This window comes from Candidatus Aquiluna sp. UB-MaderosW2red (genome assembly GCF_900100865.1).
Lineage (GTDB): Bacteria > Actinomycetota > Actinomycetes > Actinomycetales > Microbacteriaceae > Aquiluna.
In genome coordinates this window covers 681,626-738,387 of sequence record NZ_LT627734.1, presented here as the reverse complement: position 1 = coordinate 738,387, position 56,762 = coordinate 681,626, and the positions used below count along the sequence as shown (strand labels likewise).

58 protein-coding genes and 2 tRNA genes (1 of these 60 cut by a window edge) are annotated in these 56,762 nt (G+C 51.3%); 33 read left to right on the top strand and 27 right to left on the bottom strand.

Translation table 11 applies throughout. The features are described from left to right. Positions 1-107: 107 nt before the first annotated feature. Positions 108-524, top strand: coding sequence for a peptide-methionine (R)-S-oxide reductase MsrB (gene msrB / locus BLP47_RS03825; protein ID WP_091852894.1), 417 nt, complete (start codon positions 108-110; stop codon positions 522-524). A gap of 58 nt (positions 525-582) precedes the next feature. Next, a complete protein-coding gene (locus BLP47_RS03820) occupies positions 583-1,314 on the top strand; it encodes a DUF554 domain-containing protein (RefSeq protein WP_091850533.1) in 732 nt (243 codons plus the stop codon). On the opposite strand, the gene BLP47_RS03815 is transcribed toward BLP47_RS03820, so the two are convergent. Further along, complete coding sequence (locus BLP47_RS03815) at positions 1,311-2,708, bottom strand: aspartate ammonia-lyase (RefSeq protein WP_091850531.1); 1,398 nt, start codon at positions 2,706-2,708, stop codon at positions 1,311-1,313. The two genes, BLP47_RS03820 and BLP47_RS03815, sit on opposite strands and share 4 nt — an antisense overlap. Positions 2,709-2,752: 44 nt before the next feature. Here BLP47_RS03815 and BLP47_RS03810 point away from each other — a divergent pair, with 44 nt between their 5' ends. Continuing rightward, complete coding sequence (locus tag BLP47_RS03810; RefSeq protein WP_091850529.1) at positions 2,753-3,073, top strand: DUF805 domain-containing protein; 321 nt, start codon at positions 2,753-2,755, stop codon at positions 3,071-3,073. Position 3,074: 1 nt separating this feature from the next. Here the strand turns inward: BLP47_RS03810 and BLP47_RS03805 are convergent. Both BLP47_RS03805 and BLP47_RS03800 read right to left on the bottom strand, forming a co-directional pair. Next, positions 3,075-3,146 (bottom strand) — tRNA-Thr (locus BLP47_RS03805). A 383-nt stretch (positions 3,147-3,529) separates the two neighbouring features. After that, complete coding sequence (locus BLP47_RS03800; RefSeq protein ID WP_091850527.1) at positions 3,530-3,886, bottom strand: hypothetical protein; 357 nt, start codon at positions 3,884-3,886, stop codon at positions 3,530-3,532. Positions 3,887-3,983: 97 nt separating this feature from the next. Between BLP47_RS03800 and BLP47_RS03795 the strand changes: the two genes are divergently transcribed. After that, complete coding sequence (locus BLP47_RS03795; protein WP_157671465.1) at positions 3,984-4,952, top strand: DUF4352 domain-containing protein; 969 nt, start codon at positions 3,984-3,986, stop codon at positions 4,950-4,952. A gap of 175 nt (positions 4,953-5,127) precedes the next feature. On the opposite strand, the gene BLP47_RS03790 is transcribed toward BLP47_RS03795, so the two are convergent. From BLP47_RS03790 to BLP47_RS03750, 8 genes are all read right to left on the bottom strand, one after another. Next, entirely contained in the window at positions 5,128-5,580 is a 453-nt protein-coding gene (locus tag BLP47_RS03790; protein WP_091850523.1) for a hypothetical protein, read from the bottom strand. A 49-nt stretch (positions 5,581-5,629) separates the two neighbouring features. After that, complete coding sequence (locus BLP47_RS03785) at positions 5,630-6,592, bottom strand: PASTA domain-containing protein (protein ID WP_091850521.1); 963 nt, start codon at positions 6,590-6,592, stop codon at positions 5,630-5,632. A 169-nt stretch (positions 6,593-6,761) separates the two neighbouring features. Beyond that, on the bottom strand, positions 6,762-7,670 hold the full coding sequence (locus BLP47_RS03780) for a hypothetical protein (protein WP_157671463.1): 909 nt from the start codon (positions 7,668-7,670) through the stop codon (positions 6,762-6,764). Between the two features lie 945 nt (positions 7,671-8,615). Next, positions 8,616-10,055: a hypothetical protein gene (locus BLP47_RS03770; RefSeq protein ID WP_091850516.1), complete on the bottom strand. Its 1,440-nt coding sequence runs from the start codon at positions 10,053-10,055 to the stop codon at positions 8,616-8,618. A gap of 231 nt (positions 10,056-10,286) precedes the next feature. Further along, the gene (locus BLP47_RS03765; RefSeq protein ID WP_091850514.1) at positions 10,287-11,429 is read right to left on the bottom strand and encodes a site-specific integrase; all 1,143 of its coding nucleotides are present in this window, start codon (positions 11,427-11,429) and stop codon (positions 10,287-10,289) included. A 358-nt stretch (positions 11,430-11,787) separates the two neighbouring features. Next, the gene (locus BLP47_RS03760) at positions 11,788-12,393 is read right to left on the bottom strand and encodes a hypothetical protein (RefSeq protein ID WP_157671459.1); all 606 of its coding nucleotides are present in this window, start codon (positions 12,391-12,393) and stop codon (positions 11,788-11,790) included. Positions 12,394-12,495: 102 nt separating this feature from the next. Next, the gene (gdhA, locus tag BLP47_RS03755) at positions 12,496-13,848 is read right to left on the bottom strand and encodes an NADP-specific glutamate dehydrogenase (RefSeq protein WP_249883396.1); all 1,353 of its coding nucleotides are present in this window, start codon (positions 13,846-13,848) and stop codon (positions 12,496-12,498) included. Positions 13,849-13,982: 134 nt separating this feature from the next. Then, positions 13,983-14,309, bottom strand: coding sequence for a DUF898 family protein (locus BLP47_RS03750; protein WP_249883394.1), 327 nt, complete (start codon positions 14,307-14,309; stop codon positions 13,983-13,985). A gap of 120 nt (positions 14,310-14,429) precedes the next feature. On the opposite strand from BLP47_RS03750, the gene BLP47_RS03745 reads away from it, so the two are divergent. Beyond that, positions 14,430-14,903, top strand: a complete 474-nt coding sequence (locus BLP47_RS03745; RefSeq protein ID WP_091850508.1) for a hypothetical protein — start codon at positions 14,430-14,432, stop codon at positions 14,901-14,903. Here BLP47_RS03745 and BLP47_RS03740 read toward each other — a convergent pair whose 3' ends face one another. Further along, positions 14,904-15,752 carry a DsbA family protein gene (locus BLP47_RS03740; RefSeq protein ID WP_091850506.1) on the bottom strand — a complete coding sequence of 283 codons (849 nt, stop codon included), beginning with the start codon at positions 15,750-15,752 and terminating at the stop codon, positions 14,904-14,906. It lies immediately after the preceding gene. A gap of 142 nt (positions 15,753-15,894) precedes the next feature. On the opposite strand from BLP47_RS03740, the gene BLP47_RS03735 reads away from it, so the two are divergent. Both BLP47_RS03735 and BLP47_RS03730 read left to right on the top strand, forming a co-directional pair. After that, positions 15,895-16,971, top strand: a complete 1,077-nt coding sequence (locus BLP47_RS03735; protein WP_091852891.1) for an ABC transporter ATP-binding protein — start codon at positions 15,895-15,897, stop codon at positions 16,969-16,971. Between the two features lie 2 nt (positions 16,972-16,973). Continuing rightward, complete coding sequence (locus tag BLP47_RS03730) at positions 16,974-18,287, top strand: DUF4032 domain-containing protein (RefSeq protein ID WP_091850504.1); 1,314 nt, start codon at positions 16,974-16,976, stop codon at positions 18,285-18,287. 2 nt (positions 18,288-18,289) lie between these two features. Here BLP47_RS03730 and rlmB read toward each other — a convergent pair whose 3' ends face one another. The 4 genes from rlmB to BLP47_RS03710 are packed head-to-tail and all read right to left on the bottom strand — an operon-like array spanning position 18,290 to position 22,278. After that, complete coding sequence (gene rlmB / locus BLP47_RS03725) at positions 18,290-19,267, bottom strand: 23S rRNA (guanosine(2251)-2'-O)-methyltransferase RlmB (protein ID WP_091850501.1); 978 nt, start codon at positions 19,265-19,267, stop codon at positions 18,290-18,292. Next, positions 19,267-20,664 (bottom strand): cysteine--tRNA ligase, encoded by a 1,398-nt coding sequence (gene cysS / locus BLP47_RS03720; RefSeq protein ID WP_091850499.1) that lies wholly within the window; start codon positions 20,662-20,664, stop codon positions 19,267-19,269. The genes rlmB and cysS overlap by 1 nt, the downstream gene beginning before the upstream one ends. Before the next feature lie 9 nt (positions 20,665-20,673). Then, on the bottom strand, positions 20,674-21,792 hold the full coding sequence (ispD, locus tag BLP47_RS03715; protein ID WP_091850497.1) for a 2-C-methyl-D-erythritol 4-phosphate cytidylyltransferase: 1,119 nt from the start codon (positions 21,790-21,792) through the stop codon (positions 20,674-20,676). Between the two features lie 3 nt (positions 21,793-21,795). Then, positions 21,796-22,278, bottom strand: a complete 483-nt coding sequence (locus BLP47_RS03710) for a CarD family transcriptional regulator (protein WP_091850495.1) — start codon at positions 22,276-22,278, stop codon at positions 21,796-21,798. Positions 22,279-22,370: 92 nt separating this feature from the next. On the opposite strand from BLP47_RS03710, the gene BLP47_RS03705 reads away from it, so the two are divergent. Continuing rightward, the gene (locus BLP47_RS03705; RefSeq protein ID WP_091850494.1) at positions 22,371-22,844 is read left to right on the top strand and encodes a hypothetical protein; all 474 of its coding nucleotides are present in this window, start codon (positions 22,371-22,373) and stop codon (positions 22,842-22,844) included. Here the strand turns inward: BLP47_RS03705 and BLP47_RS03700 are convergent. Next, positions 22,841-23,521: a response regulator transcription factor gene (locus BLP47_RS03700; RefSeq protein ID WP_091850492.1), complete on the bottom strand. Its 681-nt coding sequence runs from the start codon at positions 23,519-23,521 to the stop codon at positions 22,841-22,843. The two genes, BLP47_RS03705 and BLP47_RS03700, sit on opposite strands and share 4 nt — an antisense overlap. Further along, entirely contained in the window at positions 23,522-24,580 is a 1,059-nt protein-coding gene (locus BLP47_RS03695; RefSeq protein ID WP_091850490.1) for a cell wall metabolism sensor histidine kinase WalK, read from the bottom strand. It lies immediately after the preceding gene. Between the two features lie 173 nt (positions 24,581-24,753). Here BLP47_RS03695 and phoU point away from each other — a divergent pair, with 173 nt between their 5' ends. Further along, positions 24,754-25,401: a phosphate signaling complex protein PhoU gene (phoU, locus tag BLP47_RS03690; protein ID WP_091850488.1), complete on the top strand. Its 648-nt coding sequence runs from the start codon at positions 24,754-24,756 to the stop codon at positions 25,399-25,401. Here phoU and BLP47_RS03685 read toward each other — a convergent pair whose 3' ends face one another. From BLP47_RS03685 to BLP47_RS03665, 5 genes are all read right to left on the bottom strand, one after another. Beyond that, a complete protein-coding gene (locus tag BLP47_RS03685; RefSeq protein WP_091850485.1) occupies positions 25,402-26,148 on the bottom strand; it encodes a phosphoglyceromutase in 747 nt (248 codons plus the stop codon). It lies immediately after the preceding gene. A gap of 10 nt (positions 26,149-26,158) precedes the next feature. Beyond that, the gene (locus BLP47_RS03680; RefSeq protein ID WP_091850483.1) at positions 26,159-27,226 is read right to left on the bottom strand and encodes an aromatic acid exporter family protein; all 1,068 of its coding nucleotides are present in this window, start codon (positions 27,224-27,226) and stop codon (positions 26,159-26,161) included. Next, positions 27,223-28,203, bottom strand: coding sequence for a folate-binding protein YgfZ (locus tag BLP47_RS03675; RefSeq protein WP_091850481.1), 981 nt, complete (start codon positions 28,201-28,203; stop codon positions 27,223-27,225). Before BLP47_RS03675 ends, BLP47_RS03680 begins: the two co-directional genes overlap by 4 nt. Continuing rightward, on the bottom strand, positions 28,193-28,789 hold the full coding sequence (locus tag BLP47_RS03670) for an FABP family protein (protein ID WP_091850479.1): 597 nt from the start codon (positions 28,787-28,789) through the stop codon (positions 28,193-28,195). The genes BLP47_RS03675 and BLP47_RS03670 overlap by 11 nt, the downstream gene beginning before the upstream one ends. 120 nt (positions 28,790-28,909) lie before the next feature. Next, positions 28,910-29,164 (bottom strand): hypothetical protein, encoded by a 255-nt coding sequence (locus tag BLP47_RS03665; RefSeq protein WP_157671457.1) that lies wholly within the window; start codon positions 29,162-29,164, stop codon positions 28,910-28,912. A gap of 65 nt (positions 29,165-29,229) precedes the next feature. Here BLP47_RS03665 and BLP47_RS03660 point away from each other — a divergent pair, with 65 nt between their 5' ends. The 9 genes from BLP47_RS03660 to BLP47_RS03620 all read left to right on the top strand — a co-directional run bounded on the left by BLP47_RS03660 (position 29,230) and on the right by BLP47_RS03620 (position 39,537). Next, positions 29,230-29,892, top strand: coding sequence for a response regulator transcription factor (locus BLP47_RS03660; protein ID WP_091852888.1), 663 nt, complete (start codon positions 29,230-29,232; stop codon positions 29,890-29,892). 42 nt (positions 29,893-29,934) lie between these two features. Further along, the gene (locus tag BLP47_RS03655) at positions 29,935-32,049 is read left to right on the top strand and encodes an RNA degradosome polyphosphate kinase (protein WP_091850475.1); all 2,115 of its coding nucleotides are present in this window, start codon (positions 29,935-29,937) and stop codon (positions 32,047-32,049) included. Next, positions 32,046-32,984 carry an NUDIX hydrolase gene (locus tag BLP47_RS03650; RefSeq protein WP_091850474.1) on the top strand — a complete coding sequence of 313 codons (939 nt, stop codon included), beginning with the start codon at positions 32,046-32,048 and terminating at the stop codon, positions 32,982-32,984. Before BLP47_RS03655 ends, BLP47_RS03650 begins: the two co-directional genes overlap by 4 nt. A gap of 89 nt (positions 32,985-33,073) precedes the next feature. Continuing rightward, a complete protein-coding gene (pstS, locus tag BLP47_RS03645) occupies positions 33,074-34,174 on the top strand; it encodes a phosphate ABC transporter substrate-binding protein PstS (protein ID WP_091850472.1) in 1,101 nt (366 codons plus the stop codon). Between the two features lie 91 nt (positions 34,175-34,265). After that, on the top strand, positions 34,266-35,204 hold the full coding sequence (gene pstC / locus BLP47_RS03640; RefSeq protein ID WP_091850470.1) for a phosphate ABC transporter permease subunit PstC: 939 nt from the start codon (positions 34,266-34,268) through the stop codon (positions 35,202-35,204). Continuing rightward, a complete protein-coding gene (gene pstA / locus BLP47_RS03635; RefSeq protein WP_091850468.1) occupies positions 35,204-36,268 on the top strand; it encodes a phosphate ABC transporter permease PstA in 1,065 nt (354 codons plus the stop codon). Before pstC ends, pstA begins: the two co-directional genes overlap by 1 nt. 7 nt (positions 36,269-36,275) lie before the next feature. Further along, on the top strand, positions 36,276-37,055 hold the full coding sequence (gene pstB, locus BLP47_RS03630) for a phosphate ABC transporter ATP-binding protein PstB (RefSeq protein ID WP_091850466.1): 780 nt from the start codon (positions 36,276-36,278) through the stop codon (positions 37,053-37,055). A 34-nt stretch (positions 37,056-37,089) separates the two neighbouring features. Then, positions 37,090-38,640 carry an SDR family oxidoreductase gene (locus tag BLP47_RS03625; protein WP_091850464.1) on the top strand — a complete coding sequence of 517 codons (1,551 nt, stop codon included), beginning with the start codon at positions 37,090-37,092 and terminating at the stop codon, positions 38,638-38,640. Between the two features lie 9 nt (positions 38,641-38,649). Continuing rightward, complete coding sequence (locus BLP47_RS03620; protein WP_091850462.1) at positions 38,650-39,537, top strand: DMT family transporter; 888 nt, start codon at positions 38,650-38,652, stop codon at positions 39,535-39,537. Here the strand turns inward: BLP47_RS03620 and BLP47_RS03615 are convergent. Next, on the bottom strand, positions 39,514-41,046 hold the full coding sequence (locus BLP47_RS03615) for a glycerol-3-phosphate dehydrogenase/oxidase (RefSeq protein WP_157671455.1): 1,533 nt from the start codon (positions 41,044-41,046) through the stop codon (positions 39,514-39,516). The two genes, BLP47_RS03620 and BLP47_RS03615, sit on opposite strands and share 24 nt — an antisense overlap. A 64-nt stretch (positions 41,047-41,110) precedes the next feature. Between BLP47_RS03615 and BLP47_RS03610 the strand changes: the two genes are divergently transcribed. The 11 genes from BLP47_RS03610 to BLP47_RS03560 all read left to right on the top strand — a co-directional run bounded on the left by BLP47_RS03610 (position 41,111) and on the right by BLP47_RS03560 (position 51,879). Beyond that, positions 41,111-42,586 carry a glycerol kinase GlpK gene (locus tag BLP47_RS03610; protein WP_091850458.1) on the top strand — a complete coding sequence of 492 codons (1,476 nt, stop codon included), beginning with the start codon at positions 41,111-41,113 and terminating at the stop codon, positions 42,584-42,586. A gap of 9 nt (positions 42,587-42,595) precedes the next feature. Then, a complete protein-coding gene (locus tag BLP47_RS03605) occupies positions 42,596-43,390 on the top strand; it encodes an ABC transporter ATP-binding protein (RefSeq protein WP_091850456.1) in 795 nt (264 codons plus the stop codon). Positions 43,391-43,542: 152 nt separating this feature from the next. Then, positions 43,543-44,823, top strand: a complete 1,281-nt coding sequence (locus BLP47_RS03600) for a saccharopine dehydrogenase family protein (protein ID WP_091850454.1) — start codon at positions 43,543-43,545, stop codon at positions 44,821-44,823. Positions 44,824-44,925: 102 nt separating this feature from the next. After that, positions 44,926-46,167 carry a hypothetical protein gene (locus BLP47_RS03595; protein ID WP_091850453.1) on the top strand — a complete coding sequence of 414 codons (1,242 nt, stop codon included), beginning with the start codon at positions 44,926-44,928 and terminating at the stop codon, positions 46,165-46,167. A 3-nt stretch (positions 46,168-46,170) separates the two neighbouring features. Beyond that, a complete protein-coding gene (locus BLP47_RS03590) occupies positions 46,171-47,115 on the top strand; it encodes an ABC transporter ATP-binding protein (RefSeq protein ID WP_091850451.1) in 945 nt (314 codons plus the stop codon). 19 nt (positions 47,116-47,134) lie between these two features. Next, positions 47,135-47,935: an ABC transporter permease gene (locus tag BLP47_RS03585; RefSeq protein WP_091852885.1), complete on the top strand. Its 801-nt coding sequence runs from the start codon at positions 47,135-47,137 to the stop codon at positions 47,933-47,935. A 26-nt stretch (positions 47,936-47,961) separates the two neighbouring features. Continuing rightward, a tRNA-Lys gene (locus tag BLP47_RS03580) sits at positions 47,962-48,035 on the top strand. A gap of 175 nt (positions 48,036-48,210) precedes the next feature. Beyond that, positions 48,211-48,600, top strand: coding sequence for a hypothetical protein (locus BLP47_RS03575; RefSeq protein ID WP_091850449.1), 390 nt, complete (start codon positions 48,211-48,213; stop codon positions 48,598-48,600). A 366-nt stretch (positions 48,601-48,966) separates the two neighbouring features. After that, complete coding sequence (locus BLP47_RS03570) at positions 48,967-49,644, top strand: response regulator transcription factor (protein ID WP_091850447.1); 678 nt, start codon at positions 48,967-48,969, stop codon at positions 49,642-49,644. Next, the gene (locus BLP47_RS03565) at positions 49,637-50,968 is read left to right on the top strand and encodes a cell wall metabolism sensor histidine kinase WalK (RefSeq protein ID WP_091850445.1); all 1,332 of its coding nucleotides are present in this window, start codon (positions 49,637-49,639) and stop codon (positions 50,966-50,968) included. The genes BLP47_RS03570 and BLP47_RS03565 overlap by 8 nt, the downstream gene beginning before the upstream one ends. Positions 50,969-51,045: 77 nt before the next feature. Then, entirely contained in the window at positions 51,046-51,879 is an 834-nt protein-coding gene (locus BLP47_RS03560) for a hypothetical protein (protein WP_091850443.1), read from the top strand. A 126-nt stretch (positions 51,880-52,005) separates the two neighbouring features. On the opposite strand, the gene BLP47_RS03555 is transcribed toward BLP47_RS03560, so the two are convergent. Continuing rightward, positions 52,006-52,797 carry an isocitrate lyase/phosphoenolpyruvate mutase family protein gene (locus BLP47_RS03555; protein ID WP_091850441.1) on the bottom strand — a complete coding sequence of 264 codons (792 nt, stop codon included), beginning with the start codon at positions 52,795-52,797 and terminating at the stop codon, positions 52,006-52,008. A gap of 140 nt (positions 52,798-52,937) precedes the next feature. Here BLP47_RS03555 and BLP47_RS03550 point away from each other — a divergent pair, with 140 nt between their 5' ends. Next, positions 52,938-53,459, top strand: a complete 522-nt coding sequence (locus BLP47_RS03550; protein WP_091850439.1) for a helix-turn-helix transcriptional regulator — start codon at positions 52,938-52,940, stop codon at positions 53,457-53,459. Between the two features lie 21 nt (positions 53,460-53,480). Here BLP47_RS03550 and BLP47_RS03545 read toward each other — a convergent pair whose 3' ends face one another. Further along, positions 53,481-54,227: a DUF429 domain-containing protein gene (locus BLP47_RS03545; protein WP_091850437.1), complete on the bottom strand. Its 747-nt coding sequence runs from the start codon at positions 54,225-54,227 to the stop codon at positions 53,481-53,483. Positions 54,228-54,364: 137 nt separating this feature from the next. On the opposite strand from BLP47_RS03545, the gene BLP47_RS03540 reads away from it, so the two are divergent. From BLP47_RS03540 to BLP47_RS03530, 3 genes are all read left to right on the top strand, one after another. After that, on the top strand, positions 54,365-55,300 hold the full coding sequence (locus BLP47_RS03540; protein ID WP_091850435.1) for a VOC family protein: 936 nt from the start codon (positions 54,365-54,367) through the stop codon (positions 55,298-55,300). After that, entirely contained in the window at positions 55,293-55,904 is a 612-nt protein-coding gene (locus tag BLP47_RS03535) for an alpha/beta hydrolase (RefSeq protein WP_091850433.1), read from the top strand. The genes BLP47_RS03540 and BLP47_RS03535 overlap by 8 nt, the downstream gene beginning before the upstream one ends. Before the next feature lie 83 nt (positions 55,905-55,987). Next, positions 55,988-56,506 (top strand): hypothetical protein, encoded by a 519-nt coding sequence (locus BLP47_RS03530; protein WP_197672390.1) that lies wholly within the window; start codon positions 55,988-55,990, stop codon positions 56,504-56,506. A gap of 56 nt (positions 56,507-56,562) precedes the next feature. Here BLP47_RS03530 and BLP47_RS03525 read toward each other — a convergent pair whose 3' ends face one another. Further along, positions 56,563-56,762, bottom strand: the final stretch of a protein-coding gene (locus BLP47_RS03525) for an alpha/beta hydrolase (RefSeq protein WP_091852882.1). It continues 745 nt past the right edge of the window; the window shows 200 of its 945 coding nt (coding positions 746-945); its start codon lies beyond the right edge, outside the window; the stop codon is at positions 56,563-56,565.

Genomic DNA, 56,762 nt, shown 5'->3' with positions numbered 1-56,762 from the left:
AAAACCTTTGTTCTTACTCGACGAAGAAAAGTTTACGCTCTAACAGCTCAAAAAGATAGTCTTATCGACGGGCATGAAATGTGTTATCGAAGGGTTATAAAACAGATATGGCTGAAAACGAATTTAAATACCAAGTCTATAAAACCGATGAGCAGTGGAAAACTGAGCTTTCAGAGTTCGAATATCACGTACTTAGGATGGCGGGCACTGAGCGCGCGTACACCGGTGAGCTCCTAAAAGAAGAACGTGAGGGTAGTTACCACTGTCGCGGTTGCGATGCCTTCTTATTTGTTGCAGACACCAAATTTGACTCGCACTGCGGCTGGCCGAGTTTCTACAAGCCGCAAGACAACGCTGCGATCGAATACATCGAGGACAAGGCCCACGGCATGAGCCGCACCGAAGTTCGATGCTCAAACTGTGGATCGCACCTAGGGCACGTGTTTGATGATGCCCCGCAAACTCCAACCGGAGATCGCTACTGCATCAACTCAGTGAGCATCATCTTTAAACCCAAGGCCTGATTAGCAGCTCACTAAGCTTTGCCTGAGCCCAGAAATAAGAATCGCAGGTGGCCAGGCTTTGGGAACAGTAATTAATATTTTTGCAATCCTTGTGGGTTCTGGGCTGGGAGTGCTTTTGGGCCATCGGTTGCCTCAAAAGATGTCTAGAACCCTGACCGATGCCATGGGATTGGTAGTTTTAGTAATCGGCGCCCTAAACCTTTCGGCCTTGCAAGATGAAGCTTTTACCCAAACCGTTGGAACCTCTGGGACGCTCCTGGTTGTTTTGGGTGCACTACTAATGGGGGGAGTTTTCGGATCGCTTCTGAAAATAGAAGAGCGGTTATCCGAATTTGGCAGCTGGCTTCAGCACAAAACCTCGAGGGGTGAATCAAAAGACAAAGAACGCTTCATTGAGGGCTTTGTTAATTCTTCTCTACTATTCACCATTGGACCGATGGCGGTATTGGGCAGCTTGCAAGACGGACTCGGTCAGGGCATTGAAGTCCTGGCTCTGAAATCTACTCTTGACGGTTTCACGGCAATCGCCTTTGCGGCGGCCCTGGGGTGGGGAGTCGCGTTCTCCTTCATTCCGGTTGGGCTGTGGCAGGGTCTTCTAACACTGGCCGCTCTTGGCGCTGGCGCCGTGATGTCGGATGCGGTCATCGCATCGATTACTGCCACAGGTGGGGTTCTGCTCCTTGGAACAGCGTTGCGACTCATGCAGATCAGAATGGTGAGCGTGGCAGATTTGCTTCCAGCACTTTTGTTTGCCCCACTGCTTACGGTTTTGGTCGGAGTGATTCTTTAGCTCTGCCCGGTGAGCTTCTTCACATCTCCTAATAGGGCATCAAACTCGGCTTCAGTCATTAGACCCAATTCCATGGCGGCCTGCTTGACTGACTGGCCGGTTTTTTGGGCGTGCTTGGCGATGGCCGAAGCATTTTCATAACCCAATCTCGGCGCGAGCGCCGTCACCAGCCCAATTGAATTTTCAACGGTGTGCCTGAGATATTCAGTGTTAGCGGTGATTCCTTCGATGCAATACTCCCCCAGAACCTTGCAGCCACGCCTGAGATAAACAATGCTCATCATCAAGGCCCTGGCAATAATCGGTTCAAAGGCATTTAGCTGCAATTGCCCAGATTCAGCCGCCATGGTGACGGTCAGGTCATTGCCAATTACCGTGAAAGCGATCTGATTCATAACCTCGGGCATGACCGGGTTCACCTTGCCGGGCATCATCGAGGAACCTGCCTGCCTGGCAGGCAGGTTGATCTCCCCGAAGCCAGCCCTCGGTCCAGAAGAAAGCAGCCTGAGGTCGTTCGAAATCTTTGAGAGCTTTGAAGCTAAGCGCTTGAGAGTGCTGGAAGTGGACACAAACACCCCGGTGTCGCTGGTCGCTTCGATCAGGTTTTCGGCAACCGTGAATTCGTGATCACAAACCTCGCTCAGAACGGCGCACACCACCTGCGCGTAACCTTCGGGAGTGTTCAGCTGAGTTCCGATAGCTGTTCCACCTAAGTTGATTTCACTAAGCAGTGGAATCATCTCGCGGAGTCTGCCCTGATCTTCGTAAAGCGTCTGTGACCATGCGGCGAATTCTTGACCCAGAGTCATTGGCACGGCATCTTGCAACTGGGTTCTACCCATCTTGATGACTTCGGAAAACTCTTTTGATTTGATATTTATTGCTCCCCTTAGGGCTTCAACTTCATCAATCAGAGCAAGGATCTCAATAATCAGAGAGACCTTGATGGCGGTTGGATAAACGTCGTTTGTGGACTGGGAGGCATTCACATGGTTTAGGGGATCTATGAATTTATAGTCACCTTTTTTATGCCCCGCCATTTCAAGTGCTCGGTTCGCAATCACCTCATTGGCATTCATGTTCGTTGATGTGCCGGCTCCGCCCTGGATGGCATCAACCACGAACTCAGAATCCAATAACCCCTCCTGCACCTCTTTGGATGCAGCGATGATGTGGGCTGCTATCTCGGGAGTCAGCGCGCCAAGCTTTAAGTTGGCCGTCGCCGAAGCTTCTTTCACAAAGCCCAGCGCCCTAACAAAAGAGCGGTAGTGCCCAATTGATACCCCGCTGATCGGGAAATTCTCAACCGCTCTTAGGGTGTGCACTCCCCAGTAAACCTCAAATGGGATTTCTCGTTCGCCGAGCAGGTCTTTTTCGAGCCTCGTTGCCGTCATGCCTATAAGTATCCTCCTAACTTCGACACGGTAGTCTCCTAAGCATGGAACTCTGGACTGCGACCAAGCTGGCATTTGCCCAATTCTCGACATTTACAGGAAAGACCACTCGAGCTGACTATTGGTATTTTTTTCTAGCCCTGACGGTTGCATCGGCTGCGCTGGGAGTTATCTCGGGCGGGCTTTCTAATTTCCTCGCAATAATCACCATTATTCCCCTGGCCGCCGCTTCTGCAAGAAGGCTGCGCGACGCCGGCAAAGGAATGGGTAACTTTTTTTGGCTACTGGTTCCAGTAGTGGGTTGGATTATCTTGGTAGTTCAGCTGGCTCAGCCAGCTCGTGAAACTAAATCGATTTCTAAATAAGAGCCGACTACGGGACTTGAACCCGTAACCCCCACTTTACAAGAGTGGTGCGCTACCATTGCGCCAAGTCGGCCTGGGGTTTTAGCCCCGCCATAGCCTAATGGATAATCGCTTATCGGCACCTAGTTGTAAGCATTTCCCTTGGATTTAGGGGGATTCTCCCCCTATGACCCCCTCTTACGTCGCAGCGAGCGCCGCGTGCAGTGTCCCCATGTTTAGTTGTTACCTTCTACATTAATGCACCCCAAAGACAAACCCTGCTACCAGCTGCTACCACAATTTGAAGACAAAGCAGCCTGGCTGCAGGGGCGTTTTAGGGGTAGCCCGCTCAAAAAGGGGTGAGCAGGACTCCTGGGTCGCCCCCAGTCTGCGATACCAACAGAATTGATAAATGGAAAAAGTTGTGGGCATGAAAAAGCGGGCTCAGCTGTATGCCAAGCCCGCTTTGTCTCAACTCTATGAAGTTTTGCGCTTTTTCTCTTGCACCCAAGAGATGAAGGCAAGAATCACGATTGGGATGAGGAAAATGATGTTGAAGAAGCCCAGGAAAGCTGCAACTGTGTAAATAATGGCTGCAGTCAATGTGAACCCAGGAACTCTGGTGAAGTAGCCCAGTATGTTGAAAACTACCGCAAGCCATGTCAACAGGATGTGTGGCAACAGCAGTGCAACGCCCAGACCTGCTCCGATTGCCTCGGCATCACCTTCAGCTGCAGCGTCGCCAAATGCTGAGCCTGTTGAGGTAGTAACTAGAATCGCATATCCCAAGCCAAGCAGCATTGTGATTACAGAAATAATTGGTCTTGTCTTCATAATTTTGAAGCCCCCTAAATGTTTAATTGCTCTGGTTGACCTCGTGGCCCCCCGTTTGTATATTAACGGTAATTGATAAAACAAGGGGGAGAATCAATTGGGGAAATATCTAGCACTTGGAGCCGCGATGCTCCTGACTCTGTCAGGTTGCGTGGTCTCCAGCGAATCGGGGGCAAATGAGCCTGAGGATGCAGCCAATAGTGCCGCCAGTGAATCAAGTAGTCAACAAGAATCAACCTCCCAGGGCAATGGACCTTGGGCAGTTGGGGAGCTTTACGTGGCCAGCGACCACACGGTAATAATCAACTCTGTTCGCACGACAGTAGAGTCAGGATTTTCAGAGCCAGACAATGACTTCATTCTCCTAATTGACATGACTATTGAGAACACGGGCAATGACTCACACAGCGTCAGTAGCATCTTCGGTTTTGAGCTTCAAGGTTCTGACGACTACATGTATGACCAAGATTATTTCGCAGACACCAAAGGTGGGCTTGAAGGCGAAATTGCACCAGGGTCAAAATTGCGAGGGGAAATAGCATTTGATGTGCCCGAATTAGAGTTCTACTCTCTTCTCTACTCTCATGACTTATTCGCAGATTCAATTACTTTCCGAATTGCCGCATCCGACCTGAATATAGCCTCGTCAGCTGCCCCAGAAGAGAGCAACTCAAGCGTGGGGTTGGGAGTCGGGGATACTGCTGAAGGACCTGGCTTTACCATCACGCTCAACTCGGTTAGGTCCTCCGAGGAGGACTCGTTCAGCGGACCTGATAATGACTTTTACTTAATTCTGGACATGACAATTGAGAACACTTCCGATGAGGAAGCAAGTGTCTCATCGCTAGCTAGTTTTGACCTTAAAGGCTCAGACCTTTATCAGTACAGCGTTGGTTACTTTGCCGATGTGAAAGGTGACCTTGATGGTTCCATCCCCGCAGGCTCAAAGCTAAGAGGAGAAGTCGCCTTTGACGTCCCAGCCCTCTCATTCTACGAGTTCACCTATAAGCACGACTTCTTCGGAAGCTCGGTCACATTCCTGATTGATGAATCTGACCTGGGCTAATGAAGAAGAGCTCAACGCTGTTCTGAATGCATCGCTAAAGCGGCTCAGTTATTCAAAGCTTTTTTTAGAGTGCATCAGTCACTAAAGACGTTTGCAAATTTCCTTACTGAACTGTTCGCTTCGCAAGTCGGAAAAGGCTTGGTCTCGCCCGAATTTACAGAAAAGGCTAAAACCTTTAATTGCGAGAAATTATGTTGATTCGGGCCTGAGAGTACTCTTCATCTGAAATTACGCCATTAGTTCTAAGCTCTTCCAATTCGGCCAACCTTGCAGTAACGTCTGGTTTTACCTGAGAACTAGGCTCCAGTGAAATTTTCCCAAACTCCTCAAGGAATTTATTCTTTATCCGTTCTCCAGGGCTACTGATGAGTGCATAAGCATTGTCTACAGCAGCCACCACAGTGATGGTGATTTTGGTGTTGCCCTCTAACTCTGCGAAGTCAAGGGTGATGTCACCATGTAAGGTCCCAATCATCGGTTTCCAGTCCCCAGTCACTCTCATTAGAGGGGCCCTCTGTGAGACTTTTTTGAATCCAGCCTTGTTAAGGGTGAGAATTGAATTTTCCAAGTTGGAACTTGCAGGCCCACCAACGGTTATCAGGTCTTCGTATTTCTTTTTTATTGCCATTCACTCAGCCTTTCCTTTGCCATGGTCTAACACTGTTCTGCCGAGCCCCCTAGCGCCACTCGCAATCAACATTCAACCTCACGCTTGTTCCAGCTTGGTTCTTAACCTCAGAACCTGCTCTTGGCGTTTGGCCAGTCACGAGCCCCTTACCGCCAATGCAAAGTGAGAGCTTAGGATTAAATCCATAGTTGGCTGAAACGCTAAATTTATAACCGTTGTTCCGCAGCCACGTCGTGGCGTCGTACTCAGTGGAATTAATCAGGTTTGGCATCTTCACCATCTCAGGTGTCGGCTGAGTGTTGTTTTGCTGGGAGGAACCCCCATCAGAAATTGCTTCTGGAAAAATAAAACTAGGACTAAGTTCAGGGTCCCAACCCAGAGCCTCCTTGGCATCTAAATAACACTCAGCCTCGGGGCTGAAAGCACGAAGTTCAACGAGTAGACCTTCTGAAGCTCCCATCCAAACTGCTTGCCCAGGTAAGTCGGTTGTGCCCTCCCAGAGGGCGAGACGTTCCTGATAGTCATAATCAACCGAGTCCCAGGCAAGAACTATGCACCCCTCTTTAGCTTCTGAAAAGACCCCTTCAGGCGTGGCGATTAGGACTGGAGCGCCTTCGTAGTCATCTTCTCCTTGTGCGCCCCAGGTAAAGCTGCTGTTGGCATTCAAGCTATCAAGGACCACATTTGCTGCACCTAAGCTGTCAAATACTTCGGTTTCAGGTTCGGGTTGGTCCAGTTGTTGGCTTGAGCTGGGAGCTGGGGTACTCTCGGGGCTTTCGGCATTCGCATTTTGAGAAGCAGATGGAGAAGAGCCATCGCTTCCTTGGTCTGTACAGCCAGCCAAAAATAATGCAGCAACTAATAAAACTGCCAGTTTTTTCATGATTCCCCAATCAATTGTTAGATCGTAATACAGAAGCCAGAGAATGACAACTTTGGCAATTGACAGAGTGCCCGCAATCAGTAGCGGCTGATTGCAGGCTGGGCCAGCACTTTTCCCGAATCTGGCCACAATAGTTAATCGCCTGGCGGTGCAAAGCCGCCACTAATTTTGCTGACATGACTTGAGTAGTTTGGGCATCCCATGTGGAGAGCAGGTATCGGATATCTCAAGAGGCTATTTTCAACAGTTTTACCTTGAGGCTGTTGTCCACGGAAGAAAGGTGACGGTCAGTGAGTGGCTATTCTTTCCCCCATTGGAATCCTTTTGATGGCTGGATTCTGTGGCGATGCGAGGTCGCCTGTTCGTAATCTAACCAAGTCTTGAGCATCTCATAATCCCCAGTGGCCACTAGAACCCTTAGGTAGTCAAGTGGCTTTAGCCCCCTATTTGAATTACCTGGGTCCTTGGGTTGGAAATTCAGGTCAAAGTACCCGTGCTTGAAAAGGTAGTTGCAGTATCCAGTTATTGAACTCTGTATAGGGCCTGACCACTGTTGCACTGATTGAACTCCACGAACTCCGCATTTATCGGCCGAAAGCTGCCAAAGCTGGGCAACTTCTCTGGAAAAAGCCTCCATTTCCTGGATTTGTAGCCGCTCTTGAAAAAACCAAGTCAAATGGAAGTGGGGAAATGAATATTTGATGCCAAGAACATCCTCCAGAACCCTCAAGCTCTGTTTCATGCCGGATTTTCGTTTGAGGGAGGAGTACCTCTTTGTCTTCCCCATCGCTGTCCATACTCGTGCTAGGTCTTCGTGCTTATAAATGAGTTTCTTGTTTCTGTTGGGAAGAGTTAGTGTCTGCGTGAAGACTGCCCCTCCAAGGTCAAGCCAAGAACCAATTGCTACCCCAAGTCGCTTTCCGAATTTCCAGTACTGGTAATTCATGCATGATGGACAAACATGCTTGTTCTTGCAATGGTCAGTTACTTCAACAACTTCGCGTTTACCGAGAGATACCTTGACGAGAAGGAGTTTCATACCGCAACTAGTCACTCCCCTAATAGAAGTAAAGGAACACATAGCAATTCTGAGACTCTCTATCTCTTTTTTTGCTAGTGCAGCATTGGAGGTAGGAGAAGTGGAAGTAGATAAGTAAATACTCTTTTGCTCTTTGCCCGCTTTTGATTCGCTGGAAGAACGTGTCAATTTGTCGCACCTTAGGAACTGGTGCTTTGAGTGCCGCAAACCACCCAAAGCAACGCTTTGAATTGATTTGCGACGACTTCATAGGGCTGGCTGATGCCCCAGATTCTCTAGGCCGACTTTGCACACCCATCCGTCACTGGCTTAGACGGTCTTCAGTGCCATTCCCACAAGCCTGCAAGGCAACTACTCTTACTACTCCACTGCCCTTGAAGGGATACTCCTATACTGCCAGGCACCCTGAGAAGAAACGCCCGAGACACAGCCTGTTCGCTACTGGCGATTTCAGCCTCTTAAGCACACCTATTAGGCCAATGAGTAACCACTAGTGCATGAGCTACCACTTCTACCTACCGCAGCTCGCAAACAACACAGAAAGTTTTCATAACTGGATGGCCAAAGAGAATCATGGGGCAAGGGTCAAATTATTGGCAGGCTTTATTGCAATTTTTTCGTTTCACTTTTGTGTCAATGTTACTAGTTCGCCACGTAGGCCATGCAGCCCCTGACCCAATCTGTTAGCTCTGAATTTGTTGCACTTGGATTGTTGAATTTCACCGTGTTGGCCATACCATTGCATTGATTGTAGGCACTTTGTCGGTCCGTATTTCTACCAATATTATTGCGACCAAAATTGTAACCTGCGTCGTAGAAGGCAGACGTCGGCGCTTGACTGCCGCCATTCCCGCCGCTGTCGTTACTCATAAGACCACCTGCCAAAATCACTAGGATTGCGCCGAAGCCTAAAATTGAAATCCAGAACGAGGGTGACTTACCTGCAAGGCTCGCAGACGACGTATTGCTCGCTTTTATTGGGGAAGCAGCTTTGATGGCAGATGCTCTCTTTGCATCACGAAGAGAGGCGCCGCAATCTCTGCAGTAACGTGCAGCTTCACTTGCAGGTGAATTGCAAAATTCACACCTCATCATGTGCCCCCAGTCCTCGCCCTAATTGCTCATCGCATGCGTAAAGCATGTCTCCATCGGCATATCTTCAGTCGCCCCGAGTGCAGGGCAGAGGGATAGTCCACCCAAGACCACGAAGGTTCCCATCTTTTCAACTTCGTACAAAATTCTGGGAGATAAAGTCATTCCCCCTGCTATGAAAGACCAGCCGCTTCCCACAAACACAAGTTGCTCAGGCGAGTCAGCCGCATAAGCAATTTGGCCAGTAATACTCTCCCCTGTATTTGCGACTATGAGCGTGTAGGATTCTCCACCCAAGTCACCCGTGCACCAAGTCTCACTCTCATAAACCTCAATGGTTGAATTTTCACAGATTCCACTAGTTATGAGACTGCTCACCAACTTGGCCAACCTTGGCAGCTTGTTGCTACTGTCCAATCTCAAAGACGAATCTTGCAAAAAAGCAAACTCATTAATGCTGAGAGCACTAGCGCTGAGAAAAGCATCAATGTCTCTTTCATCGGAGGGGCCAATATGAATATTTGCGGCAAGATTAGCGCCAGGAAGATAAAAAGACTCCAAGGTAACTTCTTCAAAGATTTTTAGTGTGGACAGCGAAAGAATCGGCGCTTCAAGCAACACCCTTTTATCGCTGGAATCCACAACTGAGAATTGACCCCCGAGAAAAAGCTTGTTTAATTCGTATAGTTCATCCGACCGAAATTCAAGCTTGACAGAAATGCGCGAGCAAACATCGGCACAGCCCTCGCCAGCAACATAGTCACCCGTAATTTTGACAATTGCGGATTTCAGCACCCTATCAATAAGCTCGCTGTTTTCTTCTGCGACCGCTTGCATCTCCTCTGGCGAAAGCTCGTAGGACGCTTCAGAATTGGTCTTGGTAGCGTCGTCATTGGTAGCTGCATTCTCGCTGCCCGCGATAAGTAGCCCGAATGGATTTAGAACAGCGACGCTTATGGCAATGAGAACAATCACCCCTAGTACTGTCAAGCCCGCCTTGCGATGCCGCTTTGGAAACCTTGAAGGTCCAACCTCGCCCAATCTAGGTAAGGAATCATCACCCGAATTGTCTTTTGCAGCGGGAATGGGGACGCTTGAAACGTAAATAAGATTGCCGCAGTTATCACAGTATTTCCAGGACTTAGATTGCCACGTGAGGCAATCTGGGCAGAAAAAATCAAGCGAATCATTTGTGGTTGGTGATTCAGCTTTACGGTCATGGCCCACAGACGCTTCATCAGCATTGACTGACTGAAGATTGTTGGGTTGGTTTTCTTCTTCTAAAGCTGGTTGAGCCGCAACTAGGTAGCTAGGGTCGTCCTGCTTCGTCCCACAGTGCTTGCACAGGAGCGCAGCGCTTTTAATTTCTTCGTCGCATGCAATACAGTTTTTCACGTACTCCCCCCGCCCCCAAAAAACTTTACCAAAAGCATAGCCAGCTGAGACCTTTGATGCACGCAATGCATTGAAAGTGCGTCGCTTTACTCAAGGCGCATCAAGTGAAGGCTGGCGTCTCAAGCGCTAGTTGCTTATGCCCAAAATTGTCCTTGACAGAGCCTTGGCTACTGCCTCCTCTCTTATCTACTAACAGCGTGTGGCACCCCCTTATCGGCCCCTAGGTTTTGCGGTTAACGGCTACTAGGCCACCTATGCCCTTCCTCAATAATCAGCGCTATTAGTAGACTCTGAGCATCAATTTCCACCCTTGGGCGGGCGTATGTCGCTCTTATTGTCAGCTAACAGCATTGGTATTTCCACACCAGGGCTATCAATTCCCAGAGCGTGAGCAATATCTAGGGTATTTGGGTGGACATAGGTAGCCAGAGTGTAGGCAGCTGATGAATGCCCTAGCAGCAATTGCACAATCCGAGGGTTTACTCCCCCATTAACTAAATGAGTGGCAACGGAGTGCCTGGCTGAATGCAGTGGCAGGTGCCGAACTCCAGATTCAACCAATAATGCTCGCCATCGCCGCTGGTCAACTGTTGCTTCCAAAGCTGAGCCATCTTCTGCAGTAAACACAAACCCGCTGCCGTCTTGTATTTGACTAATTAGCTGAATTACCTTCGCGTCAAGCGGGATGGTCCTTTGAGAGTGCTTAGATTTTGGGGGCAGTTCAACCACTCCTTTGCCAGGCAATGAATTGACAGTTCGGTTGATTTTTACAGTCCTAGAAATAAGGTCAAAATCGCCAAACTTAAGACCTAAAACCTCCCCTTGTCGCAATCCATAGCGAAGCGCGAGTAACCACCTCAGATGGGGCTTTGAAGGCTTCTGAGAGGCATGCCTGAGGAGGCATTCCATCTCCTGTTTTGTGAAGACTTCTATTTGCTTTTGTTCAAACTTTGGCTGGGAAACGCCAGCAAGTGGCGAATAGGTAATTAGCCCTTGTTTCAAGGCTAATTTGAAGGCTGAGCTCAAAATAGAGTGCACTTTCCTTACTGTGCCGCTTTTGAACCCTCGCTCCTCTAACAGGTAGCTATAAAGGTCCTGGATTTGTCTGGCTGAAACACTATCTAGCCGCAAATTTCCCATCAGCGGCTTCAAATTATTGGCAACGTGAGACTGGTAGCACCAATGGGTTGTTGGATTTAGTTCTTGTTCGCGCTTTTGCAGCCAGTAGTCCAGATACTGACCAAGGCTAGGTATCTGTTCTGGGGTGAGGTTTAGAAACCCTTTACGAACCTGGCCTTCTATTTCAGCTAGCTGCAGGTAAGCATCTTTACGAGTTTCCGCGGTTTGGGTGCGCTGTCTCCCAAAAGTGTCCACATACTGCACCCGCCACTTGCCCCGATAGGGGAATACGGTTGCTTTACGCCTAGTAATCTGTGACATCTTTTTCCTCCGTTATTTGGAGGGGACACTGCTGTAAATAGCCCGCTAAATACTGTTTCTGCTACCAGCTGCTACCAATTCAAGACTTGCCTGGGCTATCCATAAAAAGCCCCTACAACCAAGTAGTTGCTACACCCCAGAGCCGACGCGGGATTGCGCAGCAATACGCGATACGAAGTGAGTGTGACTTGAACCCGTAACCCCCACTTTACAAGAGTGGTGCGCTACCATTGCGCCAAGTCGGCCTGGGGACAAATCCCCTTTGTTACGCTCGGAAGCCTATCAGCTCAACAAGCCAGGCTGAACTTCAGCATTCAGATAGGTAGCTACTAGCCTCTCACCCTAAAACCATTGAACCCTAACGACAAAGCCGCGTGATACTCGCGATGGCTTCCCCATCATCTGAACCGGCCGCAAACCTTTGCAATTCAAATGCGAGCTGGCCGGTGGCAAAGCTTGCCCCATCCCTTGCCGCTGCTCGCCAGGCGCCCATGCTATCGGCAGAACCATTTTCCGACTTGGCTAGCTGGTAGCCGTCAGAGAAATAAACACAAGCCCTATCGTTGTCCACCGGGCTGCCGCCAAATCCCACTGAGAGAGTAGACCCAAGAATGAGCGAGAAAATTGAGAGCAGTGTTCCCAGAACTATGAGGGTCTTTTTGACGCCCTTTCGAGGTGAGGGTCTGGCATCAGCCTGGTTAGTGAGCTCGGCACCTGAATTTGCGTGGTAAGAATTCGCTTGATTTCTGCCTTGTAAAGACTCGCAAGCTGGACAGAAGGATTCGGATTCTTCAAAAACATGGCTCCCGCACTCTGTGCAAGCGACTGTCGGTTCGGCTGCTTGACACTCGCTGGAATCAAGGTCGGCCATCTCACCCGAGAGATCCTTTAGAGCATTGCAGTTCACGCAAAACCAAACCGCTGGCTTTTTACTCGTCCCGCACTCAAGGCATGACTCAATCATTCACCCCTCCTATCGCCTCAAGCCCCAAGAACTTCGGGCCCTAAAGCACAAAGTGGTTCTCAAAATGAAGCCCCTAACGCTAATTGTGAAGCTGACCTTTGGCTAAATAACACCCATTGCCAACATCGCCCGAGCGACCCTTTCAAAACCGGCCACGTTGGCACCAAGAATATAGTCGCCCGGAGCGCCATATTCCTCGGCGGTGGTGACGCAGGCCTCGTGAATCCCGCGCATGATCTCTTCGAGGCGCTTTTCAGTCTCCTCGTATGACCAAGACTGACGAGAAGCGTTCTGCTGCATTTCCAGCGCGCTTGTCGCAACGCCGCCTGCGTTAGCGGCCTTGCCTGGCGCAAACAAAATCTTGGCTTGCTGGAACACGCGTATTGCATCGGGAGTGCTGGGCATGTTGGCGCCTTCGGCGACTGCAATCAGACCATTAGCAACCAAGAGCTTTGCCTCTTTTTCATGCAATTCATTTTGGGTGGCGCAAGGAAGTGCTACCTGGGCGCTTGCCACCCCGGCTAGTTCCCAAACATTTAGACCCTCGTGATACTCGGAGAGCCCACCGCGCTTGGCGGAATAATCGGATAGTCGAAGCCGCTCTACCTCTTTCATCTGAACCAAAAGCTCAAGATCCAGGCCATCTTTGTCAAAGACCGAGCCGGCTGAATCGGAACATGCCACCACCACACCGCCTAGTTGGTGGACCTTCTTAATGGCGTAAAGCGCAACGTTTCCGGATCCAGAGACTATGACTCGCTTCCCCACAAGCGAGTCTCCTTTAGTCTTGAGCATCTCATTAGTGAAGATTGCAACTCCAAAACCGGTGGCTTCTTTGCGAACCCTCGCCCCACCCCACTCAAGCCCCTTGCCAGTGAAAACACCAGCCTCGTAGCGGTTTGTGATTCGCTTATATTGACCAAACATGTAGCCAATCTCGCGGGCACCAACACCGATGTCACCTGCAGGCACGTCGGTATATTCACCCAGGTGTCGGTAGAGCTCGGTCATAAACGACTGACAGAAACGCATGATCTCGGCATCCGAGCGGCCCTTGGGATCAAAGTCACTCCCGCCCTTGCCACCACCGATTGGCAAACCGGTCAGGGCGTTTTTAAAAATCTGCTCAAACCCTAAGAATTTCACAGTGTCCAAGGTCACGCTCGGGTGAAAACGCAAGCCCCCCTTATATGGACCGAGCACCGAGTTGAACTCAACCCTGAAGCCTCGATTAACATGAACTTTCCCGGAATCATCCATCCATGGAACGCGAAAGATAATCTGTCTTTCCGGTTCGCAAATGCGCTCGACAACAGAAAGCCTGGCAAATTCGGGATGGCGCTCTAAGACATCAGAGAGGGTATCGAACATCTCTTTTACGGCCTGATGGAATTCTGTTTCACCAGGATTGCGCTTCACGACTGAATCGAAATTGGCAACAAGATTGCTGTGCACTAGTGGCTCCTTTGGGTCGAGCGCTGAGACGCGTGAATCGGTAAATTTCCTCATGGGTTTTTGCTAAGTAAAAAAAGCTCGAGCCGCCAATTTTGAAGCAAGTTTGAGAGTTTACCGCTGTAGTTGAGGGATTTTTACCCTAGGTACAAAAAACCTACTTGGTAGCAAAGTTTGTGAACTCCCACTTCCATTTCTGCAGTCTTGGAATTACCCAAAACGAGTAGATTCCAAGAGTCACAACAAATAAGTACTAACCAAAGAATCCACCGACCCAATAAGCCAAAAGCAGAACCAGAGAATTCAAGCTGACGCCCCCCAATGAATGAGTGCTTGGCTCGCCAGCGCTCATTCAGCACAAGTGCAAATGGGTACAAAAAGCCGAGGGATAAAATTGTGATTAGCGCTCCCAAAAGTGCTGTACCCCAATAGGTTGTAGCTCCACCCCTAAACTGAAATTCCATGCCTAGCCTCCTTATTTTGGTTACCTAACTTTTATTGGCTCAACCTAGCGCTAGGGGTCATCACTTTTAGCGAACATGGCCCCCACGGGCAGGTAGCCTTGGGGCACACTTAGGAGCAAATTGAAGATTAGGTCTTGGCAGGTTTATACATCTTTGGCAATCGCCGCCGGTGTCGCTTATTTCATCTACCAAAACGATTCGACTCCCCCTGTTATTAGCGAGTTTCAGGTCTCCCAAACTGAGTTCGATATTTCAGGCGCCGATCAGGTCTTTAGCTTCTCAGGCTCAATCAGTGATGATCGCGACTTGGAGCAGGCAGATCTTATTTGCATGGACAATGGCGAAAAAAGAATGATTATCCATCTTGGAATTAAAGGCGCTTCAGCCAAGTTCGCGAGCTTTGCAATTTTGCCCGGCTCACCGAGTTGGACTGGCAGATGGGTTGGGAAGCTCACGGACTTGAACTTTGAAGGCACTGGCTTTTTACCGAAGGGTATGCGAAACACCAATTGCACCTGGGAGGCACTCCTGATAGATGCAATAGGAAATGAAAATAACAATCAGCTAGCCGTAACCATGAAGGTCGAAGGCTAGCTATTCAGCTGAAGCCGACTGAACGAATTGAGCGAAGTTCTCAGGACTCACAAGCTCTTCACCGGTTGCCCAGGTGTACTGCTTGCCGTTGACCAAGATGGTGGGGGTTCCCGAGACACTGATGCCGTCTTGCGGATTATTTAAGACCTTTTGAGTGTGCTGCTCAATATAGTCTCCAAAACTCTTGGCCTGGATGCAACCCTTAACCTCTTCGGTTCCAGCACCGGCATCCTGCGCAAAAGCAAACAGCTCGTCGTCCGTTGCCCCTTCGGTCTGCTCAGCGGGCTGGTTATTCATCAGGATGCCGTGGTAATCAAAGAAGGAATCTGGCTCAAAATTTGCAATGCACATTGAGGCATTGGTTGCCCTCGAGGAGTAGGCGTTCAAAGAAGCGCGGTCCAAAAAGGAGATTGGGCGAATCTCAAGGGTAGCTACACCAGTGTCAACCCAAGAGCGCAGTTGGGCTTCGTTGGGGACATCAAACGCCTGGCAAACCGGGCACTGGTAGTCCACATACATCACGATTTCAGGAATTGGGTCAGTGGAATCTGGAGTCGGGGTCTTGTCTAAGGTAAAAGCTTGCAGCCCAATACCAACCTTCAGACCGCCTAAAGCGGTTAGGTTGGCGGGAATTTCGCCAACAACCGGCGCATCGGCCTGATTGGCTGAATCAATCGCGATTACCGCGCCAACACCCCCGACGATGCCCAGTGCTACCACAACCACCGAGAGCTGCACCAATAACTTGGTGCGTTTTTCCTTTTTAGCATTCAGCTCGCGTTGCGCTTTGGCCCTTGCCCTGGCTTCTTCGCGCTGCTCTGAACGCGTTGGCTTTTGGTTGGAGGTCATTTGATTTCCTTATTCATTTGGTCTCAGCTTTGTTACAAGGTCCCCTCATTCTAATTCGGGTGCGATACTTATGGAACTGACAATTGTCAGATACCTACACAACGGATCGTTCGGCACGTACCTGCCGGTGAAGGAGCAAAAAATGGCATCAGTATCATTTAGAGACGCAACCAGAATCTACCCCGGTGGCACCAAGCCCGCGGTTGACAAGCTCAACCTAGAGGTCAAGGACGGCGAGTTCTTGGTTTTGGTCGGCCCATCTGGTTGCGGAAAATCCACCTCGCTTCGCATGCTTGCAGGGCTCGAAGAGGTAAACGGCGGCGGCATCTACATCGGTGACCGCGAAGTAACTGATGTTCCACCAAAAGATCGCGACATCGCGATGGTCTTCCAAAACTACGCTCTGTACCCGCACATGACCGTTGCCGAGAACATGGGATTCGCCCTGAAGATTGCTGGAGTTAGCAAAGAAGAACGCGCAGAGCGCGTTCTGGACGCGGCCAAGCTTCTAGATCTAGAGCCATACCTAAACCGCAAGCCAAAGGCTCTTTCCGGTGGTCAGCGTCAACGCGTGGCCATGGGTCGCGCGATTGTTCGTAAGCCACAGGTGTTCCTGATGGATGAGCCGCTATCAAACCTGGACGCCAAGCTCAGGGTTCAGACTCGCACCCAGATTGCCTCCTTGCAGCGTCGTCTCGGTGTGACAACCGTTTACGTAACCCACGACCAGGTAGAAGCCATGACCATGGGCGACCGGGTGGCTGTGCTCAAAGATGGCCTCCTGCAGCAGGTGGACACCCCTCGTAATCTTTATGACCGCCCACTCAATGTTTTCGTTGCTGGCTTTATTGGCTCACCGGCCATGAACCTCGTGCAGCTTGAGATTGTGGAAGGTGGAGTCAAGTTCGGCGATGCAGTTCTCCCAATTTCGAAGGATATTCTCGCGAAGGCATCTGGCTCGAGAGTCACGGTTGGTATTCGACCAGAGAAGCTAACCGTCTCAGAACACGGCCTCGCAGTTGAGGTTGATGTTGTAGAAGAACTCGGTTCTGACGGCTTTTTATACGGTCGAGCACAGCTTGATGGTGCCGAGCAGAATGTGGTTATTCGGGTTCACGCAATCGACCACCCAATGGCCGGTGACAAGATTCACCTAACTGCCTCCGATTCAGAAGCAGTTCACCTATTCGATGTCGAAAGTGGCTTGCGCCTCAACTAGGCATGTCCTCACAACTCAACATCACGGCTGCCACGGCTGAGCCAGCACTGCTGGATCTGCCGTGGCATTTGCCTTTGGAGGATTGGCCCAGGGAAAACATTGCGGCACTTCCTAAGGGACTTTCCCGACACACGGTTCGCTTTGCTCACCTGGGAGACCACGTGGTAGCGATTAAGGAAACCCTGTTCGATCTGGCTAAACGCGAATATGACATGCTGCGCAAGCTGGAGAAATTGGATATCCCTTGCGTTGAAGCTTTCGCCATAATCAATAACCGAACCGATGAAAATGACGAAGAGTTGCCAGCTGTCTTGATCACAAGGCATTTAAAATTCTCACTGCCTTATCGGGCAATGTGGTCACAGGGCCTCAGGGAACAAACGGCCAAAAGACTGGTCGACGCCTTGGCGCTTTTATTGGTTCGACTTCACCTGGTGGGCTTTTTTTGGGGTGATGTCTCGCTCTCCAATACCCTTTTTAGAAGGGACGCGGGGAAGTTCGCCGCCTATTTGGTTGATGCCGAAACAGGGCAGCTCTACGACTCGCGACTCTCAAACGGCCAGCGCGAAAACGATCTCGAAATTGCGAGAATAAATATTGCCGGAGAGTTGATGGATCTGATGGCCTCTGGAAAAGCGGTTGAAATTGACCCTGGCAAAATTAGCCAGCGAATAGTCGATAAGTACCACGAGCTTTGGAAAGAGCTCACCGAAACCCAAACCATCCTCGCCTCTGAGCGCTGGAGAATCTCCAGGCGAGTGCAACAACTTAATGATCTGGGTTTCGATATCGAGGAACTCACAATGGACCAGAGCCCCGATGGAGCGACCGTGAGGATTCAACCAAAGGTTGTTGACGCCGGTCACCACGCGAGAAGGCTCCTACTACTTACTGGTCTAGATGTTGAAGAGAACCAGGCCAGACGACTGCTGAACGATATCGATGAGTATCGGCTTTCTCACGCTCGAAGCGGAGCAGACGAAGAGGTATTGGCTCACGAATGGCTAAGCGATGTTTTTGAGCCTGTTATCAAAGCTGTGCCGCTGCAATACACCGGAAAACTTGAGCCAGCAGAGGTATTTCATGAAGTCCTGGAACACCGCTGGTATGCCTCAGAAAATGCCGGCCGCGATGTCCCCATGGTGGATGCGGTTAGAAGCTACGTCTCAGAGGTGCTCTCAAATAGGCCGGACGAAGAATCCCTGCTGGGGGGAGCGCAGACCACTGAGGCCATCACGCTTGCTGAACCGGTTCCATCGGGTTTGATTGTTGTGTCAGAAGACGATGAAGAAGGCGACTGGAGAGATAAGGTCTAGCTCTACTTTGCGCGCATGGTAGAGATTTGGTAAAGCGCCACACTGGCAGCAATCCCGGCATTCAAAGACTCTGTTGCGCCTCCGATTGGAATCGAAACTACTTGATCGCAGTTTTCCTGAACCAATCGAGAGAGCCCTTTACCTTCAGACCCAACCACCAAAAGAATTGGCTGGTCGGCCAAAGTGAACTCTGGCATAGAAACCTCACCATCACCGTCGAGCCCAATAACAAAGAGGCCGCGCTGCTTATACTCTTTGATGGCCTGATTTAGATTCGAAGCTAGTGCAACTGGTATTCTTGCCGCGGCTCCGGCTGATGTGCGCCAAGCTGCCGCAGTGACCCCAACACTTCGACGCTGCGGCAGTACGACACCATGAGCACCAAAGGCCGCCACCGATCGAATTATTGCTCCTAGGTTTCTAGGGTCTGTAACACCATCTAGCGCCACCAGAAGGGGCACTTGCCCCAGGGAAAGTGCTCTATCGACCAGATCCATCGGGTGCTTATAGTCGTAAGGCGGAACCTGGAGTGCGATGCCTTGATGAACGCTATCCCCACCAGTCATTCGCTCTACTTCTTGGCGAGTCACTTCATTCACTGCAATGTTGCGGTTGGTGGCAATCGCGATTGCGTTACGAACCCGGTCATCCATGTCAATGCCCTGGGCGATAAACAATGCGGTTGCCGGAATCTTGGCCTTGAGGGCTTCTGATACCGAGTTCCGACCCGAGAGAATTTCTCCAGAAATTGCCCTTGCTCCCATTCCCGATCTGCCCGCGACAAACTCTCCGCGTTTCACTTGTTTGGGCGCAACTTTTGCCTTGGGTGTCATGTTTGAGCGATAGGCCTTATGGTAGGGGCGGTCTTCAGCCTTCGGGGTTGGTCCACGACCCTCTAGCGACTGACGGTTCTTACCGCCAGAGCCCTTTGGGGCTCCCTTTTTACCCTTGGCGGCTCCAGGCCTTCCAGGTTTTGACATCAGCTAAGACTCCAGTGTGTTTGGTTTGATGCATCTGATAACTCGATGCCAGCTTGAATTAGTGAATCGCGAATAGCGTCGGCACGAGCATAGTCCTTCGCTTCCCTTGCTGCATTGCGCTCAGCAATCAGCGCTTTGATCAAGAGATCAAGTGCCTGGTGCTCTAGGGAGCTCCCGACCAGCCACTGGTTCGGCGCAAGGCCAATGATCTCGAGCATCTTATAAAGCTGGGAGCGTTGTTGGCTCGCCTCGCTAAGCCGCTGCTCATCGAGGTGGGTGTTGCCCGAGCGAACTGCCTCGTGAATAACCGCGAGCGCCGCTGGGATATTGAGGTCCTCGTTCATCTCCGACACAAAATCTTCGGGAAGATTAATTTCCAGCTCGAGCTCTTGGAACCTGGTCAACTCAAGTTCACGCTCGGCACGCTCTAGGAAGCCGTAGATTCGCTCCAGCGCAGTCTTTGCCTCCTCTAAAACCTCTGGCGCAAAATCCAAAACTGAACGATAGTGAGCGCTCATTAGGTAATAGCGCACTACCTGAGGCTCGGCTAATGAGAATAGCTCTTTCGAATAAACCGAGTTATTCAAGGACTTTGACATCTTCTGCCCGGCAATGTTCACGAGCCCGTTGTGGACCCAGTACTTCGCAAACCCATGCCCCGCGGCGCTTGATTGAGCTAACTCATTTTCGTGGTGTGGGAAACGAAGATCTAAACCACCGCCGTGAATATCAAACTGGGCGCCTAGATAATGGGTGGCCATGGCCGAGCATTCGATATGCCAACCAGGTCTTCCGGGGCCATAATCAGAATCCCACTTGGCGGTGTCGGGCTCGGTTTTTTTTGCCGCTTTCCAGAGCGCAAAATCCTGAGGTTGTTTCTTACCAGAGCCGATGCCCTCAACTTCAATCTCATCGATTGGCTGATTCGTCAAGGAGCCATAGCTCGGTAAGCTCCGCACATCAAAATAAACGCTGCCTGACCCATCCAGTGCCTGATAGGCATGACCGCGCTCAATCAATAATGAAATCAGACTTAGCATCTGGGGGATATGCCCAGTTGCCCTTGGCTCATAGCTTGGGTCTCTGATCATTAGCTTGCGGTAATCGCTGGCAAATAGAAGTTCGTTGGTGTGGGCTAGCTGCCACCAGGGTGTCTTGGTCTCCTGCGCTTTTTCTAGCACCTTGTCATCAATATCTGTGACGTTACGAATTAGCGTGACTTTTTTGCCGTTAGCTTCGAACCAGCGAGTGAATAGGTCGTAAACCAAAGCCGATCTGAGGTGACCGATGTGCGGCTCGGACTGCACTGTCGGCCCGCAGACATAAATTGACACTTCCCCCTCGGTGACTGGCTCAAAAGCCATTAGACGCCGAGCCTTAGTGTCGTATAGCTTCATATTCTGAGCCTAATCCCGCACTCTAATAAGGGCGGTCGCTACTGCTGCAATGCCCCTGGCATCAGCTAAAAAGCCCAAACCATCGGTGGTGGTAGCAAGCACCGATACCGGGGCTCCAATGACCTCACTGAGCGCCGCCTCCAATTCATGCCTGCGCTCTGCAAGTCGCGGTTTATCGGCAACGACCTGCACTGAAACGTTTACTGGCTCGTAATTTGCTGCTTCCAATAACCTGATTGTCTCTTTTAGAAACACCTCGCCAGAAGCACCTGAGTACTCGCTCCGACTGGTCCCAAAGTTGGACCCGATGTCCCCAAGAGCTGCCGCCGATAACAATGCATCGACAATCGCATGGGAGACCGAATCTCCATCCGAATGACCCGCCAGTCCCGGTAGCTCGGGAAATTTCACCAGCCCCAGCGAGAGCTCACCGACTTCGCCGAAGGCGTGAGCGTCGACTCCGACTCCAGAACGCACATTCGCGAATGTTGAACGAGCTCGATCCAGATCTGCGGGAGTGGTTATTTTAAAGCACAGCTCATCACCCAATACGGTTTTGGTCTTGATCCCAAAGCTTTCAAGCAGGGCCGCTTCGTCTGTGAAATCACCTTCGGTTTTACTGAGCGCATCACGAAGGGTTGCAACTCGAAAACCCTGCGGAGTCTGGGACAGCCTGAGTTCGCTGCGGTCAATAGTTTCAGTTACCCAGCCCGCGGAAGTTCTTTTCACAGTATCTGGGATGTGAGTCACTGGCACCACGGACTCCGCGTCGACAAGGGCGAGCGCGACTCGCTCGAATACTGCTTCAGGAGCAAATGCTCTGGCTGCATCGTGCACTAAGACGTTTTCTTGAGTGACCAGCGAAAGCCCACTAGCAACAGATTGCTGCCTTGTTAGGCCACCAGCAATAACCTCGACATTGACCATAAATTTTTTGCAAATACGATCAAATTCGGCAATTCGATCAGCCGGTGCTACCACGATTACCTGTGCTGGAGCAAATTTCGCAATTCTCATGAGGGAGAGCTCTAAAAGCGTGATCCCGGCAACTGTGGCGATTGCCTTTGGAACGCCAGCTGCGAGCCTTGCTCCGCGCCCCGCTGCCACTAAAACGACAGAAATTTCCATTTTTTAGCTAGCCAGAACCTTGTCCAGTTCAGCCGAAGCTTTTTCCTCATCCACCTTGCGAGCAAGCGCTAGCTCGGAGATTAAAATCTGCCGCGCCTTGGCGAGCATGCGCTTTTCTCCTGCGGACAAACCGCGGTCTTGGTCTCTTCTCCAAAGATCTCGGACCACTTCGGAGACCTTCACTACGTCACCAGAGGCCAGCTTTTCAAGGTTCGCCTTATAACGCCTTGACCAGTTGGTTGGTTCTTCGACGAACTCTGCGCGAAGCACATCGAAGACCTGCTTGACACCTTTTTTGTCGATGACGTCCCGCACTCCAACCATCTCAACATTCGCCGATGGCACCTGAATTATAAGATCCCCTTGGGCCACTCTGAGCTTCAGGTAGGTCTGGGTCTCGCCGCGAATCGTCTTTTCGGAGACTTCAATAATCTCTGCTGCACCGTGGTGGGGATAAACGACTGTTTCGCCAACTGCAAACTTCATAGACTTCTTTCAGCTTCAAAACCTTGATTTTACCACAGTTCTCCCTGATTACCTAGGATAGAATTGGGAAGAATCGGCCCTCTGGAGGACCCTTGAAAATCAAGAAAATCATCGCCCTTATCGCTGTCGCCCTAACTACGGTGGTTTTATCAGGTTGTTCTTTTCAACGTGACGTTGAATCGCTCAAGCCATACTCTCCATCCGACGGTGTGATTGTTGACGTTCAGGATCTGAAGGCTAGGAATTTGCTGTTCATAAAGGGCGAAGGTGAAAAAGCCGTGCTCATCGGTTCTTTTGTAAATTCGACAATGGAGCCCATAACCGGAACCATTCAGATTCTGAATTCAGCTGGTGAGCGTCTCGAAGTTAGCTTCGATGTCGCTGCAAATTCCAAATTTGACCTTGGATATAACGGCACCAACCCTTTGGCTGTCCCAATCAGCGAGTCTCCCGGTCAACTCCACTCGCTATTTCTCTCCGGTGGTGGCGATCCGATAACCCTTCAGGTTCCAATCATGGATGGCAGTCTCGAGGAGTACCGCATCTTCTACGACGCGCTCTACTAAATCTCGAATTTATAGCCCAAACCGCGCACGGTAACCAGGTGTTTTGGGTTGGCGGGATCCGCTTCAATCTTGGACCTGATTCTTTTCACATGCACATCGAGGGTCTTAGTGTCTCCAAAATAGTTAGATCCCCAAACCCGGTCAATAATTTGAGCCCTGGTTAGCACCCGGTTGACATTTTCCATCAGCAACTCCAGTAGCTCAAATTCTTTGAGGGGCATGGAAACCTTCTGATCATTCACTTTCACTACGTGGCTAATTAGGTCCATTGACACCGGACCCGCCTCCAGGAAACCCGACTCGCTTGGTTTGGAATCCGTTCCTCGCCTGAGAACAGCCTTCATTCTGGCCAAAAGCTCTCTTGTCGAATAAGGCTTAGTTACATAGTCGTCAGCCCCGATCTCAAGCCCCACAACCTTGTCTATTTCAGAATCTTTAGCTGTAAGCATGATGATGGGAACTTGGCTTTCGCCCCTGATTGCTTGGCAAACCTGGCTTCCTGAGAGCCCAGGCAACATGACATCCAGTAACACAAGATCCGCCCCTTGGAATCTGAATATCTCAAGTGCGGCTATCCCATCGGCCGCCTCAATGACCTCGTATCCCTCTTTTTTTAATAGGTAAACCAGTGGCTCTCGAAGATTCACTTCGTCCTCCACTACGAGTATTTTGGTCACTTAGTCATCCTTTTGCTCCATCGGTAATCTAAGAGTGAAGGTGGAGCCAATCCCAGCCTTTGAAAATATCTTTACTTCACCCAAGTGGTTACTCGCCGCGTGTTTGACAATGGCCAGACCTAGACCCGTTCCTCCTGTTTCTCTGGAGCGAGATGGGTCGACTCTGTAGAACCTTTCAAAGATTCGAGACTGTTCGGCTTCTGGAATCCCGATTCCCGAATCCGTCACGGAGATCTCCGCGACTCCGTCGGCAATCCTGACTCCGACCCCAACGTGCCCACCCGGATTCGAATAAAGTATCGCGTTTTCAATCAAGTTTCTAATTGCAGTAACGAGCATCTCAAAATCTCCAAACAACTGAACAGGAGTCTTGGCGCTGGCGGAAAGTTTGATTTGGTGCTGTTGCGCCAAGTTGACGTTACGTCTGACCGCCTCGGTGACCACCTTTTGGAGACTGATTATTTTGCCCTCTTTTGTGATGTTCGCGACTTGGACCCGAGAGAGTTCAATCAGATCCTTTACCAAATGCCCAAGCCGCTCGGATTCGACCCGCATTGAGTTCGCGAATTTTTGAACCATCTGAGAGTCATCACTAGAGGAAGCAATCGCCTCAGCCAAAAGCCCAATAGCGCCCACCGGCGTCTTGAGCTCGTGGGAAACGTTGGCGACAAAGTCCCGCCTGGTCTCCTCAAGTTTTTTTGATTCGGTGCGATCATCCACCAGAAGCATGACGTAATTTTCGCCGAATCGAGCGGCTCTGGCGTGAACCCAAAGCTCCTGTTTTCTCAGACCAGTTTCTAGCCGCACCTCAGCTTGAAAGGTGCCAAATCCCTGCCTGGCCTCTTGAACCAGCTCGACCAATTCTTGATGGACCAGTCTTCGATTTTGCACCAAACCGAGTTGCAGGGCGCCTGGTGAGGACGTGAGGGCTGAGTTATAAACATCCAAAACCACCCCTGCCGAAGCCATAACATCAACAATTTGAGAGGCAACTTTTTCGAAGGCATTCACCTCGGCGGCTTCTGCTTTCGCTTTTTTGCGCTTGCTAACCAGCTTCACAAAACTCTTTCACCTCGCGGATTGCCTAAATTCTAGGCGAATGGTTCGACAACTACACTAGGAGTCTTTAGTGCTTAGCCAAAAAGAGTTTGCTAGCGATTTGGTACAAATTAATACGATGTTTGCTTTTGGAAGCCAAAATGCACCAAAGGCAGTGAAAGACGAGGGCTCAAATGCGCGCAGTATTCCAGCAAGAATTACTAGAAGTTCAAGCCCGACTAGTTGAACTAGCCGAGGGCGCAAAAACAATAATGGACAAGGGCTCAAGAGCCTTTCTCAATTCGGATGTGAGTTTGGCCGACGAGGCTTTGGCGCTGAGCGAAGCAAACGAAGAGCGCGCTCTGGACCTTGACGAGCTAGTCATCAGAGTTTTGGCCACACAATCCCCGGTAGCCAGAGACCTCAGAATCCTAGTCTCAGCGCTTCGCATGAGTGCGTCCTTAGAGCGAATGGGTTCTCTTGCCTCCCACATCGCAGCCATCGCTCGCTATCGCTTCCCAGGCAGTGCGGTTCCAGAGTCACTGCGGCAGACCTTCGAGGATATGGCACGGCTAGATCTCGAGTTGGTCACCAAGGTGGTCAAACTCATTGGGAACACCGATCTGGATTTAGCGCGGGAAATCCAAGCCCAGGACGAGTCGGTGGACCGGCTACACCGCAAGGTTTTTGAGGTGGTGCTAGATAAGGCCTGGCAGGAGAACGCCATGTTCACGGTGGATGTCACCCTAGCCTCGAGATACTTCGAGCGCTTCGCGGATCACGTTGTAGACATTTCCGCAAAGGTCAGCTTTTTGCAAACTGGCGAGTGGACCGATATTTAACTATTTATTGCCCTGATTCGCAACAGCCTTAGCACCAGCCCTGGCGGCTTCAGGATCTAGATATTCGCCACCACTTACCAGAGGCTTCAAGTCTTTCGCTAAGCGATAAAGAAGCGGAATCCCAGTTGGGATATTGAGTTCGGCAATGTCTTTGTCACCAATGCCATCAAGCTCTTTTACCAAAGCCCTGAGCGAGTTACCGTGGGCTGCTACTAAGACGGTCTTGTCTTGTTTGAGACTCGGAACAATATCTGAGTCCCAAAATGGCATCATCCTTGCCAAAACATCCTTTAGGCACTCAGTCCGGGGCAGCTGCTCCTTTAGGCCTTGGTATCTTTCATCGTGCGCCTGCGAGAACTCACTATCATCCGAAATTTTCGGAGGGGCGACATCAAAGCTACGACGCCAAATTTGGAACTGTTCCGGACCATACTCCTTGAGCGTCTGGGCCTTGTCTAAACCCTGCAGGGAACCGTAGTGTCGCTCGTTTAGGCGCCATGATCTTATAGTGGGAATCCAGTTGCGATCCATTTGATCAAGGGCAATGTGGGCGGTGTTGATAGCCCTTTTTAGCATGGAGGTGTAAAGCACGTCTGGCCTTAGGCCCGAGGCCTGCAAGAGTTCACCCGCACGTTTTGCCTCTTGCCGGCCCTGATCGCTTAGATCAACATCAACCCAGCCGGTAAAGATGTTTTTTTGGTTCCAAACGCTATTGCCATGCCTAAGCAAAATCAGGTTATAAGTCATTTACCAAAGCTTAGTCAACCTTGGGTAATAGATTCCTGGCCGCCTCAGGCTCGACACCTGCGGCAATTACCAGGTCAACATAAAGCGGCCGAATCTGCATCAAAACTGCAATCTCACTCTGGGGTAGGGGCGGTGAATAGCTTTCAATGGCTAGCTCTTTTGCGAGTTTTCGAAGATACTTTCTAGCTTTTTGGGTAACCGAAAAATCATCGGAAGTTTGCTCCAGAAGATCCACCGCAATCATTATTTTCCCCAGCAGCTCTGCCAACTGGGGCCTTGACTTGCCGTCCTTGATTAAATAATCGATTCTTCGAGCCAGCACCCGAAGGTTTCTGGTGGCAAGATCCATCCCCTCGGCAACTTCCTGTTGCTCTGAAATTTCAGCTTTTGCCCAACGATAAAATGGGGATATTCGCGCAATGGCCTGCGCGCTGTGAAGCGTGGCTTGCCAATTATCCACTAGCGGTTGGGTTTTACGAATTTCCTCGAGTGCGCTATGGGCCACCGCAACATCAGGCTTTAATAAAACCGAGTGCAGTGCCGACAGTGTCTTTTTAAAAACCTCAAATAGCGCCTTGGAGTCGGCTTTTGCCAACTTAATTGGGTTTCTTGGCAGCAGGGCTGTAAAAATTAGTGCCACCGCTCCCCCAATAAGCCCATCCATCGCCCTGGAATAGACACCGGTGGCTGGAGTCTCTAAAAGCTGCACCAAAACTGCCTGCAGGGCCACGGTAATTGTGAAGGCGGGGTTGGAGGTGAAGAGTCTTGCAAGCATCATCGCCAAAGCGATGGCGATTGCAAGCTGGATGGCCCCGGAGCCAAGCGTTATGAGCAGTGACTCGCTCAGCAACACGCCACTAAACATCGCAATTGCTGTCGAGAGCACCTGCCTGGGCCTCGAGTCCCGATTAAATCCAAGAGAGGAAATCGTGACGGTGACCGCCAACAATGGCACGGGGTGACCAAGACCATATCTTGCTATTAGGTAGGCGGTGAGGGCTGCCAAAACAATCTGACCAATGCTCCAAAGTGAATCCCGGACTCTCGAAAAAGAGAACCGGATCACAAAGCGGTTCATTTTTTGCCGCTGAGCTTAAATGCCGATGGCCTTGGAAGGTTGGCGGCCTTGCCCGCATCGAAAGGAACCAAAACCTCTTGAGTCGCCGCGTAGCGACCGCTAACGGTTTGGACCATCAGGTCTAAATAGGGCGTATTTCTATTTACCAGCGCTAGGGCTACTGACCCGGCTTCATAGTGCAGGGCAGCCGCCCGGACCTTGCCAACCAACTTGTCCTGGTAGAAGACTTCATCTCCCTGCTGCGACAAAATGTCTCCCTCTTCCAAGTTCAAAATTATTAACCTTCTTGGAGGGTGGCCGATATTATGAATCTTTGCCACCGACTCTTGGCCGCGATAGCAACCTTTAGACATGTGGACCGCGCTGGCTAACCAATCGAATTCGTGCGGCAGCGCCCTTTCGTCGATGTCATTAATCGCCGGCCGACCGGCGGCAATTCTCAATCCCTCTAGGGCCATCGGGCTTGCCGGTTCTAAGTCGATTCTTTGATCAAGGCCCACTAGGTGCTCTTGGTAATCAAAAGCCCTTGCCGATTCGGCGTATCTGACTCCGCCGGGCGAGCCCGCCGAAAAATGATCTACCCAGCTATAAAGCGCTTGTTCTAATGCAGCAAAGGAGGCAATGACCCTAAGGTCATCGCGGGTACTGATTTCGACCTTGGTGCGAAACTTCATCTTCTGCAACCAAGCTTGAAAATCTGCAAGTTTTGATTTTGGTAATATCAGCAAGAGCCCAGCTTCCGTGGCTATTACCTTGAGTTGCTGCTCCACGTGCCCCTGCGGATCCAGCAATAATGATTCTGTTGATTCACCAGTTTTGAGGTTGAGAATGTTTTGCGAAGTCAGGGCGTGCAACCAGGATTTTGCATCTGGGCCAGCAATTTCCAAAACCGCTTGGTCCTCAAGTTCGACAAATGCCAAACCTTTCAGGAGCGATCGCTGCTGAACCAGAGGGTTACCAAAAGAACTACTTGTCATTGCGAACCAATCTTGCCGAGGCGTGGGATTTAAGTGGTGAGCCCAGAGCCGCCATATCCCAAGCCCATAAAAGCGCGCTGTCTACCAGTCCAAACATCCGCTTGCCAGCGGAGTATTCCTTTGCGTTTGGCGAGCGCATCACAGCATCGGTTGCGATATCAACCCGTGCGCCCTTGATGTGGCCGAAATAAAGTTCCGAAATTCCACTGGGATGAATTATCAAAGCCTCGATATCAAAGCCCTTATCGGCATTTCGCCACAGCTCGAGATCCTCACGCACCGAGATTGAAGGTTCGCCATTTCCTGGGATAAGGCCCGGGCCTGCGTCGGCTTGGTTGCCAGGTCTTGAGAGCATCCAATAACCACGCTCTTGGGTGATCAGCCTGCCGGCCTGGTCTCTAGCTTCGGAGCTGTATTCCAGCCGGCCGTTGGGATGTGGGGTAAAGCTCATATCCTGAGAGAACTCGATTTCAATCGCGGGTCCGCTACCGACCGGGTAACTAACAATTCCAGTGCCAGACCAATTGCCGAGTAAAAAAGTAAATGGGGTTAGTTCAATCGGCAAGTTCTCCGGGATGAGGAACAACTACTTTTGCCCCTTGAAGAGCTTGACTACTACTAAACCAGCAATTCCTGCAATTGCTAGAGATGCCAGCACCAACAGGCCAGTAAAGAATATTTCGATCGCTAAAAGCATGGTCTAAGTCTAACTCAGCAAAGTAAAAAGCGTGAGAATCGAAAGAATTGCGAAGCTCCCGGCAGCAACGTAAACCTGTTGGCGCACGGTGTCCTTAGCCTTGGCTGAAATCAGGTGCTCAATGCTCACCAGGGCAATTGATCCAGCCGCCAAGGTTGCAAAGGCGGTGTAGACAGCGTCACCATCTAAAACCAAAAGCGATCCGATACCCAGCGTTAGAACCACTGCCCAGATCAATATTATTTGAAACCACTGCTTACTCACCTTAGGAACTCTAGCCAATTGTGGCCGAATCAGGACTATCATTTTTGCAAGCGGAGGGCATAAAAATGGCAATTATTCTGACCATCTCTGCTGCCAACGGCAACCCACTGCCCACTCTGGAAATTTTGGGCCATCAGGTGGTGGGCATCGGGTTTGACCCTCAGGCTTTGTCTTCAGTGCCAAGGCATGACATCACACTGCTTGATTGCCGAGACGATCTCAGCGGCGCGAAGTCGATGGCACGCATTCTCAGCGCGGCGGGTTGGCATCGGCCAATTCTCTTATTGGTCAATGAGGCCGCCTTGGCGGCCATCAGCAGCGATTGGGGGCTGCGAGATTTTGTAATGGTCGAGGCTTCTATCTCTGAACTAGCAGCCAGAATCAGGCTTCTACTCGATGCCCACCAGGTGCAAAAAGCGGACAACCAGGGCCGGACCGGTTTGGTTATTGATGAGCTCAGCTACACGGCCAAGGTCAATGGGCGCACGCTAGATTTGACCTTTAAGGAGTTCGAGCTTTTACGACACCTCAACGAAAACCCGGACCGAGTCTTTTCACGCGAGCAGCTTTTGAGCGAGGTTTGGGGATACGACTACTTCGGAGGCACTAGAACAGTTGATGTTCACATTCGAAGGCTCAGAGCCAAGCTGGGAGAATTCGAGGGGCTGATTGGGACCGTGCGAAATGTCGGTTATCTCCTGAGTCCAGAGGGAAACCACAAGGATTAGAAAGTTCACCTATTGGTCACCCAGAAGTGTCATCATTGACACATGTCTGAAGAAACCACGGTCATTTTCCTCCCCGACTCGCAGCCCGATTTGCCCGCGGATCGGTTTTTAGACCGCGAGCTAAGTTGGCTAGATTTCAATAGACGAGTTTTAGAGATGGCTGAGGATTCCAGCATCCCACTCCTAGAACGAGTTCACTTTTTGTCTATATTTGCGTCCAACCTAGACGAATTCTTTATGGTTCGCGTGGCTTCTCTAAAGAGAAGAATCGCCACCGGGATAGCCGTTCAATCCGCCTCCGGGTTGAGCCCGCAAGGGGTTCTGAATCAAATCTCAGAGGCCACCAAGGAGCTTCAAACCAGGCACGCTAACTTATTTGCCAACCAAATTGGACCGGAACTTACCCAACACGGTATCCAAATTGTGCACTGGTCCACACTGACCGATGGCGAAAAAAAGGACCTGCACGAATACTTCAGCTCCCAGGTTTTCCCAGTGCTCACTCCACTCGCCGTTGACCCGGCACACCCGTTTCCTTATATTTCGGGTTTGTCCCTCAACCTTGCGGTGGTGTTAAAAAACCCAAATAACTCTAAGGAGCACTTCGCCCGCGTAAAGGTACCCCCACTCCTGCCGAGGTTTGTCTCGGTGCCGGGTTCCGTGGCTCAGCGTTTTGTTCCCCTGGAAGATGTGATGGGTGAATTTTTATCCGAGCTCTTCCCCGGCATGGAGGTACTTGAGCACCACATATTTCGCGTCACCAGAAACGAAGACCTCGAGGTAGATGAGGACGAGGGTGAAAACCTTTTGGTCCAGCTCGAAAAAGAGCTCTTGCGCCGCCGCTTTGGCCCTCCGGTTCGTCTCGAGGTAGCCGAGGATATTGATCAGAAGGTGCTGAGCTTATTGCAGCGCGAGCTGGGTATTCAAGAAGGTGAGGTCCTGCACCTGCCAGAGCCGCTTGACCTCAGGGCATTGAGTGCCTTCGCCTTTTTGTCTCGTCCCGAATTGCTTTTCGAACCCCATGCCATCACCACTAATCGCCATTTAGAAGCGGATGAGGATGAGGCGGCTGACATCTTTGCAGCCCTTCGCGAACGTGAGGTCTTGGTTCATCACCCTTATGAGTCATTTGCAACTAGCGTTCAGGCATTCTTAGAGCAAGCGGCTGCCGACCCTCAGGTCCTTGCGATCAAGCAAACCCTCTACCGAACCAGCGGCGACTCACCAATTGTCGATGCTCTAATTGACGCCGCCGAAGCGGGCAAGCAGGTGCTGGCCCTGGTTGAGATTAAGGCCCGTTTTGATGAGCAAAATAACATCGGTTGGGCCAGAAAGCTTGAGGCCGCCGGGGTTCACGTGGTTTACGGAATCGTAGGCCTAAAGACGCACTGCAAGTTGTCGCTGGTGATTCGACAAGAAGGTAAGACGCTCAAGCGCTATTGCCACATTGGCACCGGAAACTACAATCCAAAAACTGCGCGTTATTACGAAGACCTCGGGCTATTGACCGCACGCCCGGGCGTGGGAGAAGACCTCTCCAAATTATTCAACCAGCTCTCGGGCTATGGCGCCGACACCGATTACCAAACCATGTTGATCTCCCCGGTGGGTGTTCGCGAGGGCCTCACCAGCCGAATTCACCGGGAAATTGAGCACCAACGAGCCGGAAGACCCGCGGAGATTAAATTCAAAATGAACTCCCTGGTGGATGAGCAGATTATCGATGAGCTCTACCGCGCTTCGATGGCTGGTGTGAAGGTAGATATCTTGGTTCGGGGAATGTGCGCCCTAAAACCGGGTGTCAAGGGACTCAGCGAGAGCGTCTCGGTTCACTCAGTGCTTGGTCGCTACTTGGAGCACTCCCGAATCTTTTCTTTTGAAAATGGCGGTGACCGCGATGTCTTCATCGGCAGCGCGGACATGATGCACCGAAACCTCGATCGCAGAGTCGAGACTCTGGTAAAAATTGTGCAGGATGATCAACTTCTTCGACTTCGAGAGCTATTTGATTTAGGCATGGGTGGTGAGGTTGCACACTGGAAACTAGAATCTTCCGGGCAATGGCTAAGACAAACCAAATCAAAAGATGGTGAACCACTAAAAGATATGCAAAACGAGATTATGGCCAGAACATTATTGAAAAAACGCAGCGTATGACCGTTTATGCGGCGGGAGTGGTTCTCTGGAAGCCTGGCGAAACAGACCTAGAGATAGCAGTGGTCTACCGTGAAAAATATGACGACTGGGCCTTTGCCAAAGGCAAGCAGGATCCCGGAGAGTTGCTTCCAGAAACTGCGGTGCGTGAGGTCGAAGAAGAGACCGGGATCAAGATCAGACTCGGTCGAAAACTAGCGGTAGTTAACTACCCGCTCTCAACCGGTCAAGATAAAGAGGTGCACTACTGGGTTTCCAAGGTGCCCCAAAAGGCTCTAAACAAATCTAAATTTTCACCGAATGACGAAATTGCAGAAGTTCGCTGGCTGCCAGCTCAGAAGGCCCTCGAGCAACTCAGCTATCAGCACGATAAAGACCTGCTGGAAAAAGTAATTGCACTCAAAGCGGCGAACGAACTTGAGACTCGGGGTTTGATAGTGCTTCGGCATGCAATAGCAACCCCCCGGGCGGATTGGACCGGTGAGGAAGTCAAGCGGCCCTTATTACGAGAAGGCTCCGCTCAGGCCAAGCGGTTGGTTCCGCTTTTATCTGCCTATGGCCCCAAGCGGGTAGTTTCGAGCCCTTGGAAACGCTGTCGCGACACCGTGATGCCTTTTGTTGATTCAAGAAAAAGAGTGCTGGTGGAGCGCTCCCAACTATCCGAATATGGCAGTGCGAAAAACCCCAAGTCCACCTCGAACGTAATCGAAGACCTATTTGCAGATTCCAAGAACGCTCTAGTTTGCACTCATCGCCCAGCCTTGCCGCACGTCTTAAAAGCCATTTCCGACCACGCCGTCGGTTCTCTCAAACAGCAAATCGAAGCGGCCAAGACCTTGCAGCCAGCCGACTTCATCGTGTTGCGGCTCTCACTCGATAAAAAGCCCCGTGTCCTCTCCACCGAATACGTCTCGCTGGAGTCTGGGCTATCGAGATAGTTCACTCGTTATTAACCTTCTGGTTGACTCGAGTTGGTTCTCACTGATTAGTTTTTCTTCTGCCAGCTAAATAAAAGAAGAGGTAATCGATGCTAAAGAAAATTTCAGTTTTTGCAGTTTTTGCGGTCGGAGCACTAGTGCTTTCAGGCTGCGCTGCTAACGAAGACACTCCCGCCCAAACTCAGAACCCGGACTCAACCGCTGCAGCAATGCTGGAGGGAACCCTGAACGGTTCAGGCGCCTCCTCTATGGCCGCCGGGATGAATGCCTGGATCGCGGCTTTTCAGATTGAAAACCCGGGCGTAACGGTGAACTACGACCCAACCGGGTCGGGTACCGGTCGTGCCCAGTTCCAATCCGGTGCAACCTTCTTCACAGGTAGCGACAGCTACTTCAAAGAAGAAGAACTGGCTGGTGAGTTTCCTTCCTGCGAGCCCGGCACCGTGGCATGGGAGTTCCCAGTTTGGATTTCCCCCATTGCGGTCATCTTCAACCTTGATGGCATAAGCAATCTGAATCTCGATGGTGCGACTGTTGCAGGAATTTTCTCAGGTCAGATCACAATGTGGAATGATCAGGCAATCCAGGCCTCAAACCCAGGAGTATCGCTTCCAGAACTTGCCATCACTGCGGTACACCGCTCGGATGAGTCGGGCACCTCGAAAAACTTCACCGATTACCTTTTTGCAGTGGCTCCCGATGTTTGGAGTGTCGGAGCAATCGAGGCTTGGCCGAGTGAGTTCGGCGGCGAAGGAGCTCAGGGCACCTCGGGAGTTGTTTCAGCAGTGTCGGGCGGAAATGGGACCATTGGCTACGCCGACGCCTCGCGCGCAGGCGAACTGGGCATCGTGGCGATCAAAGTTGGCGATGAGTTCGTCGGTTACTCAGCCGAAGCAGCAGCCGCTGTTGTGGACGCATCACCCCTAGTTGAAGGACGTGCAGATTACGACCTCGCGGTGAAGATTGACCGCAACACCACCGCTGCCGGTGTCTACCCAATCGTTCTAGTTTCATACCTAATGGGCTGCAATGACTACGTGGATAACGACATGGCAATCCTTGCAAAGGCCTGGGCGACGTTCTTGATTTCAGAAGAGGGTCAGAATAAGGCCGCGGCGTCAGCTGGAAACGCACCCATTTCGCAGTCACTTCGTGAGCGTGCTCAAGCGATTGTGGATCTAATCAAGTAAGCAAACAATTGGTAAACAGAACCCGGTTCGAGCCTTCGAACCGGGTTCTGTTCATTATGTTTATAAGAGCTAAGCGAAAGACCTTTTACTAATGACTCAACTAAAGCCAAGCCAGGCCAATAAGCCCGTGCGCAGAATGGGCGATATAGTCTTTTCGAACGCCGCCCTGGCAGCCGGTGTGAGCATCTTGGCTACCCTCGCGCTGGTCGCCGCTTTCCTAGTGGCCCAGTCGGTGCCGGCTTTTACCGGAGCAGATATTCCCGCCGCAGAAGGCGGCTTTTTTGTATATGTTGCACCCTTTGTGTTCGGAACTGTTTTCGCCTCCACAATTGCACTATTGATCGCTACACCGTTAGCGATTGGCATCGCTCTTTACATCTCTCACTTTGCCAATCGCAGATTCGCTCAAACCTTGGGTTACGCAATTGACCTATTGGCAGCAATCCCCTCGGTGGTCTATGGCCTCTGGGGGATTTTAGTTTTGGCACCGTTTCTCACCCCGAGCTTTATTTGGCTAAACGATAATTTGGGCTGGATACCCTTTTTTGCAGGCCAAGTTTCGGCCACCGGTCGCACCATGCTCACGGTCGGTATAGTGCTGGCGATCATGGTACTGCCGATCATGGCAGCGCTTATTCGAGAGGTATTTCTGCAGACTCCAAGACTTCACGAGGAGGCGGCGCTCGCCTTGGGGGCAACTCGCTGGGAAATGATAAAGATGGCCGTATTGCCATTTGGCAGGCCCGGCATTATTTCAGCAGCGATGTTGGGGCTAGGCCGAGCTCTGGGGGAAACCATGGCGGTGGCCATGGTGCTCTCCCCATCGGCGATTGTGAGTTTTGCGGTCTTAACTTCTTCAAACCCGAACACCATTGCAGCAAACATTGCACTCCAGTTCCCTGAAGCTGGCGGCAATTATGTGAACCTTTTGGTTGCAACCGGCCTGATGCTTTTTGCCATCACAATGGTGGTCAACATGTTTGCACGCTGGGTTATCAACTCCCGCAAAGAATTCTCGGGGGCCAACTAGTGACCACACTTTCAGTCAAATCGAGCCTCCAGGGCACCAAGGATCTTCCCGGATTCGTTAGCTCGCTGATTTTTCTGTTGTGCTTTTTAGCCTCTTTCACATTCTCAGCAGTCCGGGCCGATGGGGTAGACGGTGAAATCAATCTGTTGGCTGTTGCGCTAATCGGCCTGGTCCTTTTCGCCTTGGCCCTATACCTGGTGTCTTATTCGGTTGAGGGTAGGCGTAAAGCAAAAGACCGCTTCGTTACGGTTATGGTTTCATCGGCTTTTGGAATTGCGGTGGTTCCGCTTGTTTCCCTGGCTTATACGGTGATCTCCAAAGGTGCAGCACGCTTTGACATCGACTTTTTCACAATGTCGATGCGCAATGTTGTTGGAGAAGGTGGCGGTGCGCTTCACGCCATTGTCGGGACCTTGGAAATAACCGGTTTGGCAACTTTATTCTCGGTGCCGCTTGGCATCATGGCCGCCATTTACCTCATCGAATATGGTCGGGGCCGCTTGGCCAAAGCTGTCACTTTTTTTGTTGATGTGATGACCGGGGTGCCGTCAATTGTTGCTGGGCTGTTCGCCTACGCCCTCTTTGTAATCTTTTTTGGACCCGGGGTTCGAATGGGTCTGGGTGGCGCGATTGCGTTGAGCGTGTTGATGACTCCGGTTGTTATTCGAGCAACTGAAGAGATGCTAAAGATTGTTCCAAATGAACTTCGCGAGGCCGCCTACGCACTGGGTGTGCCAAAGTGGCTCACGATTTTGAAGGTCGTTCTGCCCACCGCACTTGCTGGCATCGCCACCGGCATCATGATCGCAATCGCCCGCGTGATCGGTGAGACCGCTCCGCTTTTGTTGATTGCCGGATTCACCGCATCGATGAACTACAACCCCTTCGATGAGCGTATGGCAACTCTGCCAGTTTTCGTGTTCACCTCTTATGCCAACCAGGGTGTTGACACCCAGGCCTATCTAGACCGCGCTTGGGCCGGTGCGCTTACGCTGATGCTAATTGTCATGCTGCTGAATCTGGCGGCTCGCCTAGTCTCTAAATTCTTTGCCCCGAAGGGATAAATAACCAATGTCAAAAAGAATCGAACTGAAAGATATCAACGTCTACTACTCCAGCTTTCTGGCGGTTGCAGATGTGAACATGGTGATTCAGCCGCGCGCCATCACCGCCTTTATCGGCCCGTCTGGTTGCGGTAAGTCCACTTTGATAAGGACCCTGAACCGAATGCACGAGGTCATTCCCGGTGCTCGGGTTGAAGGCCAGCTTTTGATGGATGGTGAGGATGTCTATGGCCCGGGAGTAGACCCGGTGCGAGTCAGAAGACAGGTTGGCATGGTCTTTCAGCGCCCGAACCCTTTCCCAACCATGTCGATTCGAGACAACGTTTTATCGGGCTATAAGCTCAACAACTCTAAAATGACCAAGAGTGAAGCCGAAGAGCTGACGGAGAAATCTCTGGTTGGTGCAAATCTTTGGAATGAGGTGAAGGACCGACTCGATAAGCCAGGATCTGGTCTATCAGGTGGTCAGCAGCAACGACTTTGCATCGCAAGAGCAATCGCGGTGGAGCCGGTTGTAATTTTGATGGATGAGCCAACTAGCGCCCTGGACCCGATCTCAACGGCCGCAATTGAAGACCTGGCTGTTGAACTAAAAGAGCGTTTCACGGTTGTAATTGTGACTCACAATATGCAACAAGCATCAAGAATCTCCGACATGACAGCATTTTTCAATATTGCAGGCACTGGAATGCCCGGCAAGCTGATTGAATATGATCGCACGGACAAAATCTTTTCAAACCCTTCTGAGCAGCAAACGGAGGATTATGTTTCTGGCCGATTTGGTTAGAGACTAGAGATAAACCAAACGGGCTGGAGCAGAAATGATTGAGCAGGTAACCGCAGATCTTCCCGAGCTCAAGGGTAAATCAGGAAAGCTCGCCAAAGTACTGGTTACTGGCGCCACCGGATATATCGGCGGCCGACTGATCCGAGAACTTCTGGCTCACGGTTATCAGGTGAGAGTCCTAGTCCGCAACGCCCAAAAGCTGCAGGATTACCCGTGGAAAGACCAGGTCGAGGTTATCGAGGGAGATGCAGCGGACCCCGAAAAGATTTCCTTGGCGCTGAAAAACATCGATTTGGCTTATTACCTTCTGCACGCCCTGATGATCGAAAAGAACTTTGAAGCAAAAGAAGCTGAGCTTGCCGAGTTCTTTGGTAAAGCCGCCAAAGCCAACAACGTCAAAAGAATCGTTTATCTGGGCGGCATGATCTCCAACGATGACCAACTCTCTGCGCACATGTCCTCCAGGGCGAAAACTGGCGAAATTCTTCGCAACTCGGGAGTGCCCACCATTGAACTTAGGGCTGGAGTTGTAATCGGTTCTGGGTCAGCATCATTTGAGATGCTTCGGCACCTGACCGAGCGACTGCCCTTCATGGTGACGCCAAAGTGGCTTCTCAATAAGATTCAGCCCATCGCGATTAGAGACGTTCTGCGCTACCTGGTTGGCTCTGCGACTTTGGACCCGAAAATCAATCGGGATTTTGATATTGGAGGGCCCGAGGTCTTCACATATCTCGAGATGATGCAGCAGTATGCCGCTGTTGCAGGGCTCTCGAGAAGAATTATTATTCCTCTTCCAGTACTAACTCCGAAACTGGCCTCTGGTTGGATCGGTTTGGTTACCCCGGTCCCAGTGACATTGGCTAAGCGGCTCGTGGCATCCCTGAAACACGATGTAGTGGCCAGGGACAACGATATTCGAGAGCTAATTCCACCCGCAGAATCCGGGCTAACTGATTTCAAGACTTCGGTGTCGCTGGCCCTTACTCGGGTGAAAGACCTGGATGTTGAGACTCGCTGGAGCAATGCCTCGGTGCCGGGAACCCCATCCGAACCCCTACCGACCGACCCAGCCTGGGCCGGAGGCTCGCTCTATGTTGATAAAAGGCAGTACCACTCCACTGACCCAATCGACGTTGTTTGGGCAAGGGTTGAATCAATTGGTGGCGTGAACGGCTACTCGACTGCGACCTGGGCTTGGGAGTTTCGGGGTCTAATGGACCGCATGATTGGTGGGGTTGGTCTGAGGCGCGGAAGAAGGGACCCGAATACCCTAATGGAAGGTGAAGCACTCGATTTTTGGAGGGTGGAAGAGCTTCAACGGCCCCACCTTCTAAGGTTGCGTGCCGAGATGAAGCTACCCGGTTTGGCCTGGCTGGAATTTCGACTCTACGAGCAACCCAACAACGAGACTCTGCTGGTGCAGCAGGCTTATTATCACCCACAGGGGCTTTTTGGTCATGCCTACTGGTGGAGCGTCTCGTTCATGCACGGCTTCGTTTTTCCCTCCATGGCCAAAAAGGTAGCGGGGCCAAGTGCCACCAAAGTGATTGAGTCAGATGCTCAGAAGGTCAGCGCTAGCTAAACTTCTCGGATGACTAAAACACGCCTGGCGGCATTTGCACTTCTAGGTGTCGGGTTTGCATGGGGCGCCTCCTTTGTCTTAATGAAAGACGCAATTGCTCAGCAACCATATTTGGATTTTTTGGCCGTCAGATTTTCTATTGCCGCGATGGTAATGATTGCAATCAGGCCTAAATTGGCTCTAAATTTCCAGGCGGGAGACATCAAATACGGCCTAGCAATCGGCGTGGTTCTGGCGTTCGGATTCATTACCCAAACTATTGGTCTTGATCTAACGTCCGCATCAACCAGCGGCTTTCTCACCGGTCTCTACGTAATCCTGACTCCGATTCTGGCTTGGCTATTTCTCAAGCAAAAAATAAACCTTCGGGTTGGATTGGGAGCGATTCTTGCACTAATCGGAATTGGGGTTCTTTCCGGAGCGGCCAATGACGTCGAGTTTCAAACCGGTCAGCTTTGGTTGATTGGTTGCGCGTTTTTATACGCCATCCATATTCTGCTTTTGAGTAAGCATGGCAAGGGGCGTGATTCGTATCGCTTCACGATGCTGCAACTGACGGCCGTGGCAATCATCTGCTGGGGCTTCGCGCTTGCCGACGGCTATCAAGGGCCACCAAACGCCGGAGTGTGGTTCGCGGTGCTTTTCACGGCGATCTTTTCCTCGGTGCTAGCGTTTTGGGTGCAGACCTGGGCCCAAGGGTTTTTAGACCCGGCCCGAGTGGCGCTTTTGATAACAAGTGAGGTGGTCTTCAGCGCCGTGATTGCGGTTGTGGTGGGGCAAGAAGTTGCCACCTGGGCAATGCTGATTGGCGGTTCTTTACTGCTGACCGCAATGCTAATAGTCGAATGGCCAAGTAAAAAGAATCAGATATTGCTAGAGCCCAAGCTCCACGAGTAGTTTTTCTAGCTCTTTATTCGATGCCAGCTCCTGCGGCGAGCGAGTCATCGAAATTGGGAGCCTGCGACGCAGCAGATCTTCTCTTACCCGCACGTCCTCGTGATTGGCAACGTGTCGAATCTCGGCTTCGGTGACCCCGATGCCTGGGATTATCTCGGTGACTGATTTTCCGACAATGATTTCGAAGGCCTTAGCACCTTGCCTGCGCCATAAACCCTCCGCAATACGAGTCGCTGCGGCCGAGTCTTTAACCTGTGCACTTATCACCGCGAAGAATTCTTGTTTTCGAGCCTGGTCACCCTCGCCGAACCAGCGGCCGGGATTATGTGCGTGCAGGCCGAGTTTGCGAATCTCGGCAATAGTCTCCTGCCCGATGTTGAGGCAGTCGGTGAGCTTGCCCCCCAAAATCGTAACGACGTTTTGATTTCGATCGATTTCAAGAATGTGTTTTCTTGATAATTGATGCCAATCGGTGACCGCCTCATCGGATTTAGATTCAACAACCAGTGGCCTGACACCGCAGCGTTCTGATATAACTTGGTCGTAACTGATTGGAACTTCTAGCTCGAGCTGGGCGTTTATCTGACGAATCACAAAATCGCGATCCTCCTGAGTCACCTCAGTTTCTGGCGAATCCACCCTGGTGTCAGTGGTGCCAACCATTGAGCGATCCCCCATCGGCAGAACGTAAAACAAGCGCTCCTGCTCGTCCCAGAAAGCCAATACCTGATCATCTTTGGCTATTCTGCGATTCAGAATTAGGTGGATACCTTTTGAAAAAACTAGCGAAGCCTTGGTCTTAGATCCCAGCAACTCGGAAACGTTGCCGGAAAAAGGCCCGGCTGAATTCACCACCGCTTTGGCTGTGACGTTTTCTGGCTTCTCTCCGCTGATAAGCGAGAGTTGCCATTGACCACCCACGAATTCGGCACCTTTGAGCTCGGTGTAGTTCCTTGCAGAAGCACCCTTGGCCTTGGCGTTACGAATAAAATCGTAAACAAATCGAGAATCGTTGTCGGGTAACTGCGCATCAAAATACTTCACCGCCTTGCGGCCTTTGATCAAGTTGGGCTCGAGCTCTTTCGCTCTTTTTGCAGAGTAGCTCCGCGGTGATTGGGTGCCGAAGAGGCCAATGCCCCAGTAAAACAAAGTTCCAAAAGTGCCAAGCACCCGCCCAAAGGGAGCCGTCGGTCCGATGGAGGCCAAAAAGCCAATCTCTTTTATCTGGTTCGGGTAGCTTCGCATAAGTCGATTTCTCGCCAAGGAAAGCTTGAACACCAGCCAGAATTCGTAGCTTTGGAGATACTTAATGCCTCCCCAAACCAGATTGCTGGATTCTTGAGAGGTGAATCCGGCGAAATCGCCCTTATCAATTAGAAGCACCTTGAGGCCCGATGCGCTCAGCGCAGCGGCGGCCACCGCACCGTTGATGCCGGCTCCGATAATCGCAACGTCAAAATCACTGCTATCTTCGATTTTGCGTGAATTTGTTTCTTTTTGCACACTCACAACAAAATCATAAGCCAGCTAAATGGGTATGGTGGAATATATGGCTGATTTAGGGAGGAAATTGATGACGATTTTGTCTATCGACGCTGGCACCACAGGAGTCACCGCTCTAGTGGTTTCTGAATCGGGAGAGATTCTTGCCCGCGGCTACTGCGAATTCGAGCAGCACTTTCCAAAACCCGGCTGGGTTGAACACGAACCCGAGGAAATTTGGCAGGCAACTTTAAAGGCCTGCGGGAAGGCTTTGGCTCAAGGCCATGGGGCGCCTAGCTGCATCGGCATCACCAATCAGCGCGAAACGGCGGTGGTTTGGAATCGAAAGACCCTCAAGAGCCCGACCCGTGCGATTGTTTGGCAGGACCGACGGACTTCGGATATGAATTCCGAACTCCAAAAACTCAATCGCGGCGATTGGATTAGAAAGCGCACCGGACTCAACATTGATCCCTATTTCACATCCAGCAAGTTTTTGTGGTGGAAAAGGAATCTTCCGAAGGTTTGGGAGAAGGTTGTGTCTGGCGAACTTGCACTGGGGACAGTAGATAGCTACCTTGCAGCTCGCATCTCAAACGGAGAGCTGCATATAACCGATGCTTCGAATGCCTCCAGGACCCAGCTCATGGCACTTGAGACTTGCGAATGGGATCCAAAACTTTTGGAAGTGTTTGGTGTACCGCTTGAGGCACTGCCCAAAATCGTCTCGAGCTGGGGGCAGCTGGGGTTCTCCGAGCCCAGCGCTTTTCTGGGCTTGCGGTTACCAATCACGGGCATCGCAGGCGATCAGCAAGCCGCTCTATTTGGCCAAACCGGTTTTCAGAAGGGCGACTCGAAGGCCACCTATGGCACCGGGGCATTTATTCTCTCCAACACCGGGAGCGAAATTTTCCACAGCACCCACGGGCTAATTTCAACAGTTGCCTGGCTTTCCTCGAAGGGCGAAAAAACCTATGCACTAGAAGGGTCGGTGTTTGTCGCAGGGGCCGCAGTTCAGTGGCTTAGGGATGGTCTCAAGATTATTGCGGACGCGGCCGGAGTCGAAGAGCTAGCCAAATCGGTTTCCGGCAGTCAAGGGATTTATTTTGTCCCAGCACTAACCGGTCTGGGGGCTCCTTTTTGGAATGCGGATATCCGAGGCAGCCTGATGGGAATCACCCGTGGCACAACAGACGCCAACATCGCTTATGCCACGCTCGAGGCAATTGCGTTTCAGATCAACTCAGTAGTAACCGCGATGGCGCTTGACTCCGGCCATCCAATTCAGTCCCTCTGGGTTGATGGTGGAGCGGCGGCAAATGATCTGTTACTGCAGATTCAGGCAGACGTGCTGAAGTCCGAGGTTGTGCGAGCAGAAAAGCTCGAATCGACCGGTCTGGGGGCTGCCCTAATGGCCGGGCTGGGGATGGGGATCTGGAAATCGCTTAGGGAACTCAAAAACCTGAACCCCCCAAAGACTAAATTTAAGCCCAAAACCGACCGGCAACAGGACTTTGAAAATTGGGAGCGAGCTGTTTTAGCCACCTCGAGCTTTAGCCAAAACTAAGATTAAGGCATGTTTGATGCCGAGAGCAAAATAGCCGCCCAGGCGCTCAGCGCTGGCTACTCAGCCGATGAGGTTATTCACAACATCGACTTGAACTTTAAGGCCGGCTCTGTCACTGCAATTATTGGCGCCAATGGCGCCGGCAAGAGCTCGCTGCTCAAGGCCTTGGCACGCAAGATCAAATCAAGCTCCGGGGCCGTTTTATTAGATGGCCTAGCAATAACTTCGCTAACCAAGGGTCAGCTTGAAAATAAGGTCGGGCTGCTTGGCACAATCCCCGTAGCCAAAAGAACCGAAACGGTTTTCGATTTGGTTGCCAGATCTGCGATGGCTGCCAATGGCATTTCTCGAGTCTCGCCAAGACTCAAACAAGAGATTGATTTGCTTTTGGAGAGAACGGGCTTGAGCGAAAAGGCAGATCAGAAGATAGGCGAACTCTCCAGTGGGTTTCGCCAGGTGGCCGTTATTGCGGCGGCCCTGGTCAAGAACCCAGAGGTCTTGTTGCTTGATGAGCCTACCAATTCACTGGATTACAGCCACCAGTTGCAGGTAATCAACCTTTTGTCTTCCTTGAAGCGCGAGCGCTCCATGACGATCATCGCCGTGATTCACGATCTGAACTTGGCAGCTCGCTTTGCCGACACGGTGGTGATTCTAAAAGACGGACACGTGATTGCCCAGGGTGAGCCCAAGGAGGTCATCACTCCTAATAACCTTGCGAGAGCATTCAATATTTTGGCCCGGGTGCTCGAAGATCCAATTGGCAAAACCCAACTGGTGATTCCTATTCGCCAGCTTGGTTAGCTAGCGAATCCTTCCAACCTCGGGCATAATAAGAAAAGTTCGCTCAATGAAGGCGCGGTTGCAATGCAGCACCACATGGTTTGCGCCTATTAGTGAATAAGGGCAAGGACTGGGCCCATTTACAAATCGGTCAAAGTTCGGTTGTGAAATCAATGCGTATCTTGCTAATTGGGGCAGGTGGTGTTGGCGATGCTATCGTCAAGATTGCCGCTAATCGTAATTTCTTTGAAAAAATAGTGGTCGCGGACTACGACCTGAATCGCGCCCAAAAAAGCGTGGACTGGGTAAAAACAAATCATAAATCTGAGGTGGCGCAGCTTTTTGAGGCGACTCAAATTGATGCATCCAAACCCGAAAATGTTGCTGCGAAAATAACCGAGTATGCCATCACCCACGTCATGAATGCGGTTGAGCCAAAATTCGTGCAGAGCGTTTTCCAAGGTGCTATCGATGCCAAGGCCAACTACATGGACATGGCAATGAGCCTCAGCCATGCTCATAAAACAGATCCCTTCAACCAACCTGGTGAAAAGCTCGGTGATTGGCAATATGACAAAGCCAAAGAGTTTGAAGCAATTGGCAAACTCGCGCTGATTGGAACTGGGGCAGAACCGGGCATTTCGAACATATTTGCCCGCTATGCCGCGGACCACTTATTCTCTGAGGTGGATGAGATTTCAATCATCGACGGTGGCAACCTGGTTGTCACAAACGATGCTGGGGAGGAAATATTTGCCCCTTCATTCTCAATCTGGACTGTCATTGAAGAGTGCTTGAACCCGCCATTGATTTGGGAAAAAGACAAGGGCTGGTATACCACCGAACCATTTAGCGAGCCGGGATTCTTTGAGTTCCCAGGTGGAATTGGCCCGGTTGAGTGTGTGAACGTGGAGCACGAGGAGGTCAACATGCTTCCGCGCACGATGGATGCCAAAAAAGTTACTTTTAAATACGGCCTGGGTGAAGAATTCATCGGAATTCTAAAGACCCTGCACAATCTCGGCCTTGATGGCATTTCACCAGTTGCCGTGCGCACCCAAGACGGCAAGGCCATGGTTGCCCCTCGCGATCTTGTGGCAGCCGTGCTTCCGGACCCAGCCTCACTGGCTGACCGGATGACCGGTAAGACTTGTGCGGGAACCTTGGTCACCGGTAAGGGGCTAGCGGGTGAGGACAAGGCCAGCTACCTGTATCACGTGGCCGATACCGAATGGACCAATGCCAACTACCAGTCCCAAGCTGTGGTTTGGCAGACCGCGATGGTGCCTGTTATCGCTCTTGAGTTATTGGCGACCGGAGTCTGGGACGGCCAGGGCGTCATGGGTCCAGAAGAATTCGACGCTAAGCCATTTTTAGACCTGCTGGCGGGAGATTACGGTCAGCACTGGGGCATCGACGACAGGGACCCAAAAAACCCGGCCTTGATTCGCTAGTAATTTGCTTCCCCCGCTGAATGTTTTGTCAGCGGGGGAACACATTCAGCGTTTTTGCAGTTCTAGAACATAGATTTATAGAAGATATCAAGGGAGTAGTTCATGAAGAAGACAAGCCGCTGGATTCCCGCCGCTTTAGCACCGGCCATCATCGCTCTTGGAGTGGTTGCGATACCGATGCAAGCCAACGCCATTGACCTTCCAGACGTCACCCCGCAGGAGCTAATGCTTCTGATGGAATCCAACATGGAGTCGAACTCCACATTGGAGTTTTCGGGCACAGTTCTCAAGACAACCGACCTCGGCCTCCCGGCTCTCGATTTCAGCTCCATGATGAATGAAGAAATGGTTGCGAAGATGGAAGAGAAGATGCCACCCGAAATGGCAGACTTCGTTCCACAAATTATTGAGTCAAACACTTTGACTCAGGCTCTTGAGCTAATCGCCGGAACCCACAAGATGCGGGTTTACGTAGGTGGAGAAGATCAGCTTAGGGTCCAGATTCTTGACCCAATGTCGCAGCGCGATTTGATCCTAAATGGCAAAGAGCTTTGGATTTATGACGCCAAGACCGCAACCGCGATGAATACCCAATTTGACTACGAAGTAGATCAGGCCGCGAGTGTGGAACTTGAAGGGAAACTTTCCGAGCTGGAAGCACAAGTCAACGACTATGCAGCCTCCATCGCGCTAGACATTAGCTCCCCGGCAGCAGTGGCCGACTACATCATGGCTCAGGTAACCGAGGCGACCACCGTCACAGTTGGTACCGACAAAATGGTTGCTGGTCGCGGGGCATATGAACTGATCATTGAGCCAAAGGCTCAGGAGTCATTGGTTTCCAAGGCTGTCATCTCTATTGATGCTGAAAACGGCATGCCGCTCAAGGCAGAGGTCTTCTCGAAGGAGCAGGACGCGGTTGCCATCTCAGTGGGCTTTGAATCAATCAGCTTCGCTTCGGTGGATGACTCCCTGTTCGATTTCACCCCACCGTCAGGAACCACTATCGAGGATTTGGTAGTACCAGAGCTTCCCAAGATGGAGAACCCAGTAACCGAAGCCGACCTAAATGATTTGAAGGCCCAGCTTGAGGCAGAGTATGCCAATAACCCACAGCCAAAAATCATCGGTGAGGACTGGACCAGTGTTATTTATCTTCCGGCCATGCCACAGGATGTCCCAATGGAGCTGATGGGCACTGAGCTCTTCGGCGACATGTTTGAAACCGTCCCGGGTGGCAAAGTGTTCTCCACTCCATTGCTAAATGTTTTGATCTTGGATTCCGGTGAGGTTTATGCCGGGGCGGTAACAGTTGATTACCTAGTTTCCGTTTCTCAAAACTAATTCGTGATCGATGAAAATCAGCTAGCAATTTCGACCAAGTCGCTAGTAAAGCAGTTCGGCTCTCAACAAGCGGTTGCAGGTATTGATTTATCCGTGCCGCTTGGATCGGTGTTTGGTTTCCTAGGCCCTAACGGGTCTGGGAAAACCACCACAATCCGAATGCTTTTAGGGCTCGCCGATGCTTCTAGCGGTGAAATTGAGGTATTGGGTAATCCGATTCCAGCCAAACTCCAACAAACACTTCCGATGGTGGGTGCGCTGGTCGAAGGGCCAGCCTTTTACCCATACATGTCCGGCCGTAACAACCTGATTCGCATCGACTCTGCCGATAAATTCTCTGACCCAAAAACTAGAAAAGCACGAGTTGAGGCAGCTCTTGAGCGGGTGGGCCTGACCAATGCTTCCAAGAAGAAGGTCCACGCCTATTCACTTGGTATGAAACAGCGTCTAGGGCTCGCCAATGCCCTACTAAAACCACGCAAGATGCTTATTCTGGACGAGCCAACCAATGGCCTAGATCCACAGGGCACCAGAGAAGTTAGAAACCTAATTCGGTCCCTAGCAAAAGAGGGCATCACAATTTTTGTTTCGAGCCACCTTTTGAGCGAAATTGAGCAACTTTGCGACCACCTGGCGGTTATGACCGCTGGGAAGATTGTGGCTCAAGGAAGCATCGAAGAACTTCGCAGCAAGACTCAAACTCGATTAGTTCTAAAAACCGACAGGCTCGATGACGCTGTCGCCATGCTAAAAAACGAAGGCATCTCGAAACTCTCGCTCAAAGCCGACCAGATCATCGCTCCGGTGGAAACCAATTTCGATGTTGCAAAGCTGAACCAGAAACTCGTCAAAGCCAAATTTATGGTGACTGAAATTCGCCTAGAACAGCCAAGTCTCGAAGAGCTATTTGTAAATCTAACCGGAGAGGGGTTTGAAGTTGTTCGCTAAAGCCCTAGGTCTATCGCTAATGCGCTCGGAGTTACGAGTCATGTTTACTCGTCGCCGCACCTGGGCAATGTTGGCCGCAGTCGCACTAATACCCATTCTTTTGGCGATTGCCGTAGCTCTTACCAGCGAGCAACTGGCTCCAGGTGAAGGCCCGCCGTTTCTAGATCGAGTGACTCAAAACGGTCTATTCACCGGCTTTACCGCAACTCTTTTGGCTCTGCCATTGTTTTTGCCACTCACTGTTGCAGTGGTGGCGGGTGACACTATCGCCGGTGAAGCCAGTCTTGGCACCTTGAGATACCTCTTGATTGCGCCAGTTGGGCGCTTGCGCCTTTTAGTGGTCAAGTATCTTGGCACCGTAGTTTTTGCCATAGCCGCCACCTTCACCTTGATGATTGCCGGGGCAATTATCGGAAGCATTCTGTTTCCGGTGGGACCGGTGACGCTTTTATCAGGAGACGTGATTAGTCTTAGTGAATCAATCTGGCGCATGGCTCTGGTCGCCATCTACACCGCGATGTCGATGACCGGAATTTTGGCCATCGGCTTGTTTATCTCGACTCTGACAACCGTTCCAGTGGGAGCCATGGCGGCGACTGTGGTGCTCACCGGAGTAAGCCAGATTCTAGACAACCTGCCTCAGGTGTCATGGTTGCACGAGTGGCTATTCACCCACTACTGGTTGGATTTTGCAGACCTTTTGCGCCAACCAATTGAGCTCGGTTCATTTGCCTCGAACGGTCTACTGCAACTTGGATACATTGCAGTTTTTGGTGCCTTGGCTTACTCAAGATTCACCACAAAGGACATCCTCAGCTAATCCACTGTTACACTTCTAAGCTGCAGGGGCCTCTAGCTCAGTTGGTTAGAGCAACGGACTTTTAATCCGTGGGTCGTCGGTTCGAATCCGACGGGGCCTACTCTTAATTTTCAAACCGAACCCTTCAGACGGACCGAAGAATACCTGACTGCCGTATTCGAAGCCTAATTACAGCCCAGCAGAAATAATCTTGCGGGCAATCCTGTCAAAAGCTGCCTTCCGAGCTTCCTAAGGTTCTCGGGAAGCGCTACCTTTGTGCTCGTGTTGGCCTTTGGGTGAGCGAAACTAACAGAAGACTAATAGGCGTCTATAAGGCCGATGGTGGGCTTTTGGGCGAAGTGTCGTATTTGGTTGGGCACCTTATTGGCACGAGGGAGTGCAGCCTATGTGACATCACCCACTCTCCCCTAAGGAAAAAAGCTGAGTTCAAGGAATTTGAAAAGAGGCTGCAAGCGGGCTTAGGCGTTGGATTTCGCCTTTTACACATGAACGAGCGCAGCGACAAGGAGCTTGCCGCTTCTTTAGGTCAAGAGCCATGTGTTCTGCTGGAAAATGCAGACGGCTCGATTGAGCTGTTTCTAGATTCTGAGGAACTAAAAACGGCGACCGGCCAGGTTGCCGCCTTCGAGGTGCTGGTTAGATCCAAGCTGGGAATGCTTTTGTAAGTTACCTAGCCGGGTGAGGCCAGAGCCCCAACAGTTCTTCTCAAAGGCTGATTGCCTAGCTAATTTTTTCTTAGAACCCTCTCGAGAACCCACCAGACAAAAATAATTCAAAACGCAAATTTGAAACCGCAAGAAGAATTGATTTGTTGGAGGGTGTCGATTATGTCCCTTCTAAAAGCACCGTTTGACATAGCTTAAATGACTACAAGGTGCAGAAGATTTCCCACCTTGCATTCTCATGAGCCACTCAGGAATCCTGGTAGCTGGCAAGTATTTTCGGTCAGGCCTGGAAAAAAAGACCACAAACAATCCAAAGCGAAATTGGCGCGGTAACGATATTTAGCGGGTGCATGTCAAAATTGAGGCATGCGCGTTCTAATAGTTGATGACGAGGTCCGTCTTGCAGACGGAATAAAGCGCGGACTCGAAGCCGAGGGCTTTGCCGTTGATGTTGCCAGCAACGGGATAGACGGCCTTTGGTATGCCACTGAAAACACCTACGACGTGATTCTCTTGGATGTCATGATGCCTGGCATGAATGGTTATGTGGTTTGCAAGACCTTGCGTGAGCAAGAGAACTGGACCCCGGTGATGATGCTCACCGCTAAAGACGGTGAGTGGGACCAGGTTGACGGTCTCGAAATTGGTGCCGATGACTATGTTGTGAAACCAGTGCATTTTGCGGTGCTGGTGGCGCGCATCCGAGCTCTTGCGAGAAGAGGAGCCAATAAGCGCCCAACCGTGCTGAGCTTTGGGGACTTGCGAATTGACCCGGCTAGCCGGATCGTAAAGCGGGAGGGTGTTGAAATTTCACTCACCGCCAGAGAATTCTCAGTCCTGGCCTATCTCGCCCGAAACGTCGGGGTGGTTGTCTCAAAGACCCAAGTTCTGCAAGGGGTTTGGGATGAAGATTTTGATGGTGATCCGAACATCGTGGAGGTCTACATAGGTCACCTTAGGAACAAAATTGATCGTCCATTTGGCAAAAACGCCATCGTCACGCTGCGTGGAGCCGGCTATCGACTTGAGGTGACCGGTGGCTGATAGGTCGCTGAGGCGAAAGCCAAGCATTCGATTAAGAATTGCGGCTGCCAGCGCGCTCATCATTCTTCTTGCGCTAGCTATGGGATCAGCTGGATTCGTCTCTCTTTTAAACAGCAGACTTATTGCAGCCCAAGGACTTGCCACCCAACAACAGGCTGAAACAATAGCCGAGCAATTCGCAAATTCCGGAAACATTTCTCCTCCCAAGCTCGATGATGGCGAGGTACAGGTGTTTCGAGCCGGTGTGTTGATTGCTTCAAGCGACTACGAATCCGCCGTTGACGCCCTGCCGCTGCCGATTGGAGCTCCGAGTGCCGCTGCGCTCGAGGGCCAATGGAACGGCGAACAAGCGATGATCGCAACCGTCGAAATCGATATCGATGGCGTCTCCCACGTAGTGGTCGTGGCTCAGGATATCCAAGACGTGGTGCTGCTCGAGGGTGCAGTTGGCACGCTACTGATTATTAGCGTGCCAATAGCTACCGCCCTGCTCGGGGTTTTAGTTTGGCTTGTCGTGGGCAGAGCGCTTAGCCCAGTTGAGAGAATCCGCTCAGAAGTTGAGGCCATCGAATCTAAAGACCTCACTCAAAGAGTTTCCCAGAGTAAATCCAACGACGAGATCTCAAGACTTGCGCGCACGATGAACCGAATGCTGGAGCGTCTAGATCTAGCCGGGCGCGAGCAGCGTCGCTTTATATCCGACGCTTCACACGAACTTCGCTCGCCGATTGCATCCCTAAGTCAAAACGCACAAGTCGCCCTGGCTCATCCGGAATCCACCAGCCTGCACAAACTAGCCGAATTGGTGGATGCCGAGTCGAGTCGACTTACCAAACTTGTCGAGGCGATGCTCGACCTTGCAAAAATCGATGAAAAGAAACTTCAACTTGAAGAATTAGACCTTGATGACATTGTTCTCGAAGAAGCAAAAAGACAAAGACTCATCGGCAACATAGTAATAGATAGCTCACGAGTAGAGGCAGTTCGAGTAATGGGTGACCGAATTCTACTCACCAGAGCGATAAGAAATCTTGCCGACAACGCTCGCCGCCACGCACACTCAAAGATTTCTTTCTCGTGTGTCACGTTTGAAAACGAAGCCTTGGTAAGAGTGGATGACGATGGCGTCGGAATTGATGAAAAAGACCGCACCCGGATCTTTGAAAGATTCACACGCCTAGACGAAGCTCGGACAATCGAGGCCGGTGGTGCTGGTCTGGGGCTCGCAATCGTAGCCGCTTCGGCCGCCGCTCACGGCGGCAGTGTCTCGGCAATGGATTCTCCGCTCGGCGGAGCTCGATTAGAGCTTCGCATGCGAAAATAACTAACTCCCTGGAGTAGCTGAACTTTCCTTCAGCAAGGTTCAGCATGGCTTCAGCATCCCTGAGACAAAATAATCTCATGACTAAAGACAACGCAGCACCCAAGACACCTAAAACACCCAAGAATGCCTCCCCTGAGGCAATTGAAGTTCCTGAAACTAAAGCAGAATCTTTTATTCGAATCCCTAAGAAGTTGGCAATTGGAGTGGGGGTAGCGGCTGCAACTCTCGGATTGATTGCTGGAACATCAATCATCTCCTTCGCGATTGCCGATAGGTCAGATGACAACGACCGCAGTTTTGCAGCTGAAGCACCAGTTGATAATTCCAACACCGCTGAGCAAGATGGCAGGAGCGCCGAAAATTCCGATGGTTCGATGGCGAATAGTGACGCATCTAACCAAGTCGTGGAGGAAGATTCCGCGAATCCGGCTCCAGGCAAAGTTGCGCCTGGAACCAAATCAAATGACGATCGGGGTTCACGCTCACCCGATAGAACCGGAACGATTGCGGAGTTTGAAGCGGCTCGTGACGCTGGCGTCAAAGCCGCTGGCGGGGGCTCTGCAGTTTCGATAGATCGTGATTCACGAGGTTGGGAAGTCTATGTTTACACGAGTCGTGGTGAAGTCGAGGTTCGTCTGAATGAGGCCCTAACAGTCACTGCAATCGATGAGCCAGATGCCAATGACCGCAACGATCCTGCTCCGCAGACAAACCTAAGTGGAAATTCCGTGAATAAAGCAATCGCAGCAGCCATCAGCACGGTCGGTTCAGGCGCTGCAACGGATGTTGCGGCATCTGATTGGGATCAAAGGCCCGGCTACACCGTGACCTTGGTGCTCGCGAATCTATTGGAGATCGATGTTTATCTTGACCTCAATCTAACCGTGACCTCGACCCGAGAAGACGACTGAACTCAAGAGGGTAAATTCTCAAACTTTGCGCAAATTGAGGGAAAGCGAAAGACCTCTTAGATTCGGTTGGGACCAAGACCAGCTGTTCTAGGAGGTCCTTCGCCATTCCAGGTTCGTTCTAGGACGCTAGCTATTCAGTCTCTCGGTGTCCATTGGAATAACACCTTCTTGGTATAGAGATTCTGCCAAGCGCTTGAGCGAGGTCAAAGCTACATTCTGAGTCATTGGCCCATAGCTGATTCTCGCAACACCCAAAGCTTCGTACTCGCTTGCGCTTAGGGAACCAGGCAAGCCGATAACACTCATTTTGCGAACGCCAATTCCCGCTACCAGAGTTTTGGTGCGCTGGGCGTCCAAAACCCCTGGCACAAATACACAGGTTGCACCAAGTTCCAAATAAGCCTGGCCGCGAGTAATTGCTTCGTTATCAGCCTCATCTGGGCTCAGGTTGCCCGGCTTTAGCACCGCATCGGTTCGAGCATTCAAAACCAAATCCACGCCCTCGTCCTGAGCTCCCAAAAGCAATGCGCTCATGCGCGCCTTGGACTTATCAAGCGACTCCATGCGGTCTTCAACATTTAAACCAACTACCCCAAGAGCCACCACGCGCCTGACGTTTTCTCGAACCTCGGCAAAATCCTCAGGGTCTCCCCCAAAGCCGGCGTCTAGGTCTGCAGTCACAGGCAACGAAGTTGCCGAGACTATTCGGCCTAGCGCCTGAACCAAAAGATCGAAAGGAATGTTTTGACCATCGGCATATCCATGGCTGGCTGCAATGCTGTGGCCGGCGGTAGCAATGGCCCTTGAAGCTGGATTTGCAGCAACCACCTTGGTGGTCACGGCATCCCAAACGTTAACTAGACGCAGAATCTCAGGGGCATCGTGAAGGGCTTTTAAAGTGTTTGCTTGGTTAGTCATGTTGTTGAGGTTAGACCACGGCTAGGTTTTTGCCAATTTCGATAGCGCAGGCAGCTCTCCGGGTCTAATTGAAAAGATCCTAATTGATCTAATCCAGTACTTTAATCTGATAACTTATGTGATTACGTATAATCGTAGTTATGCATGAAAATTCGGATTTTGAATCAAGACTCGCTTTATTGGAGCAAGCAATGCTCACTCTCCAAGGACAAAAATCCAGAGATAAGTCTCCGCCCGAGGTTTCATCGGAAGAAGATGCGTTTTGGGCCCTCGAGGGATTGCAGGTGCGCTCCCCTGAGGGTGGGGCAGTCCTCTACGCGGGATTGGTGGAGCTCCCAACCGGAGGGACCGTCCAGTGGCAATACGGAATTGGGGCGAAGGATCTATTCGACAAGGATTGGTCAGAACAAGCCGATGCACTTGCAGCTTTAGGGCACCCAGTCCGTCTAAAGATTCTGCAGGCGGTGCTCTCCGGTGAAACCACCGTCGCACAATTGGTCGAAAAATTAGATGCTGGAACTAGCGGTCAGGTCTACCATCACCTGAAAGAGCTGACCTCTAGTGGCTGGCTAGCGCCCGCCAAGCGCGGCACATATGAAGTGCCACCCACCAGGGTTGTGCCGCTCATGGCCATCCTGACTGCAATTGGCACGCCCGCTTAGGCCACTTGGATAGCTCCCGGTTTAATCACCAGAAATTAGCATCTCCAAGGGCCTGTTTGGCAATGCAATCCAGCCTTCTACCTTGGCCTTATCCAGCTGGCTTGGGTTTGGTGGTTCATAAAAACCAAGCGCTGCCGCCCGGGTTGCTAAAGCAGCAATAACAGCATCAAAGGCGTCGCAAGACTCCAGCATTAAAGACCTAAAGTTCGACAAGTCAAGCCACGGGGTCTTGTGCTGAATGGCGCCCAGCAGAAGTTCACGGGCCTCCTCCGTTGCTCGATAGCCCTTGGTGTCAAAGCCCCAGAGCCTCAGGGCCGCTCCAGGATAAACCTCAACTACAACCCCGGAGCCCGATCTATCGATCGGAATTCCGCTTTTTTGAAGCCTGCCCAATAGACCTGCCGCTCTCATTGCGGTCAATCCAAGCCTGTCGGTTGCAACACTCAACGGCCAGCGGCCGGAGCTGGCCCGCACCGCCCTGTCGGTCTCTCGATAAGACAATCTCCTGCGCCAATCCATCCCCCCATCTACAGCGTGATTTGGGGAATCTAAATCGGAGTGGCTCTTCAGAAACTCAATAAAGTCAATTGGCCAGCCCAGAGCGCAGTCGATACCGACTTTGTCAACATTTTGGCAAGCATCCACGATCGCTTCATCAGCAATGCCCAACTGCAGGCCTAGTAATTTGGCTCGGCCTGAGCCCCAGTCAATGATGGCAAGGGCGGTGCCCTTGGGCTCTGCGGCTAGATCTACTCCTGCGGTTAGCACGGATTAAGACTAACCAGCTAGTGCCTGCAAATGCCTCATATTCGGCAACTTGTGCGGCGCCATAATGGCCAAAGGAATAGATGGCTGTTTTGAGCTCTTGAACCCTTAGGTAAGACAAGGCTAGGAAGAAGTATTAAATGATTGTGAACCCGAGCGGCATCCACCACGTCACCGCATTGGCTGGCAACCCAGCTCTCAACGTGGCTTTTTATTCCAGGGTTCTTGGGCTCCGCCTAGTAAAGCAAACCGTGAATTTTGACGCCCCTCACATCTGGCATCTTTATTACGGTGATAACCAAGGAAGTCCTTCGACCCTGATGACGTTTTTCCCCTGGCCCGGCATAACCCCGGGCAAAGAAGGCTCCGGTCTCACCACCAAATCTTCATTCAGCGTCCCTCGCGAGGGAATCGGCTGGTGGTCAGATCGGCTGACCCAACTTGAAATAGAAAACACTCTCAGCAATGACGGACAGGAGATAACTTTTCGAGACTCTGACGGCATGCAGCTGTCGGTTGTAGCGACAGATTCGGATACTCGCAGTGGCTGGGATGGGGTCGGTTCAATCCCTCAAGAATTTGCCGTCAGGGGTTTGCACTCAGTGACCCTAAGCCAAAGAGTCATGGATCCAACAGCAGGTTTGTTAGTTTCCGATTTGGGCATGACGCACGAAAAAGACACCGATTCGGGTGCCACCTTCACCATGGGTGATGGTGGCTCAGGAGCTCAGGTTGAAGTTCTGGGTGGGGTCCTGGAACGCGGCCTGCAAGCCGGTGGCACAGTTCACCACGTCGCATTCAGGGCCCCGGACTTAGCAACAATGGAGTCCTGGCGTCAGGAACTATCGAGCCGAGGCATTGCTGTCACAGAGGTCTTAGACAGGCAATATTTCAAAAGCATCTATTTCCGCGAACCAGGCGGTGTCCTATTCGAGATTGCCACCGATTCTCCCGGGTTTGATATCGATGAGCCGCTTTTGGAGCTTGGTAAAAAGCTCAAGTTGCCCCCATGGCTTGAGCCATCTAGGGAGCAAATAGCCCTTTCGCTTCCGGAATTAGGATTAACGGATGGCTAACCCCAGCGACCTAACAAGACCGCACGTTTTTAAACCTGGTGGTGAGAAAGTCCTGATTCTTCTTCATGGCACCGGCGCCGATGAGCACGACCTTATGAAACTCGGCGAGCTTCTCAGCCCCGAGGCAACCCTTTTATCCCCCAGGGGCATGAATACCGCCGAAGGAATGAATCGCTTTTTTGAGCGAAATTCGGACGGCAGTTTTGTTCAGGAATCTTTGGCCGAGGCAATCACAGAACTCGGTAGTTTTTTTGAAATAGCGGAAAAAGAGTATGCGATAGACATCTCCAAGGCCTACGCGGTTGGGTTCTCCAACGGAGGCAACACCGCTTTGGCGTTGTTGCTGACCAACCCCGCTTCAATAGCCGGGGTTGTGGCCTTTGGGGCAACCAACCCGATGCCACAGCTCGCCAAGTTTCCAGATCTAACGGGGAAAAAAGTTTTCATAGCTAACGGCACCCTAGATTCTTATGCACCGGAAAAGGCCACCGAAATCCTTGTTGGGAAACTTATTGAGGCCGGTGCAAAGGTTTTATGGCTCAGCCACCCCGGCGGTCACTCGATCGCCATCGACCACGTAACTCAGATTGCAGGAATGCTCTAGAACCCTCTTAATGGGCCTCTCAGGAATAAAAAAGCACCTGTGAAGCTTTGCTCTGACATGGGCAAAAAGTCCTGTTAGAAGATTTGGAACTCAAAATGATCCCCGCACCGCTGGCGAAACTAGTCAGCAAATTTGACAACATGGTTATCGAATTCTCAGCCAAGATTGGTGTGCCTTTTCTAAGGTTCGCAATTGGAATTACCTTCATTTGGTTCGGGGCCCTGAAGATGATTGGGCACCTTTCCCCCGCTTATGATCTAGTTGCGGCCACGGTTTATTGGCTCACTCCAGAAATCATCGTTCCGCTTTTGGGACTTTGGGAAGTTGCTATTGGTGTCGCTTTTCTAATCCCAGCCCTCACCAGAATTGGGATAGTGCTTTTGGCCTTCCAGATGCCAGGTACCTTCTTACCGCTTGTTTTGCTCCCGGAGATTTGCTTCGAGGTATTCCCCTTCGGACTGACCCTCGAGGGTCAATACATCATCAAGAACCTAATCATCATTGGTTCGGCTCTGGTGATTGCCTCGGGGTTGGGTGCTATCAAGCAAAATACCGCCCCGACGGTGGCTAAGCCTCTCCAGGAAGCTAACTCAGCGGCCTAGAAGCGGTCAGCCGGTGAGACCCGCACGAGCGTTTCTCACCGGCTGACACAGCACACTTAGGAAGCGATAAATCGCCTTAGAGCTTCGAGCCTGCCAGCCCAAATCCGTCTTGATAGGGCGGCCTCTGGGGCAAATACCTCGGACGCATGATATGCGCCCGGATAGATTCTGAATTCGCAGGGAACACCCGCTTTGATTAAACGCAAGGCGAATTCAGCGTCTTCGTCTCGAAACGCATCCATCTCACCGACGTCGA

Excerpts from the sequence above, each read along its gene's own strand:
- BLP47_RS03730 (WP_091850504.1), top strand. The coding sequence starts at position 16,974 with ATGTCCTCACAACTCAACATCACGGCTGCCACGGCTGAGCCAGCACTG.
- BLP47_RS03595 (WP_091850453.1), top strand. The coding sequence starts at position 44,926 with ATGAAGAAGACAAGCCGCTGGATTCCCGCCGCTTTAGCACCGGCCATC.
- BLP47_RS03675 (WP_091850481.1), bottom strand. The coding sequence starts at position 28,203 with ATGACAAGTAGTTCTTTTGGTAACCCTCTGGTTCAGCAGCGATCGCTC.
- BLP47_RS03810 (WP_091850529.1), top strand. The coding sequence starts at position 2,753 with ATGGAACTCTGGACTGCGACCAAGCTGGCATTTGCCCAATTCTCGACA.
- BLP47_RS03625 (WP_091850464.1), top strand. The coding sequence starts at position 37,090 with ATGATTGAGCAGGTAACCGCAGATCTTCCCGAGCTCAAGGGTAAATCA.
- BLP47_RS03750 (WP_249883394.1), bottom strand. The coding sequence starts at position 14,309 with ATGGAATTTCAGTTTAGGGGTGGAGCTACAACCTATTGGGGTACAGCA.
- cysS (WP_091850499.1), bottom strand. The coding sequence starts at position 20,664 with ATGAAGCTATACGACACTAAGGCTCGGCGTCTAATGGCTTTTGAGCCA.
- BLP47_RS03585 (WP_091852885.1), top strand. The coding sequence starts at position 47,135 with ATGCGCTCGGAGTTACGAGTCATGTTTACTCGTCGCCGCACCTGGGCA.
- pstC (WP_091850470.1), top strand. The coding sequence starts at position 34,266 with ATGACTCAACTAAAGCCAAGCCAGGCCAATAAGCCCGTGCGCAGAATG.
- BLP47_RS03650 (WP_091850474.1), top strand. The coding sequence starts at position 32,046 with ATGACCGTTTATGCGGCGGGAGTGGTTCTCTGGAAGCCTGGCGAAACA.
- BLP47_RS03660 (WP_091852888.1), top strand. The coding sequence starts at position 29,230 with ATGGCAATTATTCTGACCATCTCTGCTGCCAACGGCAACCCACTGCCC.
- msrB (WP_091852894.1), top strand. The coding sequence starts at position 108 with ATGGCTGAAAACGAATTTAAATACCAAGTCTATAAAACCGATGAGCAG.
- BLP47_RS03815 (WP_091850531.1), bottom strand. The coding sequence starts at position 2,708 with ATGACGGCAACGAGGCTCGAAAAAGACCTGCTCGGCGAACGAGAAATC.
- BLP47_RS03800 (WP_091850527.1), bottom strand. The coding sequence starts at position 3,886 with ATGAAGACAAGACCAATTATTTCTGTAATCACAATGCTGCTTGGCTTG.
- BLP47_RS03680 (WP_091850483.1), bottom strand. The coding sequence starts at position 27,226 with ATGAACCGCTTTGTGATCCGGTTCTCTTTTTCGAGAGTCCGGGATTCA.
- pstS (WP_091850472.1), top strand. The coding sequence starts at position 33,074 with ATGCTAAAGAAAATTTCAGTTTTTGCAGTTTTTGCGGTCGGAGCACTA.
- rlmB (WP_091850501.1), bottom strand. The coding sequence starts at position 19,267 with ATGTCAAAACCTGGAAGGCCTGGAGCCGCCAAGGGTAAAAAGGGAGCC.
- BLP47_RS03555 (WP_091850441.1), bottom strand. The coding sequence starts at position 52,797 with ATGACTAACCAAGCAAACACTTTAAAAGCCCTTCACGATGCCCCTGAG.
- BLP47_RS03535 (WP_091850433.1), top strand. The coding sequence starts at position 55,293 with ATGGCTAACCCCAGCGACCTAACAAGACCGCACGTTTTTAAACCTGGT.
- BLP47_RS03710 (WP_091850495.1), bottom strand. The coding sequence starts at position 22,278 with ATGAAGTTTGCAGTTGGCGAAACAGTCGTTTATCCCCACCACGGTGCA.
- BLP47_RS03560 (WP_091850443.1), top strand. The coding sequence starts at position 51,046 with ATGACTAAAGACAACGCAGCACCCAAGACACCTAAAACACCCAAGAAT.
- pstB (WP_091850466.1), top strand. The coding sequence starts at position 36,276 with ATGTCAAAAAGAATCGAACTGAAAGATATCAACGTCTACTACTCCAGC.
- BLP47_RS03655 (WP_091850475.1), top strand. The coding sequence starts at position 29,935 with ATGTCTGAAGAAACCACGGTCATTTTCCTCCCCGACTCGCAGCCCGAT.
- BLP47_RS03790 (WP_091850523.1), bottom strand. The coding sequence starts at position 5,580 with ATGGCAATAAAAAAGAAATACGAAGACCTGATAACCGTTGGTGGGCCT.
- BLP47_RS03550 (WP_091850439.1), top strand. The coding sequence starts at position 52,938 with ATGCATGAAAATTCGGATTTTGAATCAAGACTCGCTTTATTGGAGCAA.
- BLP47_RS03605 (WP_091850456.1), top strand. The coding sequence starts at position 42,596 with ATGTTTGATGCCGAGAGCAAAATAGCCGCCCAGGCGCTCAGCGCTGGC.
- BLP47_RS03765 (WP_091850514.1), bottom strand. The coding sequence starts at position 11,429 with ATGTCACAGATTACTAGGCGTAAAGCAACCGTATTCCCCTATCGGGGC.
- BLP47_RS03735 (WP_091852891.1), top strand. The coding sequence starts at position 15,895 with ATGGCATCAGTATCATTTAGAGACGCAACCAGAATCTACCCCGGTGGC.
- BLP47_RS03570 (WP_091850447.1), top strand. The coding sequence starts at position 48,967 with ATGCGCGTTCTAATAGTTGATGACGAGGTCCGTCTTGCAGACGGAATA.
- BLP47_RS03600 (WP_091850454.1), top strand. The coding sequence starts at position 43,543 with ATGCGTATCTTGCTAATTGGGGCAGGTGGTGTTGGCGATGCTATCGTC.
- BLP47_RS03740 (WP_091850506.1), bottom strand. The coding sequence starts at position 15,752 with ATGACCTCCAACCAAAAGCCAACGCGTTCAGAGCAGCGCGAAGAAGCC.
- BLP47_RS03685 (WP_091850485.1), bottom strand. The coding sequence starts at position 26,148 with ATGACTTATAACCTGATTTTGCTTAGGCATGGCAATAGCGTTTGGAAC.
- ispD (WP_091850497.1), bottom strand. The coding sequence starts at position 21,792 with ATGGAAATTTCTGTCGTTTTAGTGGCAGCGGGGCGCGGAGCAAGGCTC.
- BLP47_RS03610 (WP_091850458.1), top strand. The coding sequence starts at position 41,111 with ATGACGATTTTGTCTATCGACGCTGGCACCACAGGAGTCACCGCTCTA.
- phoU (WP_091850488.1), top strand. The coding sequence starts at position 24,754 with ATGCGCGCAGTATTCCAGCAAGAATTACTAGAAGTTCAAGCCCGACTA.
- BLP47_RS03760 (WP_157671459.1), bottom strand. The coding sequence starts at position 12,393 with ATGATTGAGTCATGCCTTGAGTGCGGGACGAGTAAAAAGCCAGCGGTT.
- BLP47_RS03540 (WP_091850435.1), top strand. The coding sequence starts at position 54,365 with ATGATTGTGAACCCGAGCGGCATCCACCACGTCACCGCATTGGCTGGC.
- BLP47_RS03620 (WP_091850462.1), top strand. The coding sequence starts at position 38,650 with ATGACTAAAACACGCCTGGCGGCATTTGCACTTCTAGGTGTCGGGTTT.